Annotated in this window: 47 protein-coding genes (1 of these 47 cut by a window edge); 21 read left to right on the top strand and 26 right to left on the bottom strand. The window is 63.9% G+C overall.

The window, feature by feature from the left end; translation table 11 throughout:
• Together AC4BCN_RS04400 and AC4BCN_RS04405 are read left to right on the top strand one after the other, a co-directional pair.
• A complete protein-coding gene (locus tag AC4BCN_RS04400) occupies positions 1-237 on the top strand; it encodes a hypothetical protein (protein ID WP_072457088.1) in 237 nt (78 codons plus the stop codon).
• Positions 238-358: 121 nt separating this feature from the next.
• The gene (locus tag AC4BCN_RS04405; protein WP_034753470.1) at positions 359-868 is read left to right on the top strand and encodes a hypothetical protein; all 510 of its coding nucleotides are present in this window, start codon (positions 359-361) and stop codon (positions 866-868) included.
• A gap of 165 nt (positions 869-1,033) precedes the next feature.
• Here the strand turns inward: AC4BCN_RS04405 and AC4BCN_RS04410 are convergent, their stop codons facing one another.
• The 5 genes from AC4BCN_RS04410 to AC4BCN_RS04430 all read right to left on the bottom strand — a co-directional run bounded on the left by AC4BCN_RS04410 (position 1,034) and on the right by AC4BCN_RS04430 (position 8,717).
• Complete coding sequence (locus AC4BCN_RS04410) at positions 1,034-4,204, bottom strand: efflux RND transporter permease subunit (RefSeq protein WP_490492658.1); 3,171 nt, start codon at positions 4,202-4,204, stop codon at positions 1,034-1,036.
• Between the two features lie 25 nt (positions 4,205-4,229).
• On the bottom strand, positions 4,230-5,435 hold the full coding sequence (locus AC4BCN_RS04415; RefSeq protein WP_490492659.1) for an efflux RND transporter periplasmic adaptor subunit: 1,206 nt from the start codon (positions 5,433-5,435) through the stop codon (positions 4,230-4,232).
• 12 nt (positions 5,436-5,447) lie between these two features.
• Positions 5,448-6,680: a TolC family protein gene (locus AC4BCN_RS04420; RefSeq protein WP_490492660.1), complete on the bottom strand. Its 1,233-nt coding sequence runs from the start codon at positions 6,678-6,680 to the stop codon at positions 5,448-5,450.
• A 91-nt stretch (positions 6,681-6,771) separates the two neighbouring features.
• A complete protein-coding gene (gene czcI / locus AC4BCN_RS04425) occupies positions 6,772-7,140 on the bottom strand; it encodes a cation efflux protein, CzcI family (protein WP_319992239.1) in 369 nt (122 codons plus the stop codon).
• 29 nt (positions 7,141-7,169) lie between these two features.
• Positions 7,170-8,717, bottom strand: coding sequence for a C13 family peptidase (locus tag AC4BCN_RS04430; RefSeq protein WP_490492661.1), 1,548 nt, complete (start codon positions 8,715-8,717; stop codon positions 7,170-7,172).
• Between the two features lie 185 nt (positions 8,718-8,902).
• On the opposite strand from AC4BCN_RS04430, the gene AC4BCN_RS04435 reads away from it, so the two are divergent.
• On the top strand, positions 8,903-10,849 hold the full coding sequence (locus tag AC4BCN_RS04435) for a GAF domain-containing sensor histidine kinase (RefSeq protein ID WP_128141176.1): 1,947 nt from the start codon (positions 8,903-8,905) through the stop codon (positions 10,847-10,849).
• A gap of 236 nt (positions 10,850-11,085) precedes the next feature.
• Here AC4BCN_RS04435 and AC4BCN_RS04440 read toward each other — a convergent pair whose 3' ends face one another.
• Entirely contained in the window at positions 11,086-12,597 is a 1,512-nt protein-coding gene (locus AC4BCN_RS04440; RefSeq protein WP_034753476.1) for a DUF3369 domain-containing protein, read from the bottom strand.
• Positions 12,598-13,034: 437 nt separating this feature from the next.
• On the opposite strand from AC4BCN_RS04440, the gene AC4BCN_RS04445 reads away from it, so the two are divergent.
• Positions 13,035-13,538, top strand: a complete 504-nt coding sequence (locus AC4BCN_RS04445) for a DUF3016 domain-containing protein (protein ID WP_338680666.1) — start codon at positions 13,035-13,037, stop codon at positions 13,536-13,538.
• Positions 13,539-13,553: 15 nt separating this feature from the next.
• Here the strand turns inward: AC4BCN_RS04445 and AC4BCN_RS04450 are convergent, their stop codons facing one another.
• The 3 genes from AC4BCN_RS04450 to AC4BCN_RS04460 form a co-directional block, all read right to left on the bottom strand.
• Positions 13,554-14,339 (bottom strand): substrate-binding periplasmic protein, encoded by a 786-nt coding sequence (locus AC4BCN_RS04450; protein ID WP_490492662.1) that lies wholly within the window; start codon positions 14,337-14,339, stop codon positions 13,554-13,556.
• A gap of 60 nt (positions 14,340-14,399) precedes the next feature.
• The gene (locus AC4BCN_RS04455; RefSeq protein ID WP_034753479.1) at positions 14,400-14,843 is read right to left on the bottom strand and encodes a thioesterase family protein; all 444 of its coding nucleotides are present in this window, start codon (positions 14,841-14,843) and stop codon (positions 14,400-14,402) included.
• Between the two features lie 169 nt (positions 14,844-15,012).
• A complete protein-coding gene (locus AC4BCN_RS04460; protein WP_490492663.1) occupies positions 15,013-16,473 on the bottom strand; it encodes a PQQ-dependent sugar dehydrogenase in 1,461 nt (486 codons plus the stop codon).
• 213 nt (positions 16,474-16,686) lie between these two features.
• Here AC4BCN_RS04460 and AC4BCN_RS04465 point away from each other — a divergent pair, with 213 nt between their 5' ends.
• Together AC4BCN_RS04465 and AC4BCN_RS04470 are read left to right on the top strand one after the other, a co-directional pair.
• Complete coding sequence (locus AC4BCN_RS04465; protein WP_485880207.1) at positions 16,687-17,793, top strand: S-(hydroxymethyl)glutathione dehydrogenase/class III alcohol dehydrogenase; 1,107 nt, start codon at positions 16,687-16,689, stop codon at positions 17,791-17,793.
• Between the two features lie 132 nt (positions 17,794-17,925).
• Complete coding sequence (locus AC4BCN_RS04470) at positions 17,926-18,159, top strand: hypothetical protein (protein ID WP_034784311.1); 234 nt, start codon at positions 17,926-17,928, stop codon at positions 18,157-18,159.
• Positions 18,160-18,163: 4 nt separating this feature from the next.
• On the opposite strand, the gene AC4BCN_RS04475 is transcribed toward AC4BCN_RS04470, so the two are convergent.
• Complete coding sequence (locus AC4BCN_RS04475) at positions 18,164-19,168, bottom strand: GlxA family transcriptional regulator (RefSeq protein ID WP_139092606.1); 1,005 nt, start codon at positions 19,166-19,168, stop codon at positions 18,164-18,166.
• Between the two features lie 115 nt (positions 19,169-19,283).
• Between AC4BCN_RS04475 and AC4BCN_RS04480 the strand changes: the two genes are divergently transcribed.
• The 3 genes from AC4BCN_RS04480 (at position 19,284) to AC4BCN_RS04490 (ending at position 23,561) form a co-directional block, all read left to right on the top strand.
• Positions 19,284-22,217: a DUF6701 domain-containing protein gene (locus AC4BCN_RS04480; RefSeq protein ID WP_490492664.1), complete on the top strand. Its 2,934-nt coding sequence runs from the start codon at positions 19,284-19,286 to the stop codon at positions 22,215-22,217.
• 88 nt (positions 22,218-22,305) lie between these two features.
• Positions 22,306-23,004 carry a dienelactone hydrolase family protein gene (locus AC4BCN_RS04485; RefSeq protein ID WP_331778540.1) on the top strand — a complete coding sequence of 233 codons (699 nt, stop codon included), beginning with the start codon at positions 22,306-22,308 and terminating at the stop codon, positions 23,002-23,004.
• A gap of 140 nt (positions 23,005-23,144) precedes the next feature.
• Positions 23,145-23,561, top strand: coding sequence for an SRPBCC family protein (locus AC4BCN_RS04490; protein ID WP_046682194.1), 417 nt, complete (start codon positions 23,145-23,147; stop codon positions 23,559-23,561).
• 135 nt (positions 23,562-23,696) lie between these two features.
• Here the strand turns inward: AC4BCN_RS04490 and AC4BCN_RS04495 are convergent, their stop codons facing one another.
• Complete coding sequence (locus AC4BCN_RS04495) at positions 23,697-25,313, bottom strand: M28 family peptidase (RefSeq protein ID WP_490492665.1); 1,617 nt, start codon at positions 25,311-25,313, stop codon at positions 23,697-23,699.
• Between the two features lie 135 nt (positions 25,314-25,448).
• Here AC4BCN_RS04495 and AC4BCN_RS04500 point away from each other — a divergent pair, with 135 nt between their 5' ends.
• From AC4BCN_RS04500 to AC4BCN_RS04510, 3 genes are all read left to right on the top strand, one after another.
• Positions 25,449-26,330 (top strand): alpha/beta fold hydrolase, encoded by an 882-nt coding sequence (locus AC4BCN_RS04500; protein WP_456148409.1) that lies wholly within the window; start codon positions 25,449-25,451, stop codon positions 26,328-26,330.
• Positions 26,331-26,530: 200 nt separating this feature from the next.
• Positions 26,531-28,684 (top strand): DEAD/DEAH box helicase, encoded by a 2,154-nt coding sequence (locus tag AC4BCN_RS04505; RefSeq protein WP_490492666.1) that lies wholly within the window; start codon positions 26,531-26,533, stop codon positions 28,682-28,684.
• A gap of 436 nt (positions 28,685-29,120) precedes the next feature.
• On the top strand, positions 29,121-30,776 hold the full coding sequence (locus AC4BCN_RS04510; protein ID WP_490492667.1) for a methyl-accepting chemotaxis protein: 1,656 nt from the start codon (positions 29,121-29,123) through the stop codon (positions 30,774-30,776).
• A 70-nt stretch (positions 30,777-30,846) separates the two neighbouring features.
• Here AC4BCN_RS04510 and bamE read toward each other — a convergent pair whose 3' ends face one another.
• The 5 genes from bamE to AC4BCN_RS04535 are packed head-to-tail and all read right to left on the bottom strand — an operon-like array spanning position 30,847 to position 34,287.
• Positions 30,847-31,155, bottom strand: a complete 309-nt coding sequence (gene bamE, locus AC4BCN_RS04515; protein ID WP_490492668.1) for an outer membrane protein assembly factor BamE domain-containing protein — start codon at positions 31,153-31,155, stop codon at positions 30,847-30,849.
• On the bottom strand, positions 31,152-31,940 hold the full coding sequence (locus AC4BCN_RS04520) for a hypothetical protein (protein ID WP_490492669.1): 789 nt from the start codon (positions 31,938-31,940) through the stop codon (positions 31,152-31,154). Before AC4BCN_RS04520 ends, bamE begins: the two co-directional genes overlap by 4 nt.
• Before the next feature lie 60 nt (positions 31,941-32,000).
• A complete protein-coding gene (locus AC4BCN_RS04525; RefSeq protein ID WP_490492670.1) occupies positions 32,001-32,360 on the bottom strand; it encodes a nucleotide pyrophosphohydrolase in 360 nt (119 codons plus the stop codon).
• A complete protein-coding gene (locus AC4BCN_RS04530) occupies positions 32,357-32,818 on the bottom strand; it encodes a GNAT family N-acetyltransferase (protein ID WP_490492671.1) in 462 nt (153 codons plus the stop codon). The genes AC4BCN_RS04525 and AC4BCN_RS04530 overlap by 4 nt, the downstream gene beginning before the upstream one ends.
• Positions 32,819-32,853: 35 nt before the next feature.
• Positions 32,854-34,287: a cytochrome P450 gene (locus AC4BCN_RS04535; protein ID WP_490492672.1), complete on the bottom strand. Its 1,434-nt coding sequence runs from the start codon at positions 34,285-34,287 to the stop codon at positions 32,854-32,856.
• Between the two features lie 108 nt (positions 34,288-34,395).
• On the opposite strand from AC4BCN_RS04535, the gene AC4BCN_RS04540 reads away from it, so the two are divergent.
• A complete protein-coding gene (locus AC4BCN_RS04540; protein WP_490492673.1) occupies positions 34,396-35,253 on the top strand; it encodes a helix-turn-helix domain-containing protein in 858 nt (285 codons plus the stop codon).
• A gap of 139 nt (positions 35,254-35,392) precedes the next feature.
• On the opposite strand, the gene ilvB is transcribed toward AC4BCN_RS04540, so the two are convergent.
• A complete protein-coding gene (ilvB, locus tag AC4BCN_RS04545) occupies positions 35,393-37,144 on the bottom strand; it encodes a biosynthetic-type acetolactate synthase large subunit (RefSeq protein WP_490492674.1) in 1,752 nt (583 codons plus the stop codon).
• A 99-nt stretch (positions 37,145-37,243) separates the two neighbouring features.
• Here ilvB and AC4BCN_RS04550 point away from each other — a divergent pair, with 99 nt between their 5' ends.
• The gene (locus AC4BCN_RS04550; RefSeq protein ID WP_034784295.1) at positions 37,244-37,705 is read left to right on the top strand and encodes an Lrp/AsnC family transcriptional regulator; all 462 of its coding nucleotides are present in this window, start codon (positions 37,244-37,246) and stop codon (positions 37,703-37,705) included.
• 95 nt (positions 37,706-37,800) lie between these two features.
• Positions 37,801-40,299, top strand: coding sequence for a TonB-dependent receptor (locus tag AC4BCN_RS04555; RefSeq protein ID WP_490492675.1), 2,499 nt, complete (start codon positions 37,801-37,803; stop codon positions 40,297-40,299).
• On the opposite strand, the gene AC4BCN_RS04560 is transcribed toward AC4BCN_RS04555, so the two are convergent.
• Positions 40,296-40,943, bottom strand: a complete 648-nt coding sequence (locus AC4BCN_RS04560) for a response regulator (protein WP_490492676.1) — start codon at positions 40,941-40,943, stop codon at positions 40,296-40,298. The genes AC4BCN_RS04555 and AC4BCN_RS04560 overlap by 4 nt on opposite strands.
• Positions 40,944-40,951: 8 nt before the next feature.
• Positions 40,952-41,863 carry a histidine kinase gene (locus AC4BCN_RS04565; RefSeq protein WP_490492677.1) on the bottom strand — a complete coding sequence of 304 codons (912 nt, stop codon included), beginning with the start codon at positions 41,861-41,863 and terminating at the stop codon, positions 40,952-40,954.
• Positions 41,864-42,290: 427 nt separating this feature from the next.
• Here AC4BCN_RS04565 and AC4BCN_RS04570 point away from each other — a divergent pair, with 427 nt between their 5' ends.
• From AC4BCN_RS04570 to AC4BCN_RS04590, 5 genes are all read left to right on the top strand, one after another.
• Positions 42,291-43,106, top strand: coding sequence for an NF038120 family PEP-CTERM protein (locus AC4BCN_RS04570; RefSeq protein ID WP_490492678.1), 816 nt, complete (start codon positions 42,291-42,293; stop codon positions 43,104-43,106).
• 1 nt (position 43,107) lies between these two features.
• Positions 43,108-46,269 carry a S8 family serine peptidase gene (locus AC4BCN_RS04575; protein WP_490492679.1) on the top strand — a complete coding sequence of 1,054 codons (3,162 nt, stop codon included), beginning with the start codon at positions 43,108-43,110 and terminating at the stop codon, positions 46,267-46,269.
• Between the two features lie 157 nt (positions 46,270-46,426).
• Positions 46,427-47,044, top strand: a complete 618-nt coding sequence (locus AC4BCN_RS04580) for an AIM24 family protein (protein ID WP_181877963.1) — start codon at positions 46,427-46,429, stop codon at positions 47,042-47,044.
• A 17-nt stretch (positions 47,045-47,061) separates the two neighbouring features.
• Positions 47,062-47,703, top strand: coding sequence for an AIM24 family protein (locus AC4BCN_RS04585; protein ID WP_034753503.1), 642 nt, complete (start codon positions 47,062-47,064; stop codon positions 47,701-47,703).
• A 3-nt stretch (positions 47,704-47,706) separates the two neighbouring features.
• Positions 47,707-48,444, top strand: a complete 738-nt coding sequence (locus AC4BCN_RS04590) for an AIM24 family protein (protein WP_128141197.1) — start codon at positions 47,707-47,709, stop codon at positions 48,442-48,444.
• A 1-nt stretch (position 48,445) separates the two neighbouring features.
• On the opposite strand, the gene AC4BCN_RS04595 is transcribed toward AC4BCN_RS04590, so the two are convergent.
• Positions 48,446-49,246 (bottom strand): enoyl-CoA hydratase, encoded by an 801-nt coding sequence (locus AC4BCN_RS04595; protein ID WP_490492680.1) that lies wholly within the window; start codon positions 49,244-49,246, stop codon positions 48,446-48,448.
• Positions 49,247-49,288: 42 nt separating this feature from the next.
• Positions 49,289-49,918, bottom strand: a complete 630-nt coding sequence (locus AC4BCN_RS04600) for a head GIN domain-containing protein (protein ID WP_139092626.1) — start codon at positions 49,916-49,918, stop codon at positions 49,289-49,291.
• Positions 49,919-50,093: 175 nt separating this feature from the next.
• Between AC4BCN_RS04600 and AC4BCN_RS04605 the strand changes: the two genes are divergently transcribed.
• Positions 50,094-50,651 carry a flavin reductase family protein gene (locus tag AC4BCN_RS04605; RefSeq protein WP_490492682.1) on the top strand — a complete coding sequence of 186 codons (558 nt, stop codon included), beginning with the start codon at positions 50,094-50,096 and terminating at the stop codon, positions 50,649-50,651.
• Between the two features lie 60 nt (positions 50,652-50,711).
• Here AC4BCN_RS04605 and gdhA read toward each other — a convergent pair whose 3' ends face one another.
• The 5 genes from gdhA to AC4BCN_RS04630 form a co-directional block, all read right to left on the bottom strand.
• On the bottom strand, positions 50,712-52,055 hold the full coding sequence (gene gdhA / locus AC4BCN_RS04610) for an NADP-specific glutamate dehydrogenase (RefSeq protein WP_490492683.1): 1,344 nt from the start codon (positions 52,053-52,055) through the stop codon (positions 50,712-50,714).
• Positions 52,056-52,267: 212 nt separating this feature from the next.
• Positions 52,268-53,515, bottom strand: a complete 1,248-nt coding sequence (locus AC4BCN_RS04615; RefSeq protein ID WP_128141202.1) for a DUF819 family protein — start codon at positions 53,513-53,515, stop codon at positions 52,268-52,270.
• 183 nt (positions 53,516-53,698) lie between these two features.
• A complete protein-coding gene (trhP, locus tag AC4BCN_RS04620) occupies positions 53,699-55,060 on the bottom strand; it encodes a prephenate-dependent tRNA uridine(34) hydroxylase TrhP (RefSeq protein WP_490492684.1) in 1,362 nt (453 codons plus the stop codon).
• Between the two features lie 176 nt (positions 55,061-55,236).
• Entirely contained in the window at positions 55,237-55,482 is a 246-nt protein-coding gene (locus AC4BCN_RS04625; protein ID WP_070305491.1) for a DUF1059 domain-containing protein, read from the bottom strand.
• 66 nt (positions 55,483-55,548) lie between these two features.
• Positions 55,549-57,364, bottom strand: the 3' portion of a protein-coding gene (locus AC4BCN_RS04630; protein ID WP_490492685.1) for an acyl-CoA dehydrogenase. The gene runs 548 nt beyond the window's last position; only the last 1,816 of its 2,364 coding nucleotides appear in the window; its start codon lies off the right edge, out of view — the gene reads right to left on this strand; it ends in the stop codon at positions 55,549-55,551.

Consider the following 57,364-nt stretch of genomic DNA (forward strand, 5'->3'; position numbering starts at 1 on the left):
ATGCTTTTGTTTGCAGATACCGGGGATCAATCGCTATCCCCCCCTGACCATCGAATCACGCGCCAGCGTAGCGCCACGCAGTCCTGCGCCGAGCCCGTCGGTGCGCCATCGGCGATACCGCCGATCATCATCAATCCGTTTAATTACCATGCGCCGCTGCCGGCCATCGACCCGCGCTGGGTGCCGCCGGGCCCGCCGCTGACCTGGCCCAACCGGCCTGCCATGTCCATGTGCTGACAGTCGCGTGGGAAGATGCCGGACGGAAGTGTTGAACGTTCACCCGTGCCGCCGGGAACGCGGCACGGGCGGGCGTTTTCGACTATCATGCTAGCCCCGACCTTCCATCACGAGCACCGCCATGAGTACCGATTTCCCCGACTTTTCCGACGAAGCAGCCGAGCAGGACAATGACGCCCCGATCCAGGAGCCGCGCCTGTGGGTAGGCAATGGCTGGACGGCGAGAGTGATCAAGAACGAGGAAGATGAAGGCTGGGCCGTGGCCATGATCAAGGATGGCGAACCGGAGCCGGCGCTGGTGGGCCCGTGGACCATGGGCCGCGACAAGAAAAACCCGAAGCCGCTCGACGTCAACGCCTTCAATACCCTGGTCAAGACGGCGTCGGAAGTGCTGCGCCGCCATGAGCAGCAGCTGCATGCGCAATTGCACAAGAACCTGTTCGTCGCCACCGACGAGGGGCAAGTCAAGGTGATGTTCGACATCGTCCCCGACGAAGACCACCCGTACGCGGAACTGAGCGCCTACGACGCCGACGGCGAACAGATCGCCAAGGTGCGCACCTCGGCCGCGTTCAAGTTCAATGCGACGTCCGCCGCGAACTGGATCGAGGGCGGCTACCGCCGCCCGTAATCAGACGCCACCACCGGCGTTAACAATGTGTCGGATTACGCGCTTGCGCGCTAATCCGACCTACCTCTTCCTGCATACGCGAGCCGGTACAACAGCGGCAGCACCAGCAAGGTCAAGGCCTGACCGGCCGTAATCAGACGCCACCAGCGTTAACAATGTGTCGGATTACGCGTGCCCTTCGGCCGCGCTAATCCGACCTACCTCCTCTTCTTTCCTGCGATACGCGAGCCGGTACAACAGCGGCAGCACCAGCAAGGTCAAGGCCGTCGACGATAAAATGCCGCCGATCACCACGGTGGCCAGCGGACGCTGCACTTCGGCGCCCGTGCCCGTGGCGATCGCCATCGGCACGAAACCCAGCGATGCCACCAGCGCCGTCATCAAGACGGGCCGCAGGCGCGTGATTGCCCCTTCCCGTATGGCATCGTGCAAGGGCATGCCCTGTTCGCGCAGCTGGCGGATGTAGGCGATCATCACGAGACCGTTCAGCACGGCCACGCCGGACAGGGCGATGAAGCCGACGGCCGCCGAGATCGACATGGGGATGTCACGCAGCCACAGGGCGACGATGCCGCCCGTCAAGGCGAACGGGATGCCGCTGAACACCAGCAAGCCATCCTTCACATTGCCGAACATGGCGAACAGCAAGACGAACACCAGGGCCAGCGCCACGGGTACCACCAGCTCCAAGCGTTTCGTGGCCGACTGCAATTGCTCGAACTGGCCGCCCCAGCTGGTCCAGTAGCCGGCGGGAATGGCCACTTGCGCTTGCAACTGCTGCGTGGCGTCGGCGACAAACGAGCCGATATCGCGCCCGCGCACGTTGGCGCTGATGACGATGCGGCGCTTGCCGTCTTCGCGGCTGATCTGGTTCGGTCCCGGCGCCACTTGCAGGCTGGCCACTTCACCGAGCGGAATGAAGCGGGCACGGCCTTCCGCCGCTGCCCCCAGGGGCAGGGCGATGGGCAGGCGTTTCAGCTGCTCGAGGTCGCTGCGCAGGCTGTCGGGCAGGCGCACGACGATGTCGAAGCGGCGGTCGCCCTGGAACAGGGTGCCCGCCTCTTGCCCGCCGATGGCCGTGGCAATCGCCGCTTGCACGTCGGCAATGTTGAGGCCGTAGCGGGCCGTCTGCTCGCGGTCGATCTGCACCGTCAGCATGGGCAGGCCCGTCGTCTGCTCGACCTTCACTTCCGTTGCGCCGGGAATCTTGCCCAGCACGCCGGCGATCTTCGCGGCCGTGCTGTCGAGCACGGCCATGTCGTCACCGAACAGTTTCACGGCCACGTCGCTGCGCACGCCGGAAATCAGTTCATTGAAGCGCAGCTGGATCGGCTGCGAAAACTCGTAGTTGTTGCCGGGCAAGCTGGTGGCCGTCGCTTCGATTTCCGCCAGCAAGCGCTCGCGCGATTTTCCCGGTTCCGGCCATTCGTCGCGGGGCTTGAGCATGATGTAGCCATCGGAAATATTCGGCGGCATGGGGTCGGACGCGATCTCGGCCGTACCCGTGCGGGCGAACACGCGCGCGATTTCCTTGTGGTTTGCCATGAGCTTGCTTTCCAGCTGCTGCTGCATGGCCAGCGATTGCGTCAAGCTGGTGCCGGGAATGCGCAGGGCCTGGATGGCGATATCGCCCTCGTTCAGGCTGGGCACGAACTCGCTGCCCATGCGCGTGGCCAGCAAGCCTGACAGCACGACAGCCACCGCCGCGCCCGTCAGCACGACGGGCGTGTTGCGCATCACCTTGTCCAGCAGCGGCGCATACCAGCGCTTGGCGGCGCGCATGATGGCGTTTTCCTTTTCCGCCACCTTGTCGCCGATGAACAGCGCCACGGCGGCCGGGATAAAGGTGATCGACAGCAGCATGGCGCCCAGCAGGGCGATGACTACCGTCAGCGCCATCGGCGTAAACATCCGGCCTTCCACGCCCGTGAGCGCAAAGATGGGCAGGTACACAACCATGATGATCAGCTGGCCGTACAGCAGGGGACGGCGCGCCTCTTGCGATGCGGCAAACACTTCCTGAAAACGCTCCTGCAAGGTCAAGGGCCGTCCCAGTTTCTGCTGGGCATGGGCCAGGCGGCGCACGCAGTTTTCCACGATCACGACGGCGCCATCGATGATGATGCCGAAGTCCAGCGCGCCCAGGCTCATCAGGTTGGCGCTCACGTGGTATTGCACCATGCCCGTAAACGTGAACAGCATGGCCAGCGGAATCACCATGGCCGTGATGACGGCCGCGCGGATATTGCCGAGGAACAGGAACAAAATGGCGATCACCAATACCGCGCCTTCGAGCAGGTTTTTCTTTACCGTATTGATGGCCTTGTCGACGAGCACCGTGCGGTCATACACGGTGACGGCGTGCACGCCTTTGGGCAGGCTGCGGTTGATCTCCACCATCTTTTTATCGACGGCTTGCGAGACGGCACGGCTGTTCTGTCCGATCAGCATGAAGACGGTGCCGAGCACCACTTCGCGGCCGTTTTCCGTGGCCGCGCCCGTGCGCAGCTCGCGCCCCAGCACCACGTCGGCCACGTCGCGGATGCGGATCGCCACGCCCTGCACGTTGGCGACGACGATGTTGCCGATGTCGCTTTTCGACGCCACCTGGCCCGGCGCGCGTATCAGCAATTGCTCGCCCTGTTTTTCGATATAGCCGGCGCCCACGTTGCTGTTGTTGCGCTCGAGCGCCGTCACCACGTCTTGCAGGCTGATGCCGTAGGCGGCCAGTTTTTCAGGGTAGGGCGCCACCTGGTATTGCTTGGCGTAGCCGCCGATGGCGTTGATTTCCGTCACGCCCGTGACGTTGCGCAACTGCGGCTTGATGATCCAGTCCTGGATTTCGCGCAAGTCCGTCGGCGTGTACGGCGTGCCGTCCGGCTTTTTCGCGCCGTCCTGCGTTTCCACCGTCCACAGGTAGATTTCGCCGAGGCCCGTGGAGACGGGGCCCATCTTGGGCGTGATGCCGGACGGCAGGCTTTCCTTGGCTTCCTGCAAGCGCTCGTTGATCATCTGGCGCGCGAAATAAATGTCCGTGCCATCCTTGAAGATCACGGTCACTTGCGACAGGCCATAGCGTGACAGCGAGCGCGTCTGTTCCAGGTTCGGCAAGCCGGCCATGGCCGTCTCGATGGGGAAGGTCACGCGCTGCTCGGTTTCCAGCGGCGAATAGCCGGCGGACTGGGTATTGATTTGCACCTGCACATTGGTGATGTCGGGCACGGCGTCGATGGGCAGCTTTTGATAGCTGTAGATGCCGAGGCCGGCCATGGCGGCCACGGCCAGCATCACCAGCCAGCGCTGGTCGATGGCGAAGCGGATCAAGCGTTCAAACATGATGGTTTCCTTTAGTTTGACGTGATCAGTGTTCGTGGCCGGCGGAGTCTTTGCCCAGCTCGGACTTCAGAACAAAACTGCCTTGCGCCGCGTACGGCGTGCCGGCTGCCAGGCCCTGCTTGATGTGCGTCAATGTGCCATCGCTGCGGCCCAGCACCACGGGCGTGGCCTGGTAGCCATCTTTTACCTGCACGAAGACGACGGGCTTGTCTTCCACCGTCTGGATGGCCGTGCTGTGCACGGTGACGGGCGCGTCCGCTTCGCCGGATACCACTTCCACCGTGACGAACAGGCCCGGGCGCCACGCCATGTCCGGGTTCTGCAAGCTGATGCGTGCCTTGGCCGTGCGCGTCTGCTCGCCCAGCAGCGCGCCCACATAGGTGATCGTGCCTTGCGCGCTGGCGTCAAACGCGGACGCCTTCACTTCCGCCTTGCCTCCCATGCGCACGGTGGCCAGGTCTTTGGCCGGCACGGCGATTTCCGCCCACACGGTCGACAGGTCGGAAATGACGAAGATGTTCGCGTCTTCCTTGACGGCCTCGCCCAGGGTGATGTGTTTTTCCAGCACCATGCCATCGAACGGCGCGCGGATCTCATAGCGGTTCAGCGGACCTTTGCTGGTACTCGTGGCGCCCAGCGCGCTGAGCTTTTGCTGCGCATTCTGCACGGCGATTTCCGCCTCGCGCCATGCCTGCTGCGCCTGCAGATAATCCTGTTCGGCCGAAATTTTCTCGCGCCACAGTTTTTCTTCGCGCTCATACGTGGAGTGGGCCAGCGACAAGCGCCGCTGCGCCGACAGCAGCGCGCTGCGCTGTTCCGACAGTTCCGTACTGGCGATGACGGCCAGCACTTGTCCCTTTTTCACCAGCTGGCCCAGGTCCGCCTGCACGGCTTCGACCACGCCGGCCAGGCGCGGCACGACGTGGGCCGTGCGGTCTTCATTGAACCGGATTTCACCGGGCAGGGCGACCGTCGTCTTGATGCGGCCGGGCGCGGCCGTGGCGATGACGACGCCGGCTGCCTTGCTTTGCGCCGCCGTCAATTCCAGCTTGCCTTCCACTTCTTCGTGGCCGTGTTCGTCTTTCTTTTCCGCATGTGCTTCCTCCTTGACGGCAGGAACCGAAGGGGGGCTGGACTTGCCCGTGCCGAGGATGAGGATTGCCAGCACGATGCCGGCGGCCGCGATGGAAGCGATGGCGATCGTCTGCTTTTTGTTGAGTGTGATGTTCATGGATGGTGTTCCTTACAGGGGAGCTGGTGTGCCCAGCAGGCGCTCGATGTCGGCGGCGGCGTGCTGCGCTTCCGTCAGCGCGCGCAGGTATTGGTTTTTGGCTTGCAGCAAGGTGCGCTGGGCATCGAGCACGTCGAGGAAGGCGAACTTGCCAAACTCAAAACCTTTGCTGGCCGCGTCATAGGCGCTTTGCGCGCCAGGCAAGATGTCCTGGCGCAAGCTTTCCACGTCCAGCCGGGCCGTGGCCAGGCGTTCGGTGGCGGCGGCCACGTCCGTTTGCACGGCGATGCGGGCGGCGGCCAGTTCGTCGCTGGCCTTGTCGCTGCGGCGCAGCGCGTCGAGTTTGTTGCCGGCATTGCGGTCGAACAGGGGCAGCGGCAGGGCCAGGCCGATGATGGCCTGGTTGCGTCCCAGCTCTTCCGAGCGCTTCATGCCGATGCTGACGGTGACGTCGGGCGTGGCGCGCCGCTGTTCCACGTCCAGCATGGCTTGCCGCTGGGCCAGCGCGCTTTGCGCCTGGCGCACGGCCGGCGCCTGGGCCAGGCGCGCCGCCAGTTCGCTGGCCGGTGGCAGCTCGGGCAAGGTTTCCAGGCGTCCTTCCGCGACGCTGAAGCGTGGCGTGGCGTTGCCCCACAGGGCTGCCAGGCGCTTGCGGGCGCTGGCCAGGGTGCTGCGGGCCAGGTTCAGCTCCAGCCGCACGCTCGCTTCCGCGACCCTGGCGCGGGTTTCCTCGACGGGCGAGGCCTTGCCAGCCGTCACTCGTCGGGCCGTGATGTCGCTGGCGCGCGCGGCCAGGGCCTGTGCGCTGTCGGCCAGGCGCAAGCCTTCCTGCGCTGCCAGCACGTCGACAAAGGCACTCGTGACGGCGGCGCGCGTGTCGGCTTGCTGCATTGACAGGCCCGCTTGCGCCAGGTCTGCGCCGCGCTGGGCGACGGCGGCGCGCGCACCGCGCTTGCCGCCCAGTTCGATGAGCTGGTTCAGTTGCACCGTGGTGCTGCGCGTGGCGCGCCGCGTGTCTTCCAGCACGGTTTGCAGTTCCGGATTGGGCAGGGCGCGCGCCTGCTGCAGGGCGCCGCCCTGCGCCGCCAGTTCATGGCGGGCTGCCGACAGGGTGGCGTTGCCGCCCTCGGCCAGGGCCAGCGCGGTGGGCAGGGTCAGGGGACCGGCAGGCTCCTGTGGAGCTTGTGCATGGGCAAAGTTGCCGGCCAGCAGGCCAGCGGATAGCAAGAAAATGAATCGGTACATCGAATTCTCCAAAAGCATGGAAAAGAATTCGACGGGACGCGTAGGCCTGCGCCTGACTTATTGCGATAAGTGAGTGAAACGTCCCGTCGGCCTAGATGGCCGACGACCAGTCAGGGCGCTTGGGAGCGTCCGGGATGTGGGAAGCGTAAAAGAAGGGGGAGGTGTCCGCGTTGACGGACGCCGTGTCGCCGATAGGCAGGCTGGAGCCGGCCGGCAGCCATGCATGGCCGATGCCATGGCAGACGTTGCAGTCGCTGTGCGGCTGGCCTTTTTTCTGCTGGTCCGCCACTTTTTTGTCGCCGGCAGGCTGCTTGTCCGCATCTGCCTTGTGCTGGTGGCTGTGGTGACCCAGGTGCTGCGCCGCCTTGCCTTCCTCGTGCAGGCAATACGCGCTCGCCGCGGCCCAGGACATCTGGAGCGGAAGCACGAACAGCAGAAAAATGAGGAAGAATCGGCGCATGGTGACGGCTATTGTACAGAAAGAAGCGCTTAGCGCGGCTGGGCGCGCCACGCCTTCAGTTGCGCGGCGATGGCCTTGCCCTGGAACAACTGCGGCTCGGAATGCTCTTCCGTCTCCATGCCGCCTTCGCGGAAATCGGCCGCCTCGCGCGCCTGCACCAGCACTTTGGCCTTGTCGAAGGCCTCCGCAAAGCCGGCGCACTTTGGCAGCGCTTCCTTGAAATACGCTTCGCTGAAATACGTAAAATCGTTCTGGTCGTCGCAACCGAACGAGGTGCGGTCGCTGCGCGCGGCCGTGATGATGAGGGTGTTGTCATCTTTTAAGGGCGCAATGAAGCCGCCCGCATAGCAGGCGGAAACGACGATGACTTTCCAGCGGATGCCGCTGTGTTTGAGCATGCTGGCCAGCTCTTGCGCGGGCAGGCTGTGCAGATCCATGCCGTTTTGCGCCAGCGCCAGTTCGTGCTCGGGCGAGCCGTGGCTGGTGAGGAACAGGAACAGGATGTCGTTCTGCTTGTCCATCTTGGCGCCCAGCGCGTTGAGGCTGGCCGCGATGCTGGTGCGCGTGGCCATCGGCTGCTGGGCCACCGTGTTGCGGCTGTTGACGAGCATCAATGAACGGCCCACGGTACCATAATCGCGGTCGAACTGGCGCTGCACGAAGGCCGTTTCGCGGTGGAACACTTCCTGCGCACCATCGCCGGCCACGCCCAGCAGGTACAGATTGATTTTCTTTGCCGCATCGCGCGGTGCGATGCGGGCCAGGGCGCCGTCGAGCAGGGTGCGCTGGTTGTACAGCGCCAGTTCGATATTGTCGCGCGTGAACTTGTCCAGGGCAGGGTCGTCCAGCTGGCCTTCCGTCCAGTTGCCGCTGTCTTCGCGCCGGCCGTCCGCCTGCGCCACGGCGTAGCGCAGCACGCCCTTGCCGTCGAACTGGCCATTCTTGAAGCCGCCCCGGTATTCGTCGCCGTCGGCCGTGCGCAGCACGCCTTCGCCTTCGAATTTCCAGTCTTTCAGCTCGCCTTCGTAGTGGATGCCGTCGCTGGTGGTGACCTTGGCCTTGCCCTGCACCTGGCCCTGGACGAAGTCGCCTTCGAAGACGGTGCCGTCCGTGTCGGTCAGTTTGCCGGCGCCGTGCGGGCGCCAGTGCTTGAAATGGCCTTCGAAGGTGGCGCCATCGGCGCCCTGGAAGCGGCCTTGTCCCTCGAAGCTGCCCTTGACGAAGTTGCCCGCATAAATCTCGCCCTTGGGCGAAGTGTAGCGGCCGATGCCATCGAAGGCGCCCTGGCGGAAGGCGCCCGTGTATTCGACGCCGGACGCCTGGCGCAGCTTGCCCTGGCCAGAAAACACGCCGCGCGCGAAACCGCCTTCGTAGAATGCGCCGCTCGCGTACTCGAGCCGGCCCTGGCCATGCATCTTGCCCGCGACGAGGGGGCCGAAATAGCGTCCGCCATCGGCCGTTTCCGCCGCCGGCGCCTTGGCTGGCGCGGCGCACAGCGGCGGCATGCCCAGCGCGGCAAAGGCCAGCAGGCCGGCGAGGGTGTAGGGACGAAGCGAGGCGCGTAGCGTGGCGGTCATGAGGACGGTCTGGTCTGTAGGAAGGGGCCTAGTCTGCCACTGTATTGCCAGCGTGGCAAATGTGCGCGTGGCGTGTGTTGCTCTGCCTCAAGGCAAGATTCTCCGTTTTATGCCGTGCCAAGGCCGGGCTGAACTGATAATATTGATTTTCAGAACATATACTTGCACAAGGTACATAGTCACCCATGGAAAGCCGCCTCAGCCGTCTGGAAGCCGTTCAAACCGTGTTGCTGGAGATCGGGCAGCGCTCGAGCACCTGCAGCGATATCAGCGAGTTCCTGCAGGCGGTGCATGCGGCGCTGGGGCGCATCATGTATGCGGCGAACTTTTACGTGGCGCTCAGCGACCATGACGACGGCCTCGTGCGCTTTCCGTATTTTGTCGATGAATTCGACGCCGCGCCCGACCCGGACGAGGGCGTGCGCCTGGCCAGCGCCGCGCAATCGCCCACGGCATGGGTCATCGTCAACCGCAAGCAGCTGGTGATGACGGCCGACGACGACGCCATGCGCGCCATCGGCGGCGGCGCCTGGGGCGGCGGCACGGCGGCCGAGCACTGGATCGGCTGTCCGCTGCTGGACCAGCAGCACCAAGTGCTGGGCGCCATCGTCATCCAGAGCTATGACGCGCAGCACCGCTTCAGCCTGGAAGATCAGGCCCTGTTCGCGCTGATCGCCACGCACGTGTCGAGCGCCCTGCAAGGCATGCAAAGCATGGACCGGCTGGAAAAGGCGGTGCAGGAGCGCACGGCCCTGCTGGCGCACGAGGTGGCCGAGCGGCGGCGCGCGGAAAACCTCCAGCATGCGCTGTATGAAATCGCCAACCTGTCGGCGCAGGCGGCCGACGCGACGACCCTGTATGCGCGCCTGCACGCCATCATCAGCGAGCTGGTGACGGCCAAGAATTTCCTCATCGCCCTCTACCACCCGGACAACAAGGACATCACGATCCCGTATTTCGTCGACGAGAAGGATGCGCAGGCGCCCGTGAAACGCTTTCATTACGGCATCGGCATGAGTTCGTACGTGCTGGCGCGGCGCAAGGCTTGCCTGCTCGATGCCAGCAGCTATGCGGCGCTGGTGGCCAGCGGCGAGATGGACGAGCCGCTGGGCAATGTCGGCATCGCCAGCTGGATGGGCGCGCCCATGCTGCTGGGCGAGCGCAAATATGGCGTGATCATCGTGCAAAGCTATGACGAATCCGTCGTGTATGGCCAGGCGGAACTGGACGTGCTGGCTTTCATGGCCAGCCACGTGGCCGTGGCGATGGCCCGCATCCAGGCCGACAGCGCCATGCGCCAGGCCAAGGAAGCGCTGGAAGAGCAGAACGCGGCCCTGAACAGCGCCCTGAGCGCCTTGCAGGAAGCGCAGTCGGAACTGGTGCGCCAGGAAAAGCTGGCATCCCTGGGGCGTCTGGTGGCGGGCGTGGCGCATGAAATCAATACGCCGCTGGGCATTTGCGTGACGGCCACCAGCCACCTGGTGCAGGAATTGAAACTCACGCGCGAAGACCTCGAAGGCGGCCAGCTCGACGAGGACGGCTTGCGGCAATTTTTCGACATCATCGACCAGACCCTGCGCATCATGACGACGAACACGCAGCGCGCCGCGGCGCTGGTGCGCAGCTTCAAGCAGGTGGCCGTGGACCAGTCGTCGGATGAATTGCGCAGCTTTAACTTGCGCAAATACCTCGATGAAATCCTGCTGTCGCTGCAGCCCAAGCTGAAAGGCAAGCCGGTGAAAGTGGAGATCGACTGCGCGCCCGAGGTGCAGCTGCGCAGCTATCCGGGCGCCGTCTCGCAGATCGTCACGAACATGGTGGTCAATTCACTGGTGCATGGCTTTGCCGAAGGCGAGCCGGGCAAGATCAAGCTGTCCGCCCGGACGGTGGGCGACATGCTGGAACTTGACTACAGCGACGACGGCATGGGCATGGACAGCGCCACCCTGGCACAGCTGTTTGACCCCTTCTTCACGACGAAGCGGGGTTCCGGCGGCAGCGGACTTGGCGCGCATATTCTGTATAACCTGGTGACGGGACCGCTGGGAGGGACGGTGAAGGTGGTCAGTGCGCCCGGCATGGGATTGCATTACAAGATACGCTTCCCGCTGGAGCCACGTAGGTCGGATTAGCCGTAGGCCGTAATCCGACGCAGGCGGCCAAAAACGGCGGGCCGGAGACGCGGGCCTGAGAAAATACCGATGGCGGCGTTGCAGCTCCTTGCCGTACATGCGTACTGTCTGCGTCGCTGCGCCTTGCCCTCGACATTTTTCAGGCCCGCTTGGCCCGGAGTGCCCGTGTTGGGGGCTTGGACCGAAACCACGTAGGTCGGATTAGCGGCGCAGCCGCGTAATCCGACGTACGCATGCTAATCCGGGAAGCGCTGATTCAACGCCAGCGCCTCATCCAGATTCGCAATCAGCAACTCCACATACTGCGGATCGAGGTGGCTGCCGCTCACTTCGCGCAGGTAGCTGACGACGCGCTCCAGGGGCCAGGCATCCTTGTAGCAGCGCTTGTGCATGAGGGCGTCGAAGACGTCGGCGACGGCGGCGATGCGCGCGTATTTGTGGATGTTTTCGCCGACCAGGCCTTGCGGGTAGCCGCTGCCGTCGAATTTTTCATGGTGCTGGTGGGCGATCACGGCGGCCGCCTTCAGGAGCGGGCGCTGCGAGCCGTCGAGGATGGACATGCCTACCGTCGGATGCTGCTTCATGATTTCCCATTCGGCCGCATCGAGCTTGCCCGGTTTGAGCAGCACGGCGTCGGGGGTGGAGATCTTGCCGATGTCGTGCATGGGCGCCGCGTGGCGCAGCACCATGGTTTCCTCTTCCGACATGCCGGACGCCTGCGCCAGCAGCTGGCACACTTCGGCCATGCGGCGCACGTGGTTGCCGCCTTCGTGCGAGCGCGATTCGACCACGTCGCCCAGGCGCAGGATCAGCTCGGCCTGGGTATCGGTGATTTCCTGCGTCAGCAGGATGTTGTCGAAGGCGATGGCCACGCCCGAGCAGAATACTTCCAGCAATTGCGCGTCGAGATCGGAGATTTCTTCCACACCTTTGAGTACCAGCAAGGACGCCTTGCCGCTGCTGTTCGGGAAATAGCCGACATAGGTGTCGCCATGCAGGCGCGAAATCTTGTTGCTCTTGGCGTCGTCCAGCTGCGACAGCAGGGACGGGCTGAGGATGCCGCCATCGGCTTCATGGTCGCCGATCTGCGCGAGGATTTCATAGTCCTGCTCGCCCGTGATGGCGCTGGCGCCGCGCAGGCGCAGCAGCATGCTCGTTTCGAGGCGCAGCAGGGCGACGACTTGCTGCAGCAGGCCGCTGGCGAAGTCGCGCAGGTTGCGCTGCTTGAAGATGTGCGCCGAGGCGGCGATGACGCGCTCGAGTCCTTCGCGGTAATGGAGCTGGGCCTGGCGCGCCTCTTCCACCTTCATGATGTCGCGGTAGGCGCGCAGGGCGGCAAAGGTGGTGGTGAACAGCTTGGTGCGGTCCAGTTCCGTCTTTTCCTTGTAGTCGTTGATGTCGTAGTTGACGATCACCCGTTCTTCCGGCGCCTGTCCCGGCTGTCCCGTACGCAGCACGATGCGCGTAAACTGGTTGCCCAGGTCTTCGCGCATCCAGCGCGCCACTTCCAGGCCGCTGTCTTCGCGTTCCATCACCACGTCGAGGAAGACGAGCGCGATGCCTTCTTCGCGCGCCAGCACCTGCTTGGCTTCGGCGCCGCTGTACGCGTGCACGAAGCTCAGCGCGCGGCCTTCGAGGCGGAAACGGCTCAGCGTCAGTTTGGTGATGTCGTGGATGTCGGGTTCATCATCGACGAGCAGGACTTTCCAGGGAGGTAACTTGGGCGATGCTGAAGACAAAAATGACATAAGGGCGAGTTCCGCTAAAAGGCATAACTGACGCAATGCTGAGACGCCCGCGCCAGGAATTCCTGTGCGCCATGACCGGCGTTGCGCGTTTTTCGGGCGCATTTTGTCGATTGTAGACTGACAGCTAAGTATTAACAATAAGCAAGAACAATTGACTAAAATCATGCAACACACGTGCTAAAAAAGCACTTTAAATCCGTGCTGCCGACACTATCTATACTTTATCGCTTAGGCAACTATATTTTCAAGACAATACTTTGTTTTAATTAATATTGCTAATGAATCTGCAAAAAAGTGGCGGCCGGTCTTGTCAGAGTTGCCGTAGGAAAAGGTAACAAGGTATGAATTTCGCTTTGAACGGCGGCGCATGGGGGTATAGTGAATCGGATAAAAAGTGGCTCATGCGCCACCCATATTTTTCCTGAAAGGATTACATCATGAAAAAGAAGACAACGCGCGCCCTGATCGCCGGCCTGGCCTTGCTGGCCAGCAGCGCGGCCTGGGCAGGAACCGAAGTGCATTTCAGCAAACCGGATCAATTCACGGATGTGCCGTTCGATCCTAACGAACGGGAAGACGTACTGAAGGAGCTGACCCGGCATTTCGAGAAGCTGGGTACGGCGCTGCCGCCCGGGCGGACCTTGAAAATCGACGTCACGGACGTGGACCTGGCGGGACGTGAAAATCCTTCGCTGCGTGCCGGCCATGATATCCGCGTCATGAATGGCCGGGTCGACTGGCCGCGCATGCGCTTGCAGTATGTGCTCGAACAGGATGGCAAGGTCATCAGCAGCGGCAATGCGGCCCTGTCCGATATGTCATACCTGAGCCGCATCAATCCTTACTTCAGCAATGAAAAGTTGCGCTATGAAAAGCTGATGATCGATGACTGGTTTTCCGATACCTTTGGCGTCAAGGTGAAGCGTCATGCGCGCAAGTAGTGAGCAAGTAGTAAATCAGCGCAGGTAAGCGCCTTCGATGCGCGCCAGCTCGCCGTTCTGCCGCATGGCGAGCAGGGCGGCATTCATCCTCTCGATGAAATCGGCCTTGTAGGCGGGCGTGTTGCGCGCGCTGTAGGCGATGTAGGTGGCTTCGGACGACAATTCCAGCACTTCGCGCAATTGAAAGCCGTAGCCGGCCAGTTCGTCTTGAAGCTGGCGCGCCGTGTGGCGTGCCGCGCCGCGGTCGCTGGCGTAGCAATCGATGCGCCGCAGGGCCAGTTTCTTCAGGTTCGCTTCATTCCCCTTGGCCGCTTCCAGGCGCAGCAGCCCCTGGCGGGCTGGCGCCATCAACTTTTCCGACAGCAAAAAACCCGTGTTGACGCCAATGGTCAGGCCCGCAAAGTCGGTCGGGAAGTGCGTGCGCGGCGTGCGCATGACGGCGTCATGGCAAAACAGCACCACCGATTCGCGGTGCAGCACGGCCGAATATGGTTGCACGTACGAGCGTTCCGTCTTGCGTCCGGGCGGAAACAGGCCGAAAACCTGGCCTTTTTCCAGCGCGTCGAGCCCCCGTTTCCAGGGGCGCGGCTGCAATTCCAGCCGGTAGCCGGGCATCGTGCCCGCCGCCTGGCGCAGGATGTCGATATACATGCCCTTGAAGACACCATTTTCCACATAGCTGTACGGCGCGTAGTCATCATCGCCGTACAGCGTGACGGTTTGCGGCGCGGCCAGGGCGCAGGGCAAGACGCCCAACAACGCCAGAGTGAGGCACAGTCCTGCCCTTATCGGTAATTGCATACCGCTCCGGAATTAATTATCTTCCTGGCTTGGAGACAGCATGGCGGCCTTGAGCTGCTGTCAATCGATCCAGTTCACCTGCGGGAACTTGCTGCCGAACTCTTCAGGCATGGGCACGACCTGGCTGCGCTTGTAGTTGAAGAAGACAAAGCCGGACTTGGCCATCGCGATCAGGGTGTTGTCGCGCGGGCGCGTGATGCGGAAGGTGATGTCGCCGCCATACTTGTTGAAATCCATGACACCCACTTCGAACAGCAGCTGGTCGCGCGCATGGGCTTCGGCGCGGTAGGTGGTGGCCAGGTCGGTGACGATGATGCCGGTGCCGTCCGCTTCGATGTCGCGCACGCCATATTCGAACAGGAAGCGGGCGCGCGCCTCGGAAATCATGGAAATCATGGAATCGTTGCCGAGATGGTTGCCGGCGTTGATGTCCGTCGTGCGTACCGTCAGTTGCGAGGAATAGCAGTACTGGTCTTCGGGAAATTCAAGTTTCAAACGGGCCATGGTGTTCTCTTGGGCTGGTGCGCAGGGCGCGGCGGAAAAACCAATTCTAGCCGGTTCCCCGCGCTCCGTCGAAAAACGCCGCCTCAGGCGTGCGTCGCCATGACTGCTTGCACATGCTCATTGGCCCACCTTATTGGCCCACCTTATTGGCCCATCTTTTTGCGTACGCTTATTTATGTACAATCTTGTACACCTTGCCCGTGCCGCTCAGCATGTACAGCTCGTTTTGCGCATCCTGGCCGAACGACAGGATGTTGCCCACGTTCGTGATGCCCCAGTCTTTCACGGCCGATGCCGTGCCATTGCTGTAGCTGAAACTCTTCAGCCAGGCGCTGCAGTAATCCGAATACAGGTATTGCCCCGTCAGTTCCGGCAAGGCCGCTCCCCGGTACACATAGCCGCCCGTGATCGAACAGCCGTTGGCCGTATCGTTGTTGTACGTGATGGCGGGCAATACCAGCCCTGCCTGGTTGCAGCTGGTGCTGTTGTAGCACTGCGTGCCTTCCATGATGTTCCAGCCATAGTTGTTGCCCGCCTGACCCACGGGGCGCGCGTCGACTTCTTCCAGGTTGGCCTGGCCCACGTCGGCGATGTACAGCAGCTGGGCTGGCACGTCGAAGGCATAGCGCCACGGGTTGCGCAAGCCGTAGGCCCAGATTTCAGGGCGCCCGCCTGCCCCGCCTGCCGTGGCAAACGGGTTGCCCGGCGGAATGGCGTACGGCTGGGCGGCGCTGCTGGCGTTGACGTCCAGGCGCAGCAGCTTGCCCAGCAGTGCATTCGTGTTTTGCGCGTTGCGTGGCGGGTCGCCCGCGCCGCCGCCATCGCCCGTGCCCGCATACAGATAGCCGTCCGGCCCAAAGCTGAGCAGGCCGCCATAGTGGTTGTTGAACGTGGGGTGGGGAATCGTCAGGATGGTCAGCGCGGACAGGGGATCGGCCACGTTGGCGTTGCCGGCCGAGACCTGCCGACGCTCGATGACGATATCGCCGGTCAGGTTGGTGTAATACAGGAAGAAATAGCCATTGCTGGCGTACTGCGGATGGAAGGCCATCGACAGCAAACCCCGCTCGCCGCTGGTGGTGGTCAGGGCGCTGATGTCGAGGTAGGGCGTGGCCACCAGATTGCCATTTTGTACCACGCGGATGCGGCCGGCCCGTTCGAGGATGAACAAACGGCTGTCGCCGGGCGGCGCCGTGAGGAAGATGGGCATGTTCAAGCCGCTGGCCACCTCCTGCAGGCCCAAGGCCAGCGACGTGGCCACCGCATACTGGATGCTGGCGCTGGCCGTCGCCCCCGCATTGACTTGTACCTGCTGCGTGACGGGCGTGGGCGCCAACGGTCCCGTGCCTTGCGCCACGCTGGCGGCGTTGAGCGTATAGGCGCCAGGTACCAGGTCCGTCAAGGTGGTGCTTGCCGTCAATGTCTTGCTGTAGGACGCAGGTCCCGTGACCGTGACGGCACCAGCTACGCCGGCCGGCAAGCCGCCGATGCTGACCGTCAGGCTGCCCGTGGTGGGGCCGGGAGCGGGGTCGTCGTCGCCACCGCCGCCACAGGCGGCCAGCAGGGCCAGGCAGCATGCCAGCAGCAGGGCCAGCCAGGGCCGGGGAAAGCGGGGAAGGAACTCGCGCATGTCAGTCTCCTGCGGGAACGGCGCAACGGTGGCTCAATCGGGTAGCCTGTGCCAAGAATGCGCGTCTTTGTCAATGTAGGTTTGAGCTGGCGCAACCGTGCGGCACCATCGGACAAATGCGCCGCGTTTTCAGACAAGCGCGGCGCCCGCTGTGCCACCGCGCCCGCTGGCGCCCGATAATGGCGCATCTGAAACCGAGCAGGAATGACACACATGAAAACCAAAGCCGCGATTGCCTGGAAGGCGGGCGCCCCGCTGACGATCGAAGAAGTCGACCTGGCCGGCCCGCGCGCCGGCGAAGTGCTGGTCGAGCTGAAAGCCACGGGCATTTGCCATACCGATTACTACACCCTGTCCGGCGCCGATCCGGAAGGCATTTTTCCTGCCATCCTCGGCCATGAAGGCGCCGGCGTCGTCGTCGACGTGGGCCCTGGCGTGACGACCCTGAAAAAGGACGATCACGTCATCCCGCTGTACACGCCGGAATGCCGCCAGTGCAAGTTCTGCCTGTCGCAAAAGACGAATCTGTGCCAGGCCATCCGTTCCACGCAGGGCCGCGGACTGATGCCGGACGCCACCAGCCGCTTCTCGCTCAATGGCCAGCCGCTGTTCCACTACATGGGCACGTCCACGTTCTCGAACTACATCGTCGTGCCGGAAATCGCTCTCGCAAAGATCCGTTCCGACGCGCCATTCGACAAGGTGTGCTACATCGGCTGCGGCGTGACGACGGGCGTGGGCGCCGTCCTGTTCTCGGCCAAGGTGGAAGCGGGTGCCAACGTGGCCGTGTTCGGCCTGGGCGGCATCGGCCTGAACGTGATCCAGGCGGCGAAAATGGTCGGCGCCGACAAGATCATCGGTATCGACATCAACCCGGCGCGCCAGGCCATCGCGCGCAAGTTCGGCATGACGCATTTCATCAACCCGAACGAAGTGGAAAACGTCGTCGACGCCATCGTGCAGCTGACGGACGGCGGCGCCGATTATTCGTTCGAATGCGTGGGCAACACCAACTTGATGCGCCAGGCGCTCGAGTGCACGCACAAGGGCTGGGGAAAATCGTTCATCATCGGTGTCGCGGCGGCGGGCCAGGAAATTTCCACCCGTCCATTCCAGCTGGTGACGGGGCGCGAATGGCGCGGTTCGGCCTTCGGTGGCGCGCGGGGACGCACGGACGTGCCGAAGATCGTCGACTGGTATATGGAAGGCAAGCTCAACATTGATGACCTGATCACGCACCGCTTGCCGCTCGAACGCATCAATGAGGGCTTCGACCTGATGAAGAGCGGCGAATCGATCCGTTCCGTGGTCCTGTATTAATCGTGTTGTATTAATTTTATCGGACTGTACTCATTGCGCAACACATGACGGACGGGGCAGGGCGGCACGCTGTACTTCGCTGCCTGCCCCTGCTAGTGTGAAGACATCACCGCCTTGCTTTGGGAGCCGTCCATGTTTGCCACTGCCTATCTCGCGACCTTGCGCCGCATGCTGCCCGTCTTCCTCGGCGCGGCCCTGTCTTCCCTGCTGGCCTTGTGGTGGAGCAATGCCGCCAGCCTTGCCACGCCCGCCATCTGGCTGGCGCTGCTGGCCACCTATCTGCTGTGCGCACTCCTGTTTACACCGCTGGCCCGGCAGAGCCGCCAGTTGGCCACGCGCCACGTGCGTCACGGCAAGCCGCGCTGACCTGCTAGCGAGCCGTGCTGGAAAAGCGCTCGCGATAGTCGCGCGGCGTGATGGCGAGTTTCTTTTGAAACAGGCGGCGCAGCCTGTCCTCGCTATGCAAGCCCGCCTGCACGGCCACCTGTTTTAAGGAAGACACATTGTCTTCCAGCAAACGGCGCGCCACTTCGAAGCGGGCCGTGTCGATGAATTCCGTGGGGCTGGTGCCCGTTTCGCGCTGGAACACGCGCGTAAAATTGCGCTCGCTCATGGCCAGTCTGGCTGCCAGCAGCGGCACGGTGAGCTCGTCGGCAAGATGTTCCATGATCCAGCCCTGCAACTGGCGGATGGTCGGATGCGTCGTCATCTGGCTCGACAGGTGCACGGAAAACTGCGACTGGCCGCCGGGCCGCTTCAAATACACAACCAGGTCGCGCGCCACTTCCAGCGCGATATCGCGGCTGAAATCGTCTTCCACGAGCGCCAGCGCCAGGTCGATGCCGGCCGTCACGCCCGCCGACGTCCAGAATTTCCCTTCCCGCACGAAAATCGCATCGGCATTGACCTGTATCAATGGATAACGCTGGCGCAGACTGTCCACGGCGCTCCAGTGCGTGGCCGCGCTCTTGCCGTCGAGCACACCGGCTTCGGCCAGGAAGAAGCAGCCCGTGCACAGGGCCGCCAGGGTATCGATGCGGGGCGCCGCTTCGGCCACCCAGGCGGCCAGGGCGGGGATGTCCTGCAAGACTTGCTCGACGTGGTGGCAGCCGACGATGACGGCCAGGTCGGGCAAGCGGCTGGCGTCGAGCGCCTTGCTGGCGTGCAGCGACATCAGGGTGTCCGATTCGACCGGGCCGATGGCCGTCGAGGCGATGCGCACGTCGTAGCCGCCGGGCAGCTTGCGCAGGCGCAGATGGGTGTTGGCGTAGTCAAACACCTTCATGGCGCCGATGGCTTCGAGCGCCTTGAAGCCGGGATAGACGATGATGTCGACGGTGCGCAGAGGAAATTCTTTGGGGCTTTGCTTGATCATGCGATATGCGCGAGGGGGATAAATACTGCCATAATGCAACAACAGCGATGGCGTAGGTTAGCATGAAATAATCGGCGCGCCCGCTGGCTCCCCACCGATCGGATTCCTGAATATCGTGCGCTTACTCCACATTTTTGCCGCCCTGACTTTGCTGTTGGGCTCATCCCTTGTCCACGCGGCCACGCTCAACTTCAATGGCGGCGGCGTCAGCGGCTGCAGCCTGAGCCAAGATGGCTTGCAATACACATGCTCGTCGCTGGCGCTCGGTTCTACCGACGTCATCGTCATCGGCAGCGCGTATGGCGTGACGGTCAACAGTTCCTTGTCGATGAGCTATAACCAGGGCTTGACGATGAGCGGCAACGCCGCGCTGACGGTCAAGGGCAATCTCGATATCAAGGATATCAATCCGCCGAACCTGAAGGTGACGGGGGGGAGCTTGACGGCCGACGGCGGTACTTTCTTCCTGGGCGCGCAGGAACAGACGATTACGGCGAATATCTCCGCCACCAGCATCAAGATGGGCTCGAACAACGTCACGGTGACGGGCAAGATCAGCGCCAAAGGGCCGGTGGAAATCGCTTCGGGTTCGGTCATCAACGGGCCGATCAGCGGCACCATCGTCAATATCCTGGCCGCCAGTACCCGCATCCAGGGCGATATCACGGCGACCACTTCGCTGACCATCGGCTCCGGCAGCCAGGTGACGGGCAACCTGAAATCGCCGACGATCGACCTGAAAGCGTCCGGCCTGCTCGTCACCGGCGACGTGGAGGCAAGCAATTCCTTGTCGATCGCCTCCGGCAATGGCATCAAGGGCAATGTGGACGCTGGCGAGGTAACGCTCGACTCGTCCAACGCCTATATCACGGGCAACGCCAAGGTCGACCACATCACCCTGGGCTGGCAGGGCCGGGTGCAGCAAACCATCACTTGCAAAACCTATACACCGTCGTATCCGTGCAGCTGCGTGACGAACAACAGCGGTTATCCCGTGGGTGAGCGGAATGGCCCGAAATGTGGGCCAGGCACCCCGGAAGGCGCCCACCATTTCCAGATCGAGCATTCGGGCAATGCCCTGACGTGCGCGCCACAGACGGTGACGGTGACGGCATGCGCGGATGCCGCCTGCAGCGCCAAGTACACGAACGGCGTGAATGTCACCGTCAGCCCTGGCGGCACGGCGACGCAGATAGGCAACACCGGCGTGGCGACGGCCAGCGTGCGCCAGTACACGGTCGGCACGGCCACCCTGAGCCTGACGAGCGTGCCCGGTACCACGGGCGCGCTTGTATGCAAGCGTGCTTCGGACAACAGCAGCAGCTGCGACATGAGCTTTGCGGCGACAGGATTGACGGTTATTCCCGTCAATCATGTTTCTGGCACGCAAAAGGCGTTCGGCATCAGCGCCGTGCAGGCGCCCCCCAGTGCGACCCCGCAAGCTTGCGTGCCCCTGTTCAAAAATACCAGCAAGACCCTGAATCTCGCTTGCAGCTATGGCAATCCCGCCAGCGGTACCCTGCCTGTTTTCGTGCAGGGAACTGGGGCGTTCGTGCCACTGGCATCGAACAGCACAAGCGCCTGCAGCACGGCGGGCGCGAACGTCAACCTGGCGTTCAACGATCAGGGCGTCGCCACCGCCATCATGTCGTATGCGGACGTGGGGCAACTGAATTTGAAGGCCACTTATACGGGGTCGGCCACAACCGGCGACGCCGGCTTGAGCATGACGGGCATCGGTAATGTTACCGTCGTGCCCGCCGCGTTCAGCGTCCCCGTCATGACCAGCCCCCAGCGCGCAGGCGCGGCAGTGGCGGTCAGCATGCGCGCGCTCAATAGCGCGGGCGCCGTGACGCCGAACTTCGGCAATGAAAATCCGGCGGAGACGGCGCTGCCGACACTGGCCAGCCTGGTCAGGCCGACGACCAGCGAGATCGCCGCGCCGGACACACCAGCCAAGCCGGCCATGCAGGGTGGCGTGGTCTTTACGAATGGCAGCGTTGTCAGCAGCGACATGAACTGGCCGGAAGTGGGCACCATCACCATCGCCTTCAATCTGGCCAACCCCAACGGCTACCTGGATGCCAACCTTGCTGTGCCGGCCTTGCTCAAGGCTTCGGGCGTGAGCGGGGAGGTGCAGTTCATCCCGCACCACTTCATTACGGAACTGGTGAAGACCGGCGCTCCCGCCGGCATCGCCACGCCGTGCGCGTCGCCGCTCACCTGCGCCAACGATGGGGCGACAGGCCGCTACGCGTATTCTGGGCAGGCGATAGGCGTGCGCGTGACGGCGCGCGCCTTGGGCGGGACGCCGACCAAAAACTATGACGACCGCGTCCCGAGCGTCCTGGCGCCCGTGCTGCTCGAAGGCCTCGATGCGGCCACGGGCACGATTTCCTTTCCGCCGAGTACCCCCGATGGCAGCAGCCGGCTTACCGACGGCAGCAAGGCGCAAACCACCGTCACCGGCGTGGCGCCCGCGAAATTTACCCTCGGCGTTGCCCTGCCCATGGTCGCCTACCGTTTTCCGGGCAAGGCCGGCGTGCCGCTGAAGGTGGCACCTACCGACGTGCGCTTGCGCGCCAGCAGCACCTATCCCGGCGGCGCCATCGTCAGCTCAAGCTCGGCAGTGATACAGAACGAGGCCCGAATGACTGTGCTGTCGGGGCAATGGATGGTGCCCCACGGCTATGGTTCCGAGTTGTTGCCCGTCAGGCTGGCCGTGCAAGTCCAGTACTGGAATGGGACGAAGTGGGTCACGAATCTGCTCGACAGCATCAGTGCGATGAAGAAGCCGGATGTGGTGCTGGCCAATTGCAAGAAAACGCTGGACTGCGCCAAGCTGGCCGTTGATGACCGGACATATACCGTCGTCCAAGGCGCATTGTCGCAAACCAATCTCCTGACCTTGCTGGCGCCCGGCGCCGGCAATGCCGGCAGCGTGGACGTTTCCGTCGGCAGCCATTCTTACCTGGCCAGCACTGTGGGCACCGTCGTCTTCGGCGTCTTCAAATCGGGCCCCGTGATTTACCTGCGCGAGATGTATTAGCCTGTACCAAGGGCAGGCGCAGACAGCGCGAAAAACCAGTAACATGGCTGGCTGTGGCATTCCCCCCAACCTCAGACTGGAGTTTTCTATGAGCACAACTTCGCAGTGGATCGATATCGCCGGCCCGGACGGCAGCTTCCAGGCTTACCTGGCCGTGCCGCACGTGGGCAAGGGTCCCGCCATCATCCTGTTGCAGGAAATTTTCGGCGTCAACGAACATATCCGCGCCGTGGCTGACCAGTATGCGGCCGATGGCTACGTGGTGCTGGTGCCGGACCTGTTCTGGCGCGCCGGCGCGCACATCGAGCTGGGCTATGACGCGGACGGCTGGAAGCGCGCCGTTGAGCTGATGCAGGCCACCGACAATCCGCAGGCCGACGCCGATATCGCCGCCACCATCGCCGCCCTGCGCGCGCGTCCGGAAGTGACGGGCAAGCTGGCTTCGGTCGGCTACTGCTTCGGCGGCCGGCTGTCGTATCAGGCGGCCGCGGCTGGTCTCGTCGATGCGGCCATCGCCTATTACGGCGGCGGCATCCAGAACAAGCTGGACCTGGCCGACCAGATCAAGGTGCCGCTGCTCATGCATTTCGGCGGCCAGGACAGCCATATTCCGCCGGAAGCCGTGCAAAAGATCGCCGAGCGCTTCGAAGACCGCCAAGACGTGGAAATCCATATCTACCCAAGCGCCGAGCACGGTTTCAACTGCACCCACCGCGACAGCTACCAGCAGCGCGCCGCCGCCCAGGCGCATGGCAATTCGTTGATTTTCCTGGCGGAAAACCTGTAAGACAGCCACCCCAGGCTGGCCAGTTGCCATAGTTTGCTCAGCAGCAAAGCGGCATGGGCGCTAAAATAGCGGCTGTGCCGGGCAACTCCGGCCGGCCGGGCGCGGCGCCCGGCAAACCTGGATGAGGAACCGAATTAAAGATGGCCCAAGTAATTGTTTCTGTAACATTGGCGGCAAGCGCCGAACGAGTGTGGGATTTTATCGGCGGCTTCCAGTCGCTGGCTGAATGGTCGAGCTCGATCAAGACCAGCCTGTCCGAGCACGGCGGCCGCGTGCGCCGTCTGAAAACCACGGACGGCGCCATCATCGCAGAACGCCTGCAAAGCTACAGCGAAGCGGACAAGAGCTACAGCTACACCATCGTCTCGGGGCCGATCCCCGTCAAGAACTACCGTTCCACCTTGCGCGTCACGGGCGAGCCGGGCGCGAACGAGTGCGTGGCCGAATGGTCGAGCGAATTCGACGCGGCCGAAGGCGTGGAAGAGGTCATGACCGGCGCGTTCCAGCATTTATACGAAACAGCGTTCGTCGATCTGAAACGCATCATGGCAATCTGAAGCCGCGCAATCCGGCATTCCCACCGGCGCTAACAATGTTGTCGGATTACGCGGCTGCGCCGCTAATCCAACCTACGGGATTGTGGCCGGCACGCTTGTAAAAACACCGGCACAGGCCGGTGTTTTTCATGATGCTTACCGTTTTACCTTCCCAAACGCTTCGCCCTTGTTCCATACCGGCAAATTCTTGTCGTTCGCCACTTCATAGCCGAGGTTCAGGGTGAACTGCGCCTGCTGCACCATGCCCGACAAGTCCCACGACGGGTTGTACTCGTCGGTGACCTGGTGGTAGTCCTTTTTAAAGGCCACCAGGCGCTCGCCCGACGCTTTCGGCTCCTGGACGAAGTCGAACGAGCCGTCGCCGGAAAACACGGCCGAGCCCACGTTGAAGGCGGGCACGCCAGCCTTGGCAAACGCAAAATGGTCGGCTCGGTAAAACGCGCCGGACAGGTCAGGGATGGTCGGTGCCAGACGCAGGCCCATGCGCTTGGCGACCTTGGCTGCGCTCGCGTACAGGCTGCTGCGTTCGGCGCCGGCCACGCCGATGTCGTGCGTCTTGCCGACAAAATTCATGCTGTCGAGGTTCAGGTCGGCGGCCGTCTTGGCCAGCGGCCACAGGGGCGCGCGCGTGTAGGCCGTGCTGCCCAGCATGCCCGTTTCTTCGCCGGCCGGCCACAGGAAGATCTGCGTGCGGCGCGCCGGCTGTTTCACGGCCACTTGCGCCATGGCCAGCAAGGCGGCCGCGCCCGAGGCGTTGTCGATGGCGCCGTTGTAGATGTGGTCGCTCTGGCCAGCGCGCTGGCTGCCTTCGTCATCCTTGCCCAGGTGGTCCCAGTGGGCCGAGTAAATGACGGCCTCGTCCTTCAATTTCGGATCCGTGCCCGGCACGATGCCGGCCACGTTGAATTGCTCGATGCTGCGCACCTGGCTGTCGAGCGCCACCTTGACCGTGGCGTTCAGGGCCACGGGGCGGAACTCGCGCGTTTCCGCCTGCGCGCGCAAGGCGTCCAGGTCCTGTCCGCCCCCCTGGAACAGCGTGCGCGCCATGTCTTCCTGCAGCCAGCCTTCCATCGCATTGCCCGCACCGGCCAGGTTGAAGCGTTCATGGCCGAAACCGTTGGCCGGTACCGACCACGGATACGAAGCCGATGCCGTCGTGTGTATCAGCAGCACGCCGGCGGCGCCCTGGCGCAGCGCTTCCTCGTACTTGTAGACCCAGCGGCCGTAATAGGTCAGCGACTTGCCGGCGAAGCGCTGCGGTTCGGCGCTTATGGGTTGCGGGTCGTTGACCATCATGATGACGAGCTTGCCCTTCAGGTCGACGCCCTTGAAATCGTCCCAGTTTTCTTCTGGCGCGCGGATGCCGTAGCCGGCGAACACGACGGGCGCGTCGAACGCCACTTTCTGCTGGCCATTTGCCGCGCCAAAGACGATGTCCTTGCCGAAGGCGGGAGACAAGGTCTTGCCGCCCGCGCTGAACGTGACTTTGCTCGATGGCAAGGCCTTGCTGCCGACGATGGTCAGCGCCTGGCGGTATGTGCCATCTTTCAACGGCTGCAGGCCGGCCACGGCCGCCTGCGTTTCCAGGTAGCGCACGGCCAGGTCGCCGCCGCGCTGGCCCGTGCCGCGTCCTTCCAGTAAATCGTCGGCCAGGAAGGACAGGTGGGCGCGCAAGGGCGCTTCGGCCACGAGCGGTTGAGCGATGGCGGCCGTGCTGAACAGGCTGGCGGCAAGGACGAGGGGAAAGCGCATGACGACTCCAAAAGTGAATACGGGAAAGCAAAGCAGCGACAATCTTACTCTACCGCAATGCCTTGGCGTAGCGCGCGGCGCGCGCGGGCCGATTGCGGCCACAATGGCTGCTCGTCCACCGACAAGGAGCGTTCCATGACTGCCACTGACTTGCAATCGAGCAATACCCTGCGTACCGCCGACGGCACATTGATCCACTACAAGGACTGGGGCAGCGGCCCGCCCGTCGTCTTCAGCCACGGCTGGCCATTGTCGTCCGACGCGTGGGAAGACCAGATGTTTTATCTGGCCTCGCGCGGCTACCGCGTCATCGCGCATGACCGGCGCGGCCATGGCCGCTCGAGCCAGCCGTTCGATGGCAACGACATGGATACCTATGCCGACGACCTGGCTGCCCTGATCGACGCGCTGGACCTGGCGGGCGCCACCCTCGTCGGCCATTCGACGGGCGGCGGCGAGGTGGCGCGCTACATCGGCCGCCATGGCACCGGGCGCCTGGCGGGCGCCGTGCTGGTGGGCGCCGTGCCGCCGCTGATGCTGCAAACCACGGAAAACCCGCTGGGCTTGCCCCTGTCCACATTTGACGCCATCCGCGCCGGCGTGCAAGCCGACCGCAGCCAGTTTTTCCAGGACTTGAGCGAGGCCTTCTATGGCTACAACCGGCCCGATGCGAAGCCGTCGCAGGGCGTGCGCGACGGTTTCTGGCGGCAAGGCATGCAGGCGGGCATGCCGGCATCCTACCTGTGCATCAAGCAATTTTCCGAGACGGATTTTACGGCGGACCTGGCCAAATTCGACGTGCCGACCCTGGTGATCCATGGCGACGACGACCAGATCGTGCCGATCGCCGCCTCGGCGCGGCGCACTGCCGAACTCATCATCGGCAGCAAGCTGCTCGTGTATGCGGGCGCGCCGCACGGCCTGGCGACGACGCACAAGGACAGGCTGAACGAGGACTTGCTGGAATTTTTGCGCCACTCGGTCGATGCGGCAAGCAATATCGAGGCGCATCTGTAAAGTAGTCGAATCTATTGCAAAACACATAATATTGCTTGGTTTTTGCACCAATTGCGTGCGGATCGCCGATTTTTCTGCGTTTTAGACTGCAAAAAATGGCGTTCTGCCGCCCCGTTCCACCCGGTAAGGTCCAGTAAAGAGTAAACTAGCGGATACACTCTTTCGCATTGGGCGATTCGAGCGAACTTGTGAGTGATTTCATGTCTGATACACCAATTTCCTTATTTTCCGACCTTAACCTGAGCGAGCCGCTGATTCGCGCGCTCAAGGATGTCGGTTACGAAACACCGTCGCCTATCCAGGCGGCCACGATTCCATTATTGCTCGCGAACCGCGACGTGCTGGGCCAGGCACAAACGGGCACGGGTAAAACCGCCGCCTTCGCCTTGCCTATCCTGTCGCGCATCGATCTGAAACAAAGCTCACCCCAAGCCCTGGTCCTGGCACCGACGCGCGAACTGGCCATCCAGGTCGCCGAAGCATTCCAGGTGTACGCCGCCCACATCCCCGGCTTCCACGTGCTGCCGATCTACGGCGGCCAAAGCTACGGCCCGCAACTGTCGGCCCTGCGCCGCGGCGTGCACGTCATCGTCGGCACCCCAGGCCGCGTCATCGATCACCTGGACAAGGGTTCGCTCGACCTGTCCAAGCTGAAAACCCTGGTGCTCGACGAAGCCGATGAAATGCTGCGCATGGGCTTTATCGACGACGTCGAACGTATCTTGAAAGAAACCCCGGAAGGCCATCAAACGGCGTTGTTCTCGGCCACCATGCCTTCCGTCATCAAGCGCATCGCCACGACCTACCTGGTGAACCCGGCCGAAGTGACGGTCGCCGCCAAGACGGGCACGGCCGACAACATCCGCCAGCGCTACTGGCTGGTGTCGGGCATGCACAAGCTCGACGCGCTGACCCGCATCCTGGAAGCGGAAGCGTTTGACGGCATGATCATTTTCGCCCGCACCAAGCTGGGCACGGAAGAGCTGGCCGGCAAGCTGCAAGCCCGTGGCTTCTCGGCTGCCGCCATCAATGGCGACATCCAGCAAGCCCAGCGCGAGCGCACGATCCAGCAGTTGAAAGACGGCAAGATCGACATCCTCGTGGCAACCGACGTGGCCGCCCGCGGCCTGGACGTCGAGCGCATCAGCCACGTCGTCAACTACGACGTGCCGCACGATCCGGAAAGCTATACCCACCGCATCGGCCGCACGGGCCGCGCCGGCCGCAGCGGCGAAGCGATTTTGTTCATCACTCCGCGTGAAAAGAACTTGTTGAAAGCCATCGAACGCTCGACCCGCCAGCCGATCGGCATGCTGGAACTGCCAACGATCCAGGCCGTCAACGACGTGCGTATCGCCAAGTTCAAGGAACAGATCAGCGAAACCCTGGCCCTGGGCGAACTGGAGCAGTTCCAGTCGCTGATCGAGGATTTCGAACGCGAACAAAACATTCCCGCCATTGAAATCGCCGCCGCCCTGGCGAAGATGGCGCGTGGCAATGTGCCGCTGCTGCTGGACAAGAACAAGGCGCGCGAGCAAGCCACGTGGCAAGACGACCGTCCAGTGCGCCAAGACCGTTTTGACCGCCACGACCGTTTCGAACGCAATGACCGCTTCGACCGCAACGAGCGCAGCGAACGTCCGGCCTTCCCGAAAAAGGAACGCATCCAGCGTCCAGCCGACGCCGGCATGCAGACCTTCCGCATTGAAGTTGGTCATCAACATGGCGTGAAACCAGGCAATATCGTGGGCGCCATTGCCAACGAAGCGGGCATCGATTCGAAAAACATCGGCCGCATCGAAATCTATGACGACTATAGTGTCCTGGACTTGCCGGACAGCATGCCGAAAGAATTGCTGGACCAGCTGAAAACCGTGTGGGTCGCGGGCCAGCAGCTGCGCATCAGCCGCGACGGCGACGCGCCGGACCTGGCACCGCCAGCCGCGCCGCGCAAGCCGTTCGCCGCCAAGTCCGCGCCAGCGTTCAAGGATGCGCCTGCGGATGCGGGCGACGCAGCCCCTGCGCCGCGCGCGCCGAAGAAGGAACGTCCACGCCCAGGCGTGACGGCCTACCGCATTGAAGTGGGCCGCGAGCACTCCGTGACGCCAAGCAACATCGTCGGCGCCATCGCCAACGAAGCGAACCTGGAAGCCAAGCATATCGGCCGTATCGATATCTTTGACAACTTCAGCGTGCTGGACCTGCCGGAAGGCATGCCGCCGGAAATCCTCGACCATCTGAAATCGGTCGTGGTCTCGGGCCAGAAACTGCGCATCAGCCTCGACGACGGGACGACGGAGCGCAAGCCTGCGCCACCGCGTCCGAAGTCGCCTCCCCGTAAGACCTACAAGTAAGCCATCCCCACGGGCGCTCCGGCGCCTGTGTCGCGGATTGGAGACAGTTCCCCTACTGGCGCATTCGCGCCAGTTTTTATTTTCCCTCAAGAAATGAATATTGTTGCCGCGTTATTGTTGGCAGCAGGCGTCGCCATGTTCCGGCCATTGCGCCAGTTCCCTTGCGCCTTTTTATCGGTGCGTACGCCGTATTTATTACCTGTCGCGCCAACAAATAATTTTTTATTAATTATTGTCTCTGCGCGCAATTTGAATTTTACATTCAATAAAATCAATCAAGTTGAGTCAAAGTAAATTCTAAAACATAAATGAATTGGCTTTTATTAAATTATTTGACCAGTGTCACTGTCGCCGGGGAGATATATCATGGGTGCTTGATGTGGTATATTGTTTTTATGATTTTGTTATGCTAGTTGATAAAAATAGAGGAGCGACGATGCGGGTCAATACGCCTATCACGCAAAATGAATACGTATTAAATGAAGGCATGACGATTGTTTCCACAACGGATTTACAGGGAAACATCAATTACGCCAATCAGTATTTCATTGAAGTCAGCGGTTTTTCAGAAATGGAACTGCTGGGTGCGCCACAGAATATTCTGCGTCATCCCGATATGCCGGCCGAAGCGTTTGCCGACTTGTGGGACACCATCAAGACGGGCATGCCATGGACCGGCATGGTCAAGAACCGCTGCAAGAATGGCGATTTCTACTGGGTCTTCGCCAATATCACGCCCGTCATCGAAAACGGCCGCCCGATCGGCTATATGTCCGTGCGCACCAAGCCCACGCGCGAGCAGATCAACGAAGCGGCAGCCCTGTATAAAAGTTTTAAAGACGGCAATAGCGCCAACTTGGCGATCCGCAATGGCCGCGTCGTGCGCCAGGGCTGGGCCGCCAAGCTGGCCGGGTGGCGCAAGCTGACCCTGTCGCAAGACCTGGCCCTGCATTGCATCGTCTTCGGCGTGGTGCTGGCCATTCTCGGCTGCGCCGTGTGGAATATCGATGGCGACACGAGCACGGCCACGCGCAGCTGGCTCAGCGGCGCCGCCGCCGCGGCCGTGGCGCTGATGCTGTATTTCTGGGCCCACCTGCACAGTTCCCTCGTCGCACCGCTGGGCGAGGCCATCACGGTGGCGCGCAAGATGGCTGGCGGCGACTTGACGGGCGTCATCGACAAGGTGCGCGACGACGACATGGGCCAATTGATGGCGGCCTTGCGCCAGACGAATATCAATCTGCACAGCATCATCGGCGACGTGCGCGCCAACTTCGAGGATATCCGCGTCACCACGGCCGAGATCGCCACGGGCAATATGGATTTGTCCAGCCGCACGGAATCGCAGGCGTCCAGCCTCGAACAGACGGCGGCCAGCATGGAAGAGCTGACTTCCACGGTGCAGAACAGCGCCGACCACGTGGACACGGCCAATAAGCTGGCGGCGCAGGCGTCTACCGTCGCGGCCAAGGGCGGCACCATCGTCAGCGAAGTGGTGACCACGATGGACGAGATCAGCACCTCGTCGCGCAAGATTCTCGACATCATCGGCTTGATTGACGGCATCGCCTTTCAGACGAATATCCTCGCCTTGAACGCGGCCGTGGAAGCGGCCCGCGCGGGCGAACATGGCCGCGGTTTCGCCGTCGTGGCCGGCGAAGTGCGCAGCCTGGCGCAGCGCTCGGCAACAGCGGCGAAAGAAGTGAAAAACCTGATCGATCATTCGATCGCCACCGTGAACGCGGGCAGCGTGCTGACCAGCAATGCGGGCGCCACCATGACGGAGGTGATCGCCTCGGTAGCCCGCGTGACGGAAGTAATGGACGAGATTTCCTCGACCACGCGCGAGCAGAACCAGGGCATCGGGCAAGTCAACCAGGCCGTCATCCACATGGATGGCATCACGCAGCAGAATGCGGCGCTGGTGGAGCAGGCGGCCGCCGCCGCCACCAGCCTGGCGCAGCGCACCGACAGCGTGGCCCAGTCGATCGGCATCTTCAAATTGAAGGCGTCGCCCAAGCGCAAGACGGCTGGCGTGGGACGCAGCGTGGGCGCGGGCGTGGCGGCAAGGGCCTTGCTGAAGGCACGCTAATTACCCCAACGGCGAAAGGCCGGGGTCGTACCCGTCGGGTACGACCGCAGGTTTTGCTTTTTGGGTACTTTTACTGCTTCACCCGATACACCTCTCCGCTGCGCACCTTCTTCACCACCCCATCCCCGCCAAACAGAATCACGTATTCTCCCTGCGCGCCCGAAACGGCCGGGTAGGTGTACATCCAGACTTCATTGCCGCTGTCGAAGCGGATGGACGTGCTCTCTCCCAGCGCGGCGCGCACCTGTTCGCGCGTGCTGCTGCCCGGTTGCACCGTCTGTTCCAGGGTTGCGTAAGGCACGTTCTTGCTTGCCTGCAAGGCGCGCGTGCCGGAGCAGGCGGCCAGCAGCATCAGCATGGCGGACAGCAGCCATTTCATGGCGCCACCTCGTCCATGTAAGTAAATTCCAGCAGGGTGTCGTCGGGCCAGCTGGCATCCCACAGGGGCGCGTAATACGTGCGGTCGAGCAGTACTTGGCAATCGCAATAGGGCAGCGAGGCGGGCGTCTGCTCGCCGCCCGCGTACAGCATCGTGAACGGCAACGCCAGGCGGCGCTCGCCATGCACGAGGGTCACGCCGAACAGGGGCCGCTCCGTGAAGAACAGGTAATTGCCGTCCGGCTCGGAACAGACCTTGTCCGTGCTGTAGAGCATGCTGGACAGCCAGGCGATGATTTGCGGGTCGTTCGAGATCAGGCCCGAATCCATGCCGGCGCGGCATTCCAGGCGCAGGTCGCCCAGGCGCCGCATGCCGGGCGGCAAGCCGGGCGTGATCACTTGCGCGCGCCAGCTCATGGTGGTGGCCTTGCGGTTGGCGATCAGCACCGCGTCTTCGCGCGCCGCTTGCGCATTGCGCACGGGGGCAAAGCTGTTGTCCTCTGCCAAGGGTAACGGGATGCTGACGGTATCGCCGGCGATGCGCAGCCGCACGCCCGTCATGTCCACGCCAGGCTGGCGCGGCAGCAGGCGAAAGCGCAGGCTCGCTTGCGGCGCCAGCGCGCGGTCGCGCTCGAAGCGGTCCACGCCCTGCAGCATCTTGCGGTAGGATTTATCGACGGGGTCGCGCGTGGCGTCCACTTTGACCTGCGGCACGGGTGCGGTTTGCGCCAGGGCAACCGGGCCAGGGAGCAGGCAGGCAAGCAGCAGGGAAATAGGAATGCGCATGGCTGGATGCTACGCTTTTTTGCACATCAGCCACGCACGGGTGGGTGACTCAGTATTCGTTCAGTATTCGCTATATTTGCGGGCGTCGCCACGCACCTGCTGCGCCGGGTATTTCTGCGCATTGAGTTCCATCTTTTCCAGTACGGCCGCGTGCAGGTCGACGCCGCTCTTGTCGGCCAGGCGCACCAGGTACATCAGCACGTCGGCCAGTTCATGGCGGATGCCCGTGCGTTTGGCCTCGTCCAGCTCGGCGTCCGCGCCCGTGGGCAGCCACTGGTAGTGCTCGGCCAGTTCCGCCACTTCGACGGACAGGGCCATGGCCAGGTTTTTCGGCGTGTGGAACTGATCCCAGTCGCGTTCTTCGGCAAAGGCGCGCAGGCGCGTCCGGATGTCAAGCAGGCTGTCGGCAGGCGCGTTCATGCCGCCACCTGCAGCGGTTTTTCCATGAAGACACTGAACGGATCGTCGGGATAGTCGCCGTACGGCCCGCGCCGCTGGTAGCCGTGGCGCGCGTACAGGGCGATGGCTTCGGGCTGGTGGATGCCCGTCTCTAACGTCAGCAAGCGGCAGCCGCGCGCCAGCGCCTGCTCTTCCAGCAGGGCCAGCAGGCGCTTGGCCAGGCCCAGGCCGCGGCTGTCCGGGTGCACGTACATGCGCTTGACCTCGCCGAAATCGGGCGTGACGACGATGGCGCCGCAAGCGCGCGCCGCGCCTGCCGCATCGCGGGCGACGGCAAACAGCAGGGTATCAGGCGGCACGGACGCCAGGTCCAGCGAGTAGACGCACTCGGCCGGATACAGGGTCTGTTGGTAGGCGTCAAGCTCGGCGATCAGGGTTTGCACGTCGTCTTGCTGCGGCGATTCCAGGCGGATGGTCATGGGAAGGTCGAATGTATGGGACTTCCCCCATGTTATCACTGCGGCCGCGCCAGGCGCATCGTCAGGCCGATGGGCGACATCACGAAACCCATCAGTTCCTGCGCATCGCCGCCATCGGGCGTGTCGACGCCGGCGATGTCGAAGCTGCCCAGCAGCATGGCCATGGCGATCTTGATTTCCAACAAGGCCAGGTAGCGGCCCGGGCACGTGCGCAAGCCGGCGCCGAAAGGCATGGCGGTGCGCTTGTTGTTCGCCTCGCCGCTTTCCAGCCAGCGTTCGGGCTGGAACGCCTGTGCATCGGGAAAGTGCGTATCGGACACGCTGTCGTGGCGCATCACGCACCACAGCATGCTGCCGGCGGGCACGGCCACGTCGCCCACCACCGTGTCGCGCAGCGCTTCGAGCGGAATGTAGGGTGCCACCGGTTTCAAGCGCATGGCCTCGCTGGCGCAGGCGCCCAGGTAGTCGAGGCTATCCATTTGCGCCATGGTGAACTGCGCCACGTCGGGCGCCAGGCGCCGTACTTCCTCGCGCGCCTTGGCCAGGCTGTGCGGATGGCGCTGCAACAGGTAGATGATCCAGGAAATCGTGTGGGCCGTCGTGTCTTCGCCGGCCAGCAGCATGGTCAGCACATTGCCAGCCACGGCGCGGTCGTTCACGCCGCTGCCGGGTTCGTCGGCGGCGGCGATCATGGCTTCGAGCAGGTTGGGCGGGCGCACGCGCCGCGCGGGGTCTTGTTCCATGCGTTCGCGCGCCTGCCGCACCAGTTGCGCCACGGCCACGTCCAGCGCCGCCACGTCGCGGTCCAGGCGCCGGTCGACGGGCAGCTTGACGTAGCGCCAGTACGGCAGCATCGACAGGCTGCGCCGCGCCACGGCGGGCAGGATGGCGTCCAGGTGGCGCTGGATCACGTCCTCGCCCGATTCTAGCGTGTTGACTTCCGTGCCGAAGGCCAGGCCGGCGATGATGTCGACCGTGTAGCGCTTCAGGTCGCCATCGAGGGCAATGGACTGGCCTTGCGTGGCGGCATGTTGCCAGCGCCGCTGCAGGCGCTGCGCCACCGTCACCAGCGCGGGAAAATACGCCTTGATGGCGCCTGGCGCCATGCCGGCCATCACCATGCGGCGCTGGTTGCGCCACTCGCTGCCTTCGGCCAGGAAGACGCCGGGATTGCCGCCCATTTCCTCCGAGACGATGTAGCTGCTGAGGGGGCGGCGGAAACCATCGGGGCGGTCGCGCAGCACGGCGGCCACCGCCTCGCTGTCGGCCACCACCAGTACCAGAGTGCGGCCGAACCAGGCACGCATGAAAGGTCCATAGCGGCGTACCCAGCCTTCCACGTCGCGGTGGATGCGCGGCAGCCGCACTTGCATGGCGTTGCCGATGATGGGCAAGGCGAATGGCCCCGGCAACTGGCGGATCTGGCGCAGGGTGGCGGCGGGTGCGGCGGCGTGGTCGAGTGGCGGCATGAAAAGCTCCTGTGGGAACGATGGCTAGACTCTAGCGCGCTTGCGCGCACGCGTCTTGAACGAATACGACATCGCGCGCGGCCAAAAATTGCCGGTACAATCATCGCCATGCCTGCCGCCCCCACGCCCCTGACCCGCTTGATCGCGCCGCGCACCGCGCTCGCTTCCTGCGTGCGCGCCTTCCTCGTGCGCGACACCACGCATTGCGCGCCGCTGCCGCCCGCGCAGCGCCTGAACCGCTTTCCCGCCACGCCCATGTGCTGCCTGCTGTGGACGGTCGCGGGCGACGTCGAGGCGGCCGCGCCCGGCCCCGACCTGCTGCACGTGCGCATGCCGCCCGCCCTGTTCAGCGGGCCGCGCGGCTATCCGCTGGTCAGCTACAACCCCGGCCCCGTGCACTCGTTCATGGTGATGCTGTATCCGGCCGCCCTGCATGCGCTGACGGGCATCGACATGGCGGCCCTGTTCGACCAGGTGCGTCCGCTGGAACCGCTGTTCGACGCCGACTGGCTGGCCTTGTCCGACGCCGTGCTGGCCGCGCCCGACGATGCAGCGCGCATCGCGCTGGTGGAAGCATTCCTGGTGCCGCGCTGGGCGCTGGCGCGCAAGAGCGGCGACCATCCCACCGGCGCCATCCAGGACTGGGTGCGCCGCCTGGGCGTACAGGCGGCCTCGACGGGCCTGGCCAGTGGCGCGCGCAACATCGAGCGCCGCATCAAGGCCTGGGCCGGCCAGCCCATGCGCACCCTGCGACGCATGCGCCGCGCGGAACAGTCGTTTCTCGACGCACGCGAGGCCATGCTGCAAGGCAATGCTTCATGGACCGATATCGCCGCCGAGGGCGGCTACGCCGACCAGGCCCACCTGTGCCGCGAAGTGCGCGCCATCACCGGCCTGAGTCCCACCGAACTCGCACGCGCCAGCCGCGAAGATGAAAGTTACTGGATCTACCGAATATGGGCGTAATCCGGCCGGTGGTGATGTCTGATTACGCGGCGTACCGCCGCTAATCCGGCCTACCCATGGGGGCGAGTAGGTCGGATTAGCGTGGCAACGCCACGCGTAATCCGACAACATCGTTGGCGTGGCCGGTGGTCATGCCGGATTACCGCTCGCTGTACACCTTGCCTTTGGACAGGGTGACTTCATGATGCCCCGCGCCGGGTGCCATCATGGGGAAACAATTTTCTGCGCCATGTACGCGCACGTCGAGGAAATACGGGCCGTCGGATGCCAGGCAGGTCGCCAGCGCCGCGTCGAGGTCTTCGCGCCGGCTCACCGTATGCGCCTGCCAGCCGAAGGCGCGGGCCAGGGCGACGAAGTCGGGCAGCGCTTCCGTGTAGCTGTGGCTGTAGCGCCCGCCATGGATGAGTTCCTGCCACTGGCGCACCATGCCCATGTAACCATTGTTCGACAGCACCACTTTCACGGGCAGACGGTGCTGCACGGCCGTGGCCAGTTCCTGGATATTCATCAAAATCGACGCGTCGCCGCTCACGCACACGATGCGCTTGCCCGGATGGGCGATCTGCGCGCCGATGGCGGCCGGCAAGCCGTAACCCATGGTGCCGGCGCCGCCCGAGGTGAGCCAGCGGCGCGGCTGCTCGAAGCGCAAATGCTGCGCCGCCCACATCTGGTGCTGGCCCACGTCGGTGGACACGATGGCGTCCTGTCCGTCCAGGGCCGCCTGCAGCCGGCGCATCAGCGCCTGCGGCGCGATCACGTCCGGCGTGTCGTCGAAGACCAAACTATCCTGCGCGCGCCAGCCGTCGATGCGTTGCCACCACGGCTGGCGGTCCGCCAACAAGCGGCCGCGCAGCTGCGCCAGCAGGGCGGCCAGCACGGGCGCGCAATCGCCGCGCAGGGCCACGCCGGTGCGCACCACCTTGCCGATCGACGCCGGGTCGATATCGACATGGATGATTTTCGCGCCGGGGCAGAAGGCGTCCAGCCTGCCCGTGACCCGGTCGTCGAAGCGAGCGCCCACGCAGACGATCACATCCGCGTGGTGCATGGCCAGGTTCGCTTCCAGGGTGCCGTGCATGCCCAGCATGCCGAGGAAGGCCGGGTGCGAGGCGGGAAAGGCGCCCAGGCCCAGCAGGGTCAGGGTGCACGGCGCGGCGGCCAGTTTCACCAGCTGCTGGAAAGCGGCGCAGGCATCGAGGCCGGAATTGATGAGGCCTCCGCCGCCATAGAACACGGGCTGGCGCGCGTTGGCGATCAGGCTGGCGGCCTGATCGATATCGGCCGCGTCGGGCAAGGGGGCGGCGACGTTGGCGGCGGACGGCAACGGTGTGCTGGCCGTAACGGGCGCCAGCTGCATATCCTTGGGAAAATCGATCAGCACGGGGCCGGGCCGGCCTTGCGTGGCTTGCACGTACGCTTCGTGCACGACGGCGGCCGTCTCGTCGGCCGTGCGGATTTGCCGGTTCCACTTGGTGACGGGGCGCGAGATGCCCAGCGCGTCGCATTCCTGGAAGGCGTTCGTGCCGATGCTGGTGGTGGCCACCTGGCCGCTGATGCAGATGACGGGCACCGAATCGCACAGGGCGTCGAGCAAGCCCGTGGTGGTATTGCTCATGCCGGGGCCGGAGGTGACGAAGACGACGCCGGGCCGCCCCGTGCTGCGTGCATAACCCTCGGCCGCGTGCACGGCCGCCTGTTCGTGGCGCACCAGCACGTGGCGCAAACGCGGCTGCGCGTGCAGCGCGTCGTACAGGGGCAGCACGGCGCCGCCGGGATAGCCGAAGACGGTGTCGACGCCCAGGGCCAGCAGGGTGTCGATCAGGGTGCTGGCGCCGTTACGCGGCGCAAGATCGTGGGCGGGAGCGAGGAAGGGAGCGGGATCGGGTTTCATGTGTCTATTTTCTGCTTGCCCTGGCAGAAAAGGCTGCTGGTTTTCTCGTATAAAATGCCTTGATCAGCAAAATTTGCTGCAAACATGGGAAATTTCAAAATGAAGCTCGACAAATTCGACCTCGCCATCCTGACGGCCCTGCAGCAGGATGCCCGCATCAGCCTGCACGAGCTGAGCGCCAAGGTGGGCCTGACCTCGTCGCCATGCTGGGCGCGCATCAAGCGCATGGAAGACGATGGCGTCATCGAAGGCTACACGGTGAACGTCAACGCGGCCAAGGTGGGGCTGGCCGACACCGTCATCGTGCAAGTCACCCTGGACGACCATTCCGACCAGGCCCTGTTCGAGTTCGGCCACGCGCTGGCCATGATCCCGGAAGTGCTCGAAGCGTTTCTCGTCTCCGGCGATTACGACTACTACCTGCGCATTGCCGTCAGCGACACGCGCGACTATGAACGCCTGCTGCGCGAGCGTTTATACAAAATCCCCGGCATCCGCCACAGCAAATCGAGTTTCGTGCTGCGCCAGCTCAAGCAAAGCTATTTGCCCTTGCAGCGATAGCCTGCCCTGCACGGCGGGAGTTTTTCCCTAGTTCATCGATGGTGACTGTCCGATACTGGACAGACATAAAAACCATGATAAAAACGGGGACCCGCATGAAACTGACTTTATTGGCCGCTGCCGCCATGGCGCTGTGCCAGGCGCAGGCCGCCGAGCCTGCTGCCGCCAGCCTGGCCGCGAACCTGGCCGCCTCGGGCGACTTGCCCACCGTCATCATCACGGGCAGCATGCCGCTGCCCACCGTGGAGCGGCCGCGCGATACCTTGGCCGCGCCCGCGCAGACGGCCAGCGCGCAGCAGATCGCCGGCACCGGCGCGCTCGATATTTCCGCCTTCCTGCGCCGCAACCTGGGCAGCGTCTACGTGAACGAAGTGCAGAACAACCCGTTCCAGCCCGACGTCAGCTACCGCGGCTATACGGCCTCGCCGCTGCTGGGCACGCCGCAGGGACTGTCCGTGTACCTGGACGGCATGCGGCTGAACCAGCCGTTTGGCGACGTCGTCAGTTGGGACTTGATACCGCGCATGGCAATCAAATCGCTGACCTTGATGCCTGGCTCGAATCCCCTGTTCGGCTTGAATACCCTGGGCGGCGCGCTGGCCTTGCAGACCAAGGATGGCAAGAGCCACCCCGGCACCGCCGTCGAGACGCGCCTGGGTTCCGATCAACGTCGCGGCGTCGAGGTCGAGCATGGCGGCAGCAATGCGCAGGGCTGGCACTGGTATGTGACGGGCAACCGCTTCAAGGAAGATGGCTGGCGCGACGATTCGCCATCCGACGTGCGCCAGGTGTTTGGCAAGCTGGGCTGGAGCGATGCGCGCACCGATATCGCCGTCACCGTGGCGCACGCGGACAATGCGCTGACGGGCAACGGCTTGCAGGAACAGCGCATGCTGGCCCGCGACTACCGCAGCGTCTACACCAAACCTGACTTGACGCAAAACAGGTCGACCCTGCTGAACCTGACGGGCAAGCACCAGGCCAGCGCCGCCTTGCTCTTGTCCGGCAATGTCTACTACCGCAAGATCGATACGCACACCTACAACGGCGACCTGAACGACGAGTCGCTCGACCAGTCCATCTACCAGCCCGGCGCGGCCGAGCGTGCTGCCCTGGCGGCGGCCGGCTACACGGGCTTTCCCGCCAGCGGGGCGAATGCGTCCAATACGCCGTTTCCGAAGTGGCGCTGCATAGCCAACGTGCTGTTGAACGACGAGCCGGCCGAAAAATGCAATGGCATGATCAACCGCAGCCATACCGAGCAGGAAAACTATGGTTTTTCAGGCCAGTTCACCGCGCTGGCCGATGTGGCGGGCGCGCGCCACGCCGTCACGGCCGGCGCCGCCTTCGATGCCAGCCACGCCACGTTCCGCCAGACGAGCCAGTTCGGCTACCTGAACCCGGACCGCGGCATCACGCCCGTCGACTTCTTTGCCGACGGCACGCAAATCGACGACGATGGCACGCCCGTCGACAACCGCGTCGACTTGAGCGGGCGCATGCGCACCTGGAGCGTGTATGCGAGCGACAGCATCGCGCTCAAGCAAGACTTGACCCTGACCATCTCCGGCCGCTACAACCGCAGCACGGTGCGCAACCGTGACGCCATCACGCCCGGTGGCGGCAGCGGTTCGCTCGACGGCGACCACCGTTTCAGCCGCTTCAATCCCGCCATCGGCCTGGCCTATGCGCCAGTCAAGGGCGTGAGCGCCTATCTCGGCTACAACGAAGGCAGCCGCACGCCGACGGCCATCGAGCTTGGTTGCGCCGACCCGGACAACCCTTGCCGCCTGCCCAACGCCATGGCCGGCGACCCGCCCTTGAAACAGGTGGTGACGAAGACGTGGGAAGCGGGCGTGCGCGGCCAGTGGGGCGAGGTGGCGCGCTGGAGCGCCGGCCTGTTCCGTGCGGAAAACCACGACGATATCCTGTTCGTGGCCGACAACCAGGCCGGTTTCGGCTACTTCAAGAATTTCGGCAAGACGCGCCACCAGGGCGCCGAATTGGCGCTCGACGGCAAGGCGGGCGCGCTGGACTTCGGCGTCAACTACACGTGGCTGCAGGCAACGTACCAAAGCCGGGAAACCGTCAACGGCAGCGCCAACAGCAGCAGCGATGCCGAGGCGCCCGGCCTGGAAGGCAATATCGCCATCACGCCGGGCAACCGGATTCCGCTCACTCCGAGCCATATCCTGAAGGCGCACGTGGAGGTTCAGGGTGGACGCGACTGGACGGTGGGTCTGGCCATGACGGCCGTGTCGAGTTCCTATGCGCGCGGTAATGAAAACAATGCGCACCAGGCGGGCGGGCCAGCGTACCTGGGCGCGGGCAAGAGCGGCGGCTACGCCGTGGTCGAGCTCAATGGCAAATACCAGCTGACACGGCAACTGAGCGTGTTCGCCCAGGTCAACAACCTGTTCGACCGACACTATGCGACGGCAGCCCAGCTGGGCGCGACGGGTTTCGACGCCACCGGCAACTTTGCCGCCCGGCCGCTGCCGGCCGTGAACGGCGAGTATCCGATGGTCAACGCGACCTTCTATGCGGCCGGCGCCCCGCGCAGCGTGAATGTGGGCTTGCGCTACGTGTTTTAAGGGTGGATCTGTTCAATGACGCCGTTGCGCAGGGCAAGATGGACGAGGGCGGCGGGGCCGGGCACGTCGAGCTTTTCCTTGATGCAGGTCTGGTGGTTGGCTACCGTCTTGCTGCTCAGGTGCAGCAGGCGGGCGCAGTCGGCGGCGCTGCGGCCTTCGGCCAGCAGGCGGAAGATTTCGAATTCGCGCTGGCTCAGGCTGCTCAAGCGCTCCGCTTCCATGCGGGCCGTGCCGTGCAGCACGCCCGGCGCGCTGTGCGGATCCAGGTAGTGCCGGCCCGCGTGGGCGGCGCGCACGGCATCGACCAGGTGTTCCGGGTCGGCCTGCTTGCTGACGAAGCCGCAGGCGCCGCCATCGAGCGCGCGGGCGATCAGCTGCGGTGTGTCGTGCATGCTGAACACGAGCACGCGGGCGCCGGCGTCGCGGGCGATCAGCTTGCGCAGCAATTCCAGGCCGCCGATGCCGGGCATGGACAAATCCGTCACGCAGACGTCGGGCGCGTGTTCCAGATGCAAGCCATACGCCGTTTCGCCATTGCCCGCCTCGGCCACGACGGCGATGTCGCCACCCTGTTCCAGCAGGCGCCGGTAACCGGTGCGCACCACCGGGTGGTCGTCGACCAGCATCACGCGGATCGGAGTCATGGCCGCGTTCATGCCGCACCGGCCGCCAGCGGCATCGCCACTTCGATGCGCAAGCCGTTGCCCAGCGCGCTGATCCAGCGGATATGGCCGCGCAGGCCGGCCACGCGCTCGCGCATGCCCAGCATGCCGAAGCCATCTGCCGGCGTTTTGTCTGGATGCAAACCCTGGCCATTGTCTTCGATGGCCAGGTGCAGCAAGCCGTGCGCATCGGCACGTAATTCCACCGTGGCCCGGTCTGCGCCCGCGTGGCGCGCCACGTTCGTCAAGCCTTCCTGCACCAGGCGGTAGATGGCGGTGGCCGTGCTGTCGTCGAGGCTGGCGGGGATGGCGTGCGGCGCGAAATGGCAAGCGATGCCGTGCTGCTGGGCCCAGCTGTCGCACAGCGCCTGCAGGGCCGGCGCCAGGCCCAGGCTGTCGAGCACGGGCGGGCGCAGCCGGCGCAGCATGGTGCGCACCATCGCATGCAGCGCTTCCGACGAGCGGGCGATGCTGGCCGCGCACGCCTGCACGTTCGCCTGGTCGCCATCGCGCGCGCGCAGGATGTAGCTGGCGGCGGCGCGGATGGCCGTGCAGTCCTGTCCCACTTCATCGTGCAGCTCGCGCGCCAGCGCGCAGCGCTCCTCTTCCTGCGCGCGCAGCAGGCGCTGCGTGAGGGCGCGGTTTTGCGCCAGCAGCAGCGCCACCTGGCGCCCGCGCCGCACGGCAAAGCCGGCCAGGGCAAGCGCCAGCAGCAACAGGCTCAGGGCCAGTTCATCAAGTTGCCAGTGCTCATGGCGCCACAGCGCGTAGGTCAGCCGTTCGGCCAGGTCCAGCCTGGCGGCCAGCAGGAAAAAAGCCAGCGCCAGCGCGCAGCACACGAGGAGGCGCCGGGCCGGCCGCGTGCCAGAGCGGCCGTTGCCGGCCAGTTGGTAGTGTTCCATGATGCAGCTCCCTGTGCACGGTCGATTCTCTTGTTGTGCAAGCTTCATGCCATCGCGCAGGGGCTGTGGCTGGGCGCGCAGCGGCGAGAGACAAGTGTTCCAGGATGGAACAGGTGTACCGCGATGTGACGGGGGTGCCGGCGCGGTGGGCGCGGTTTTCGAGCTTATCTGAAGTCGCGCCGGCATGCTGGCGCACACGTCTGCGGTGTGAGGCATTGTTGTTCCAATGTAACGTTGAGATTCCTCAAGCTTTCATAGATAAAACAAAACAAAGTATCGCAGAGTTAGATAAAAAATAAATAAATGATATTAAAAATATGTTATTTGTTTTATGCGATTTGCTATATTTGTTGACACTTTTGTGAAAAAGCTGAAAGCGGGCGCCAGACCTGCCGACCTATCTATCCACAACAAACAAGGGAATAGAATGAATCGTCCATCACATGCGCGGGTATCGCCCGCCACTGCCCATCCGCCCGCTACCCGCGGTCGCGCCACCATCCTGGCCGCGCTGGCCACCTTGTCCGTGCTGGCCTCGGCGCCGGCCATGGCCGATATCCTGACCTTCGATAATTTGCGTCCCGACGTGTATGAAAGCGGCCAGACGCTCAATACGTCGAGCTACAACCTGCTGTTCCTGGCCGACCCGACCACGGCGGCCGGCGGCGGCGTCAGCGGCGTGGGCGCCATCCTCGATGGGCGCGCGGGTTCGTCGTGCGATATCGCCGCCTGTCCGCAGGGCGGCACCGGCAACTACCTGGCCATCCTCAACGATGGCGGCGTGAATTTCGCGCGTGCCGACCACCAGGCGTTCAGCCTGGCAGGTTTCGACTATTCCTTCATCGCGCCCGTATCCGGCTTGCCCAACATGCAGTGGGGCCAGCTGCAGCTGAGCGGCACCCTCAGCAATGGCCAGGTGGTCAGCACCTCGCTGGCGTTCCCGGGCCAGGGCAGCGATGGCAACTACCATTTCCAGAGCGCATCCCTGCTGGGCGGCTTCAGCAACTATGCGTTCACGGGCCTGACCTTCAACGCGTGTATCTTCAACGATACGGGCGCGTGCGGCAATTCCATCGATTTCCCCGCCTTTAACCAGGGCCAGTTTGCGCTCGACAATATCAACATCAGCGCCGTGCCGGAACCGTCGACCTATATGCTGCTGCTGGCCGGCCTAGGCGCCATCGGCATGCTGTCGCGCCGCCGCAGCGGCAAGTTCGCCGCGTTCACCGTGCAAGGAGCATGAGATGAAACTACGTCCCGTTTCACTCGCTATCCTCCTGCTGGCCGCCAGCCTGGCGCAAGCGGCGCAGGCGCAGGAACGCCGTTCCTACATCGTGCAGCTGGTCGACAAGCCGGCCGCCACCTATACGGGCCAGGTCGACGGCCTGGCCGCCACCAAGCCGGCCCCGGGCGCGCGCATCAACGTGGGCGCCGCCGATGTGCAGGCCTACCTGAGCTACCTCGACACCAAGCAGGCCGCCGTGGCCGGCACCGTCAGCGCGGCGGAAATCACGCACCAGTACAGCGTCGTCTTCAACGGCTTTTCCGCCTTGCTGACGGACGATGAAGTGCGGGCCCTGAAGAAAAACAGCGGCGTGGCCAGCATCAGCGCCGACTCCATCCTGCAGCTCGACACCAGCTACACGCCGACCTTCCTGGGCCTGCACAAGCCGGGCGGCCTGTGGGAACAACTGGGCGGCAAGACGCACGCGGGCGAAGACATCATCATCGGCATCGTCGACAGCGGCATCTGGCCCGAGAACACGGCCTTTGCCGACCGCCTCGACGAGAACGGCGTGCCCAGCCACAGCGGCAGCAACGTCGTGTACGGCGCGCCGCCGGCCAGCTGGCAGGGCACTTGCCAGACGGGCGAAGGTTTTAGCGCCGAGAATTGCAACAACAAACTGATCGGCGCACGCTACTACCGCGCCTCCACGGCGGCGCTGCACTGGACGGAATTCCGTTCGCCGCGCGATTCCGTCGCCGGCCTGACGGGGCACGGCGGCCATGGCACGCATACGGCGTCCACGGCCGGCGGCAACAATGGCGCCTTGGCCACCTCGAACGGCGTGTCGCTGGGCAAGGCATCGGGCATGGCACCGCGCGCGCGCATCGCCGCCTATAAAGTGTGCTGGACGGCCGCATCGACGGGCCGCAACGGTTGCGCCACTGCCGACAGCGTGGCCGCCATCGACCAGGCCGTCAAGGATGGCGTCAACGTCATCAACTTCTCCATCGGCCCGAACGCGGGCGGCGGCGCCTTCGACGAGCCGACGGAAGTCGCCTTCCTCGGTGCGGCCGCGGCCGGCGTGTTTGTCGCCACGTCCGGCGGCAATTCCGGTCCATCCACGCCGGCGCCCGACGTGCCGGCGCCCGTCTCGCACATCAGCCCGTGGCTGGCGACGGTCGCCAATTCCACCCACAACCGCCTGTACGCGGGCAATGTCATCCTCAGCAACGGCACCAGGCTGGAAGGCGCATCGAGCAATGCGAAGACGCCGACCCTGCCGCTGATCCGCTCGCGCGATGCGGGCCTGGCCGGCGTGCTGCCGACGGACCTCAATTTGCTGCGCTGCTTCGGCGGAGCCGATGCCACGTCCGCTTATCTGGACCCGGCGAAAGTGGCGGGCAAGATACTCGTGTGCGACCGTGGCGGCAACGTGCTGGTCAACAAGAGCGCGAATGCCAGGACGGCGGGCGCGGCGGGCGTGGTCATCGCCAACGTGGCTGGCGGCGCCAACACCATCATCAACCAGGCGCACACGCTGTCGACCGTGCACCTGGCGCAGGCGCAGGGCGACGCGCTGAAGGCTTTCATGGCGTCCAATCCGGACGGCACGGCGGCATTGGGCGAGATCCATACCATCCCCGACACGACGGTGCAGGCGCCGATCGTCAGCGACCGTTCCTCGCGCGGACCGAACGTGGCCAACGCGAACATCCTGAAACCGGATCTCTCGGCGCCCGGCACCAACATCCTCGCCGGCGTGACGGCCGACCTGACCCCGGCGCAGCGCGATGCCGTGGCGGCCGGTGGCGTGGCGCCAGTGGCCGAGTGGGATTTCTACTCCGGCACTTCGATGGCCAGCCCGCACGTGGCCGGCGTGGCGGCGCTGCTCAAGCAGCAGCATCCGGGCTGGTCGCCCGCCGCCATCAAGTCGGCGCTGATGACGACAGCCTTCAGCACCTATCCCGATGGCTTGAACGGTTCCGTGTCGTGGGATGCCACGGCGAAGAACTCGGGCCAGCTGCCATGGGGCCAGGGCGCCGGCCACATCGCGCCGAACAGCGCGGCCGATCCCGGCCTCGTGTACGACGTGTCGGAAATCGACTATGCGCGCTTCCTGTGCGGCCTGAACCTGAAGGTCTACAGTCCCGCCACGTGCCAGGCCGTCGGCACCATTCCTGCCTACAACCTGAACCTGGCGTCGCTGACGGCGGCCAACGTGCTGGGCACGCAAGTGCTGACGCGCACGGTGACCAACGTGGGCGCCAGCAGCGCCGTCTATAACGTCTCGGCCAGCCTGCCCGGCTACACGGTGGCGGTGACGCCAACGAGTCTGAGCCTGGCGCCGGGCGCCAAGGGCCAATACCAGGTCAAGCTGACGCGCACCACGGCGCCGGCCAATACCTGGACCTACGGCGCCCTGAGCTGGACGGATGGCACGCATACGGTGCGCAGCCCGCTGACGGCGCGCGGCACGTCGCTGGCCGCCATTCCGCTGGTCAGCAGCGAAGCGGCCACGGGCAGCAAGGTGCTGACCCTGGGCACGGGCTTCACGGGCGCGCTGGTCGGCGTCAAGTCGGGTCTCGTCGAAGCCGTGCGCCAGACGCGCACGATCGGCCAGGCGGTGACGGGCGCGGCATCGGCTGCCTGCAAGGCGGGCGGCGCGACGGGCGTGAACGTGCACAACGTGGTGGTCCCGGCCGGCACGCTGGCGGCGCGCTTTGCCACCTACGATACGGAAACGACGGGCGGCGCGAATACCGACATGGACATGGAGGTCTACAACGCCGCCAATGTGCTGGTCGGCAGCAGCGGCAATGAAAGTTCCAATGAGCAGGTGGAACTGCGCCTGCCCGCCGCCGGTACCTACAAGGTGTGCATGATCGGTTTTGCGCCGCAAAACGGCCAGGCCGACTACGCCTTGTCGTCGTGGGTGCTGGCGCCGGGCTTGAACAACGGCAGCTTCAAGGCGCTGATGCCGGGCACGGCCTTCATGGGCGGCACGGCGTCTGTTTCGCTGAGCTGGTCCAACCTGGCCGAAGGCAAGCGCCACCTAGGCGCCGTCGGCTACCAGGTAGCTGGCGTGGTGCAGGGCGTGACGGTGGTCGAGGTCAATACCAATGACCCCGTGCCGCTGTTCCAGAACGCGCGCGGCGCCAAGCCGGTGCTGGCTGAATAAACCGTTTCAGGTGTGAACGCAAGGCGTGCCTCCGGGCACGCCTTTTTTTTAACGGAGACCCCCGTTCGGGAGGAATAGCACTTGCATGGCGGTAACGCCCCCGGTATCTTGTCGGCTAGCCAAGGCTTTGTGGCCTGGCATTCTTGGGGAGTCGCGCGTGACCAGTTTCCGCACCAATACCGACCGCCTGCTGGAAGTGCGCCTGCAGGATGAAAAAGTGCTGGCGATTGCCGGCGCGATGGTCGCCTATACGGGCGCCATCAAATTTGAAAAGTCCCTGCTCGGCGGCGAGGGCCTCTTCGGCGCGCTCAAGCGCAAGGTGACGAACGAAGGCATGCAGGTGATGCAGGCTTCAGGCACGGGCACGGTGTTTTTCGCGCAGAATGCGGCCGAGATCACCGTCATGGCCCTGGCCGGCGAAAAGCTGACCATCGAAAGCAGCAGCCTGCTGGCCTACGACACGAGCCTGAAGACGGGCACCAGCTTTGCGGGCCTGCGCGGCGCCAGTTCGGGCCAGGGTCTGTTTTCCACCACCGTCGAAGGCAACGGCAACCTGGCCGTCATTTCGCGCGGCAACCTGATCATGCTGGAAGTGACGCCCGCGCATCCGCTGCGCGTGGACCCGGACGCTTTCGTCGGCTTCAAGGGCGACATCCGCCAGGAATTCGTTTTCGACGTCAACTGGCGCACGATGATCGGCCAGAGCTCGGGCGAATCGTACCAGCACAAATTCACAGGCCAGGGCGTGGTGTTCATCCAGCCCGCCGAACGTTAAGTTAGCGAGGACCCGCGATGCCTGTCTATCAGCAGATCAATGAAAAGATGCTTGAGGTCAAACTCGGCAATGAAGAAGTGTTCGCGCGCAAGGGCGCCATGGTGTCGTACCAGGGCGACGTGGCGTTCAGCCGCTCCTTCCTGGCCGGCCAGGGCGTGCAAAGCCTGGCCATGCGCGCCGTCACGAACGAAGGCTACGCCATGATGTCGGCGCGTGGCACGGGCAGCGTGTTTTACGCCCAGGGCGGCCTGTTCGTCACCATCGTCCCCGTGCGCGGCGAAACGTTTTACGTGGAAAGCGATTCCCTGCTGGCCTTCGATGCGCGCCTGACGGCCGGCACCATGTTCCTCGGCAACCAGGGCGGCGTGCAGGGCGTGGTGCGCGGCATGGCCTCGGGCCAGGGCTTGTTTACCACCACCTTGCAAGGCACGGGCGACGTGGCGATTTTGTCTGACGGCAACGCCATCGGCTTGCCCGTCACGCCGGACGTGCCCGTGTTTGTCGACCCGCAAGCGTATATCGGCCACACGGGGCAGCTGAGCTCGACCATCGTCACGGACCTGAACTGGAAAACTTTCGTCGGCCAGGCGTCCGGCGAATCCTACCAGGTGAAGTTCACGGGCCAGGGCACGGTCTACATCCAAGCGAGCGAAAGGTAAGCCATGACGATTTACACTCCCGATACCTTGCCGAAGAACGATAACCTGAACCGTTTTTCGTATGTCATCGACGTCAAGGAACAGATCTTCATTCGCAAGGGCAAGATGATCGCCTTCTATGGCGAGCTGCGCTTCGAAGCCATGGGCAGCAGCGTGCTCGATTTGATCGTGCGCAATGCCTTCAATGCGCCGAAATACGTGCACCACTTTGTCGTCGCGCAAGGGCAAGGCCAATTGATCCTGGGCGACAACGGCAACGACCTGGCCTGCTACGACCTGGACAACGCCAACATGACCATCCGGGCGAAAAACCTGCTGGGTTTTACGAAGGATGTGATTTGCCAGGAATCGACCTTGCCCGGCTACCTGACGATGATAGGCACCGGTAAAGTGATCGCCTCGTCGAACGGCCCCGTGCATTTCCTTGAATTGCCGTGCCGCGTGGACGAGCAGGCCGTGCTGGGCTGGGCCGATTGCCCCAGCCCCTCGTATCACTACGATTATGCCCACGTGCAGGGCTGGGCCTCGGCCGCCGGCGCGCTCACGGGCTTTACCCTGTCGGGCGAGGAAAAGCAGATCGACTTCACGGGCGCCGGCACGGTGCTGGTGCAATCGTCCGAGCTGGACGTGACGGGCAGCTCGGCCCTGGCCAACCTGCTGGCGCAATTGCCGATGCTGGGCAAGGAAGACCTGGGGACCTTGAGCCTTTCCGTCCAGCAGCAGATGAAGCAGGAACGTTAAGCTACTTGGCGGCCGCCCAGCCGGGCGGCCGTTTTTCCAGGAAGGCGGTGACGCCTTCGTCCGCATCCTCCTCCATCATATTGCTCGCCATTACGTCGCCCGCATACGCATACGCGTCGTCCAGCGGCAGCTGGCGCTGCCGGTAGAACATTTGTTTGCCGTAGCGGATGGCCGTCGGGCTTTTCGCCATGATCTGCTGTGCCAGGCGCGCCACAGCCTCGTCGAGCGCCGCATCGGCCACCGTTTCATTGATCAGGCCCCAGTCGGCGGCCGTGTCGGCATCGATGAAGCGGCCCGTCACCAGCATGTCGAAGGCCCGCTTGGGCGACACATTGCGCGACAGGGCGACCGATGGCGTGGCGCAGAACAGGCCCACGTTGATGCCGGAAACGGCAAAGCGGGCGGACGCACCCGCCACGGCCAGGTCGCAGCTGGCGACCAGCTGACAGCCGGCCGCCGTGGCGATGCCGTGCACGCGGGCAATCACGGGCACGGGCAAGGTTTGAATGGCTTGCATCACGCGCGAGCATTGCGCGAACAGGGTTTGATAATACGCAAGCTGGCGCGTGGCCTGCATCTGGCGCAAATCGTGGCCCGCGCAAAAAGCCTTGCCTTCGGCGGCCAGCACCACGCAGCGCACGTGCGGCTGTTGCGCGATCGTGTCGAACGCCTCTTGCAGCGCGGCCAGCATGGCTTCGGACAGGGCGTTGAATTGCAGGGGGCGGTTCAGCCGAAGGGTGACGAGGCCGCCCTCGTCCTCGCGCAGCACCAACGGCGCTTCGGTATCATGTGTTGCGGTCATGCGGTCTCCAGTAGCCTGATGGCCTTGTTGTTCTAGGAAATCTTATTTGGCGGCATTGACGCTGCCGATGCCGGCGACCGACTTGTGCACGATCTTCGGCTTGCCGTAGTAGGTCAGTTCGCCCATGCCGCGCACCACGGCGTTCAGTTCGCCCGAGGAATACACCTTGACGGAGCCGATGCCTTCGAAATTGACGTCGACGTTTTTCGCCAGCAAGGCTTTCGTATCGACTTCGCCCACGCCTTGCGCCTTCAGGCGCAGCCAGTCGACCTGGCCATCGGCGGCCAGGCGGCCCGCGCCCTTGTAGCTGATATCGACTCTTGGACCATTGAGCTTGGTGAGGATTTTTTCGCCCGCGCCTTCCGCGATCAGCTTGCGCAAGGTGGGCATGGTGATGATGACCCGCGGGTCGCCCTCGGTCTTCTTGATGTCCTTATCCTTCATGGAAATTTTCAGCTCGCCATCGACCACTTCCGTGATCACGCCGCTGAGGAATTTCTGGTCGCCGCGCAGCAGCAGGCTTTGCTCCTTGCCCGATTCCACTTCGATGCTGATGGGGCCGCGGATGTCGATGGCGTTGAAGGCGGCTACCGTGCGGGTTTGCTCGTCGGCATGCGCGAGGGTGGAGAGGCAGGCGAGGGACAGGACTGGCAACAGGAACAGAGGACGCATGGCGGTTTCCTTGAGTAGTTGATCAGTGTATTCTATTGTGCAACATCTCGATTGGGGAGAAATTTGCGACGAACGGCACAAATCGCGGTGCCGATGACACGGCGGCGCCGGCCAGCCGCGCGCCCGGCAAGGTGTCGTTGGTCTATGCTATGGCGTACCGCGTCCTGGAGAACAGATGAAAAATTACCACAAAGAAGATTATCCCGTCGCCGACATCCGGCGCTTCCTCGAACCGGGGCCGGTGGTGCTCGTCAGTTCAACGTGGCAGGGCGAAAGCGACGTCATGACCATGGCTTGGCACATGCTGATGGAATTCACGCCATCGTTGCTCGGCTGCTTCATTTCCGACGCGAACCACAGCTATGAAATGATCAAGCGCAGCATGGAATGCGTGATCAACCTGCCTACGGCCGACATGGTCGACCAGGTGGTCGCCATCGGCAATTGCAGCGGTGAAGACACGGACAAGTTCACGGCTTTCGGCCTCACGCCCCAGCCGGCCGACCTGGTGGGCGCGCCCCTGATCGCCGAATGCTACGCCAACTTCGAATGCAAGCTGGCCCAGGTGGCGGGCAACCCGAAGGGCGGCTTCTTCATCTTCGAGTGCGTGAAAGCCCACGTGGCCACCTCGCCCAAGCTGCCTGAAACGTTACATTACCGCGGCAACGGCGAGTTCATGGTGTCGGGCCGGACCATCAGCCGCAAGAGCTTGATGAAACCTGAAATATCGTAGGTCGGATTAGGTTCGATTAGGCGCAAGGCGCCGTAATCCGACACCACCGTTGGCCGATGATTAAATCACGCCCTGCGCCAGCATGGCATCGGCCACTTTCACGAAACCGGCAATATTGGCGCCATCGACATAGCTGACCGTGCCATCGGCGCGCGTGCCGTACTGCTTGCACGCGGCGTGGATGCCTTGCATGATCTGCAGCAAACGCGCATCGACTTCTTCGCGCGGCCAGGAAATTCGGGCCGCGTTCTGGCTCATTTCCAGGCCGGACGTGGCCACGCCGCCCGCATTGCTGGCCTTGCCCGGCGCGTACAGCACGCCGGCCGCTTCGAAGGCTTTCGCTGCCTCGATGGTGGTGGGCATGTTGGCGCCTTCGGCCACGCATTGCACGCCATTGGCGATCAAGGTGCGCGCATCGTCGATATGCAATTCATTCTGCGTGGCGCAGGGCAGGGCGATGTCGACCGGTACATGCCATGGCGATACGCCCGACTCGAAGCGCACGCCCGTGCGTGCGGCGTAGTCGCTGACCCTGCCATACAAATGGTTCTTGACCTCCATCAGGATGGCCAGCTTTTCCGGGGTAAAGCCTGCCTCGTCGATGACGGTGCCGCTCGAATCGGAGACGGTGATGACTTTCGCGCCCATGGCCATGGCCTTCTCGACCGCATACTGCGCCACGTTGCCCGAACCGGACACGGACACGCGCATGCCTTCGAACGAGCGGCCCCGCGTTTTCAGCATTTCCTGCGCAAAGTACACGGTGCCGTAGCCCGTCGCTTCCGGCCGCATCAGCGAGCCGCCGAAGCTGGCGCCCTTGCCCGTGAACACGCAGTCGGCGCGATTGCTGAGCTTTTTCATCATGCCGGCCATATAACCGACTTCGCGCCCGCCCACGCCGATGTCGCCGGCCGGCACGTCCGTGTCCGACCCCACGTGGCGGAACAGTTCGCTCACGAAGGCCTGGCAGAAGCGCATCACTTCACCCGGGCTTTTGCCCTTCGGATCGAAATCGGAGCCGCCCTTGCCGCCGCCCATCGGCAAGGTCGTCAGCGCATTCTTGAACGTCTGCTCGAAGGCGAGAAATTTCAGCACGGACAAGGTCACGGAAGGGTGGAAACGGATGCCGCCCTTGTACGGCCCGATGGCCATGCTGTGCTGGATGCGGTAGCCGCGATTGACTTGCACTTGCCCGTGATCATCGACCCACGACACGCGGAACATCACCACGCGCTCGGGCTCGATCAAGCGTTCCAGCAAGCCTTGTTCCGCATATTTCGGGTGCTGTTCCAGGAACGGCCACAAGCTCTCCATGACTTCGGTGACGGCTTGCAGAAACTCGGGTTGACCTGGATTGCGTGCGGCGACATGCTGGACATACTCGTGAGCAGATGCGTATTTCATCAGAATTCCATGGAGGTAATCGGTTATTTGGGCAACTATCATCGCAGATTTCGCACAAAAATGGTGCGGAAATTTGGTTTTGAGGGGTTTCTGCTACATTGTGGGGATTTTTTGGGGAGTGGGGCCGATGCTAGCCGTAAACGACAACGCCAGCCCGAAGGCTGGCGTTGTCGTCATTCTTGCGTGCCTGGCTCGTCAAGCCAGGACAGCGATCACCCCGCCATGCCGCGCAGGATCAAGCCCGTGATGTAGGCGCCGTAGGTGCCCAGCGCGTAGCCGAGCACGGCCAGCAGCACGCCCACGGGAGCCAGGGCCGGGTGGAAGGCGCTGGCGATGACGGGAGCAGAGGCGGCGCCGCCGATGTTCGCCTGCGATCCCACGGCCATGAAGAACAGAGGGGCGCGGATCAGCTTGGCGACGAGCAGCATCAGGCCGCCATGCACGGCGATCCAGATCAGGCCCAGCAGGAACAAAAATGGCTTGTCGAGCAGGGCGCCCAGGTCCATGTGCATGCCGATGGTGGCCACCAGCACGTACAGCATGGCCGAGCCAATGGTCGAGGCGCCCGCGCCTTCCAGGCTGCGCGCCTTGGTAAAACTGAGCAGCAGGCCGAAGGTGGTGGCGAGCACGACGATCCAGAAGAAGTTCGACGTCAGGCTGTAATCCTGCAAGCGCCATGCGGCGGGCAGGGTGTTGATCCAGCTGATGATGGGGCCGGCCAGGAAATGCGACAGGCCCGTCACGCCCAGGCCCACGCCGAGGATGATCATGATGTCGGTCAGGTTGGCGATGCGCGCGTGCTGCGTGCGGTAGCTTTCGATGCTGTCCTTGAGCGCATTGATGGCCGTCAAATCGGCACCGGTCCAGCGGTCGAAGGCGCCCGCGCGGCCGGCCAGGAACAGCAGCACGGCCGTCCAGACGTTGGCCACCAGCACGTCGACGGCGACGAACTGGCCAAACAGGGTGGCGTCCACTTCAAACACTTCCTTCATGGCCGCCTGGTTGGCGCCGCCGCCTATCCACGAGCCGGCCACGGTGGTCATGCCGCGCCAGGTGTCGCCGGCCACCGTTTCCGGGTGGATCAAACGCAAGGCTTCGAACGAGACGAGGGCGCCCAGCATGACGCCCAGGGTGCCCGTCAAAAACATGATGATGGCCTTGGGGCCGAGGCGGATGATGCCGCCGAAGTCGATGGCCACGCACAGCAGGACCAGCGCGCTGGGCAGCAGATAGTCGCGCGCCACGGCGTACAGGCCGGACGCGTTGCCGTCGATGATGCCGAACGTGTTGAGCAACGCCGGGATCAAGTAGCACATCAGCAGGGAAGGGATATACGTGTAGAACTTTTTCCAGAAGCCGTCTGGGCGGGAAGCGCTCCAGAAGACGGCTCCCAGGGTCATGGCGAGCAGGCCGAGGACGACGGCGTCATTGGTGATCAGGGCGGGTGTGGCAGGTGGCATCGGGGATTCCGGTGAACGTGTCAGGGACGCACGGGATGCCGATAAGGCCCCCGGGCGCGGGTGGCCGTATCGTATAGCAATGTTGAAGCCTAAACAAATTATTTAGGCCGTGCCAGTGGAAATTTTTCTTGTCAAATCAAACACTTGTGGACTGCTTCGCCACACTGTACGCCAGACTGGCGGTTACAAATAGCGCGCCAGCAATGCCTTGTCGAGAGCGCCGTCGAGCTCGATGCGCACGAAGTGGCCGCTGCCAGGCGCCACCTGGATCTCGCTGCCGTCATCGCTGAGCATGCGGGTAATGGTGAAATCGCGGTTGCCGCCCGAATGCACGGCCTCGATGCGGTCGCCCACGGCGAAGCGGTTTTTCACTTCCACCCTGGCCCAGCCGTCCGCCACGCCCAGCACGTCGCCCACGTACTGGCTGCGATCCGCCTCGGACGCGCCGCGCATGTAGTTCTGGTGCGCCTGGGTATGGTGGCGCTGGTAAAAACCGTCCGTGTAGCCGCGGTTGGCCAGGCCTTGCAGCTGGCCCAGGAGGCCAATGTCGAAAGGGCGGCCCGCGACGGCGTCATCGATGGCCTGGCGGTAGACTTGCGCCGTGCGCGCCGCGTAGTACAGCGACTTCGTGCGGCCCTCGACCTTGAGCGAATCGACGCCGATTTTCACCAGGCGCTCGATATGCTCGACGGCGCGCAAGTCCTTCGAATTCATGATGTAGGTGCCGTGCTCGTCTTCGAGTATCGGCATCAGCTGGCCCGGGCGCTGTGCTTCTTCAATCAGATAGGGCTGGTCGGCCAGCGGGTGGCGTGGCTGCTGGTGCAGGGCGGAAAACGCATTGTTGTCGGCCTCGGCCAGCGCCTGGTGAAATTCCAGCGGCACCACCTGCATGCCGCCCAGGTCGCCGCTGGCGTCTTCGGACGCATTTTTCACCTTGTAATCCCAGCGGCAGGAATTCGTGCACGTGCCCTGGTTCGGGTCGCGGTGGTTGAAATAGCCGGACAGCAGGCAGCGGCCCGAATAGGCGATGCACAGGGCGCCGTGGACGAATACCTCGAGCTCCATTTCCGGGCAGCGCTGGCGGATTTCCTCGATCTCGTCGAGCGACAGTTCGCGCGACAAAATCACGCGCGTCAAGCCCATGCGGTGCCAGAATTTGACGTCGGCCCAGTTGACGGCATTCGCCTGCACCGACAGGTGCACGGGGACGTCCGGCCACTTGTCGCGCACCATCATGATCAGGCCCGGGTCGGCCATGATCAGCGCGTCGGGGCGCATGGCGATCACCGGTTCCATGTCGCGCAAATACGTTTTCAGCTTGGCGTTGTGGGCGAAGATATTGCTGGCGACAAAGAACTGCTTGCCTCGCGCATGGGCGCCATCGATGCCCTCCTGCAAGGCTTGCAAGGTCGAAAAATCGTTATTGCGCACGCGCAAGCTGTAGCGCGGCTGGCCCGCGTAGACGGCGTCGGCGCCATAGTCGAAGGCGGCATGCATCTTGGCCAGGGAGCCGGCAGGCAGGAGGAGTTCGGGAGCGTGGCGCATGGAGGATGGGCAAAGCCGGCGATCTTATTCTGGCTGGCCGCATATTGCATTGCCTTGGGTCAAGGGATTGATATCCGCTGCCGGGATGCTCAGGCGTAAAGCGTGCAAGCCTGTGTGTCCCTGGTGCCGCTCGTGCCGGGCTTGCGCTGGCAGAAACCGGCGCAAGCCCTGGCAGGCTAGTGCGCATGCGCGGTCCCGCTGTTGCCGGCCTGTCCCGTCATGGGCAGGTGTTCGGGCGGCATGCCGTCCTTGAACAGTTGACGCAATTGCTGGCGCAGTTCCGGCGTGTCATGGTGATGGTGTACCGAGACCGCGTGCTCCACGGCAATACCCAATAGCTCTTCCTCGCTGTCGGCCGAGATGGCCACCGAGCAATGCGTGTCGCTTGGGAATTCCCGGCAATCGATGAATTTGCGCGTCATGATCGACTCCTTTCCGAAAGGAGCGGGCACAGCACCCGCTCAATTCAGTATAGGCCGCAATCCGGCTCAGGCTGCGCGGCTGTTGATATCGGCCCCGTGCGCCTGCAAGTGTGTTGGCTGCGCCGCAGCGGGCGCAAAATCGTCGACCTGTATCAAGCCGTCAACCAGGCGCGCATAGTCGAGCAAGGTGTTGTGCTCCTGGCAGCTGACCGAGCCCGCCGCCTTGGCTGCGGCCAGCCACTGCTGCATGGCGGACAGGCTTTGCGGCAGGTGCCGCAGGGCCGCGCCTTCGGGCGTGTCCTTCAGGCGTTTTTCGATGTGCAGGATGTCGGGCAGCAGGGCCAGGGCCCGCTCGGCGCAGGCCACGGGGTCGCCGCCTTGGCTATCCTCGATGGCCACATAACTGTCGGCCAGCAGGCGTTCGCGGTCGGCGCCCGGCGTTTGCAGGGCCAGCGCCACCTCGCTGCCCAGTTCATCGGAAGGCGGACGATGGGGCAGGCCAAATGGGAACAGCAAGGTGCGCAGCAGCACGGCCAGCACGCGAGCGGGAAAATTGTCGAGCACACCCGTCAAGCCTTGCTGCGCCTTGACGAGCGCATCTTGCAGCGACCAGTGCACATAGGGCAGGTCGGCCTCGGGACGGCCATCATCCTCGTAGCGCTTCAGCACGGACGACGCCAAGTACAGCTGCGCCAGCACGTCGCCCAAGCGGGCGGACAGCCGCTCGCGGCGCTTGAGTTCGCCACCGAGCACGAACATCGACATATCCGTCATGACGGCAAACGCCGTCGACAGCCGCGTCAGGGCGCGGTAGTAGGGCATCAGTACAGGTGCGCCGGCATCGGGCACGGCCGCCAGGCGCGCGCCGCCCAGTCCGTACCACAAGCCCCTGGCCAGGTTGCCCAGCACAAAGCCGACATGGCCAAAGAAGGCCGCATCGAAATCGTGCAAGGCCTTGCGGCCGTCGCTTTCGCTGACGGCGGCCATTTCTCTGAGCACATACGGATGCGCGCGGATGGCGCCCTGGCCGAAGATGATCAGGCTGCGCGTGAGGATGTTGGCCCCTTCGACCGTGATGGCGATGGGGATTTGCTGGTAGGCGCTGGCGAGGAAATTGTTGGGGCCGATGCAGATGCCCTTGCCGCCGAGAATGTCCATGCCGTCGTTGACGAGCGCGCGGCCCCGTTCCGTGACGTGGTATTTGACGATGGCGGAAATGACGGCCGGCTTTTCGCCCAGGTCGACGGCGTGCGCGGCCAAGGTGCGCGCCGCATCCATCAGGTACAGGTTGGCGCCCATGCGGGCCAGCGCTTCCTGCACCCCCTCGAATTTGCCGATCGGCATGTTGAACTGGCGCCGCACGGCCGCATACGCACCGGTGCCGCGCACGGCCATCTTGCCCATGCCCACGCTGGACGAGGGCAGCGAAATGGCGCGCCCGGCCGCCAGGCACTCCATCAGCATGCGCCATCCCTTGCCCACCTGCGCCTGGCCGCCGATGACCCAGTCGATGGGAATGAACACATCGTTGCCCGACGTGGGGCCGTTCTGGAAGGCGGCGTTCAATGGGTGATGGCGGCGGCCGATCACGACGCCGTCGTGGCAGGCGGGGATCAGGGCGCAAGTGATCCCCGGCGCATCGTTGCTGGACAGCAGATGCTCGGGGTCGCTGGTCTGGAATGCCAGCCCCAGCAAGGTCGCCACAGGCGCCAGGGTGATGTAGCGCTTGTTCCACGTGAGGCGGAAACCGAGGGTAGCGCGGCCCTCATGCATGCCCATGCAGACCACGCCCAGGTCGGGAATGGCGGCCGCATCGGAACCCGCGTACGGGCTGGTCAGCGCAAAGCAGGGAATCTCGGTGCCGTTGGCCAATCGCGGCAGA

It is taken from the genome of Janthinobacterium sp. Bl 1, from assembly GCF_058215535.1.

Excerpts from the sequence above, each read along its gene's own strand:
- AC4BCN_RS04400 (WP_072457088.1), top strand. The coding sequence starts at position 1 with ATGCTTTTGTTTGCAGATACCGGGGATCAATCGCTATCCCCCCCTGAC.
- AC4BCN_RS04405 (WP_034753470.1), top strand. The coding sequence starts at position 359 with ATGAGTACCGATTTCCCCGACTTTTCCGACGAAGCAGCCGAGCAGGAC.
- AC4BCN_RS04410 (WP_490492658.1), bottom strand. The coding sequence starts at position 4,204 with ATGTTTGAACGCTTGATCCGCTTCGCCATCGACCAGCGCTGGCTGGTG.
- AC4BCN_RS04415 (WP_490492659.1), bottom strand. The coding sequence starts at position 5,435 with ATGAACATCACACTCAACAAAAAGCAGACGATCGCCATCGCTTCCATC.
- AC4BCN_RS04420 (WP_490492660.1), bottom strand. The coding sequence starts at position 6,680 with ATGTACCGATTCATTTTCTTGCTATCCGCTGGCCTGCTGGCCGGCAAC.
- czcI (WP_319992239.1), bottom strand. The coding sequence starts at position 7,140 with ATGCGCCGATTCTTCCTCATTTTTCTGCTGTTCGTGCTTCCGCTCCAG.
- AC4BCN_RS04430 (WP_490492661.1), bottom strand. The coding sequence starts at position 8,717 with ATGACCGCCACGCTACGCGCCTCGCTTCGTCCCTACACCCTCGCCGGC.
- AC4BCN_RS04435 (WP_128141176.1), top strand. The coding sequence starts at position 8,903 with ATGGAAAGCCGCCTCAGCCGTCTGGAAGCCGTTCAAACCGTGTTGCTG.
- AC4BCN_RS04440 (WP_034753476.1), bottom strand. The coding sequence starts at position 12,597 with ATGTCATTTTTGTCTTCAGCATCGCCCAAGTTACCTCCCTGGAAAGTC.
- AC4BCN_RS04445 (WP_338680666.1), top strand. The coding sequence starts at position 13,035 with ATGAAAAAGAAGACAACGCGCGCCCTGATCGCCGGCCTGGCCTTGCTG.
- AC4BCN_RS04450 (WP_490492662.1), bottom strand. The coding sequence starts at position 14,339 with ATGCAATTACCGATAAGGGCAGGACTGTGCCTCACTCTGGCGTTGTTG.
- AC4BCN_RS04455 (WP_034753479.1), bottom strand. The coding sequence starts at position 14,843 with ATGGCCCGTTTGAAACTTGAATTTCCCGAAGACCAGTACTGCTATTCC.
- AC4BCN_RS04460 (WP_490492663.1), bottom strand. The coding sequence starts at position 16,473 with ATGCGCGAGTTCCTTCCCCGCTTTCCCCGGCCCTGGCTGGCCCTGCTG.
- AC4BCN_RS04465 (WP_485880207.1), top strand. The coding sequence starts at position 16,687 with ATGAAAACCAAAGCCGCGATTGCCTGGAAGGCGGGCGCCCCGCTGACG.
- AC4BCN_RS04470 (WP_034784311.1), top strand. The coding sequence starts at position 17,926 with ATGTTTGCCACTGCCTATCTCGCGACCTTGCGCCGCATGCTGCCCGTC.
- AC4BCN_RS04475 (WP_139092606.1), bottom strand. The coding sequence starts at position 19,168 with ATGATCAAGCAAAGCCCCAAAGAATTTCCTCTGCGCACCGTCGACATC.
- AC4BCN_RS04485 (WP_331778540.1), top strand. The coding sequence starts at position 22,306 with ATGAGCACAACTTCGCAGTGGATCGATATCGCCGGCCCGGACGGCAGC.
- AC4BCN_RS04490 (WP_046682194.1), top strand. The coding sequence starts at position 23,145 with ATGGCCCAAGTAATTGTTTCTGTAACATTGGCGGCAAGCGCCGAACGA.
- AC4BCN_RS04495 (WP_490492665.1), bottom strand. The coding sequence starts at position 25,313 with ATGCGCTTTCCCCTCGTCCTTGCCGCCAGCCTGTTCAGCACGGCCGCC.
- AC4BCN_RS04500 (WP_456148409.1), top strand. The coding sequence starts at position 25,449 with ATGACTGCCACTGACTTGCAATCGAGCAATACCCTGCGTACCGCCGAC.
- AC4BCN_RS04505 (WP_490492666.1), top strand. The coding sequence starts at position 26,531 with ATGTCTGATACACCAATTTCCTTATTTTCCGACCTTAACCTGAGCGAG.
- AC4BCN_RS04510 (WP_490492667.1), top strand. The coding sequence starts at position 29,121 with ATGCGGGTCAATACGCCTATCACGCAAAATGAATACGTATTAAATGAA.
- bamE (WP_490492668.1), bottom strand. The coding sequence starts at position 31,155 with ATGAAATGGCTGCTGTCCGCCATGCTGATGCTGCTGGCCGCCTGCTCC.
- AC4BCN_RS04520 (WP_490492669.1), bottom strand. The coding sequence starts at position 31,940 with ATGCGCATTCCTATTTCCCTGCTGCTTGCCTGCCTGCTCCCTGGCCCG.
- AC4BCN_RS04525 (WP_490492670.1), bottom strand. The coding sequence starts at position 32,360 with ATGAACGCGCCTGCCGACAGCCTGCTTGACATCCGGACGCGCCTGCGC.
- AC4BCN_RS04530 (WP_490492671.1), bottom strand. The coding sequence starts at position 32,818 with ATGACCATCCGCCTGGAATCGCCGCAGCAAGACGACGTGCAAACCCTG.
- AC4BCN_RS04535 (WP_490492672.1), bottom strand. The coding sequence starts at position 34,287 with ATGCCGCCACTCGACCACGCCGCCGCACCCGCCGCCACCCTGCGCCAG.
- AC4BCN_RS04540 (WP_490492673.1), top strand. The coding sequence starts at position 34,396 with ATGCCTGCCGCCCCCACGCCCCTGACCCGCTTGATCGCGCCGCGCACC.
- ilvB (WP_490492674.1), bottom strand. The coding sequence starts at position 37,144 with ATGAAACCCGATCCCGCTCCCTTCCTCGCTCCCGCCCACGATCTTGCG.
- AC4BCN_RS04550 (WP_034784295.1), top strand. The coding sequence starts at position 37,244 with ATGAAGCTCGACAAATTCGACCTCGCCATCCTGACGGCCCTGCAGCAG.
- AC4BCN_RS04555 (WP_490492675.1), top strand. The coding sequence starts at position 37,801 with ATGAAACTGACTTTATTGGCCGCTGCCGCCATGGCGCTGTGCCAGGCG.
- AC4BCN_RS04560 (WP_490492676.1), bottom strand. The coding sequence starts at position 40,943 with ATGACTCCGATCCGCGTGATGCTGGTCGACGACCACCCGGTGGTGCGC.
- AC4BCN_RS04565 (WP_490492677.1), bottom strand. The coding sequence starts at position 41,863 with ATGGAACACTACCAACTGGCCGGCAACGGCCGCTCTGGCACGCGGCCG.
- AC4BCN_RS04570 (WP_490492678.1), top strand. The coding sequence starts at position 42,291 with ATGAATCGTCCATCACATGCGCGGGTATCGCCCGCCACTGCCCATCCG.
- AC4BCN_RS04575 (WP_490492679.1), top strand. The coding sequence starts at position 43,108 with ATGAAACTACGTCCCGTTTCACTCGCTATCCTCCTGCTGGCCGCCAGC.
- AC4BCN_RS04585 (WP_034753503.1), top strand. The coding sequence starts at position 47,062 with ATGCCTGTCTATCAGCAGATCAATGAAAAGATGCTTGAGGTCAAACTC.
- AC4BCN_RS04590 (WP_128141197.1), top strand. The coding sequence starts at position 47,707 with ATGACGATTTACACTCCCGATACCTTGCCGAAGAACGATAACCTGAAC.
- AC4BCN_RS04595 (WP_490492680.1), bottom strand. The coding sequence starts at position 49,246 with ATGACCGCAACACATGATACCGAAGCGCCGTTGGTGCTGCGCGAGGAC.
- AC4BCN_RS04600 (WP_139092626.1), bottom strand. The coding sequence starts at position 49,918 with ATGCGTCCTCTGTTCCTGTTGCCAGTCCTGTCCCTCGCCTGCCTCTCC.
- AC4BCN_RS04605 (WP_490492682.1), top strand. The coding sequence starts at position 50,094 with ATGAAAAATTACCACAAAGAAGATTATCCCGTCGCCGACATCCGGCGC.
- gdhA (WP_490492683.1), bottom strand. The coding sequence starts at position 52,055 with ATGAAATACGCATCTGCTCACGAGTATGTCCAGCATGTCGCCGCACGC.
- AC4BCN_RS04615 (WP_128141202.1), bottom strand. The coding sequence starts at position 53,515 with ATGCCACCTGCCACACCCGCCCTGATCACCAATGACGCCGTCGTCCTC.
- trhP (WP_490492684.1), bottom strand. The coding sequence starts at position 55,060 with ATGCGCCACGCTCCCGAACTCCTCCTGCCTGCCGGCTCCCTGGCCAAG.
- AC4BCN_RS04625 (WP_070305491.1), bottom strand. The coding sequence starts at position 55,482 with ATGACGCGCAAATTCATCGATTGCCGGGAATTCCCAAGCGACACGCAT.